Annotated in this window: 57 protein-coding genes and 1 pseudogene (2 of these 58 only partly in view); 36 read left to right on the top strand and 22 right to left on the bottom strand. The window is 62.0% G+C overall.

All coding sequences use genetic code 11. The annotated features are described in order from the left end of the window. Positions 1–812, bottom strand: the 5' portion of a protein-coding gene (locus QM716_RS05390; RefSeq protein WP_283302844.1) for a mycofactocin-coupled SDR family oxidoreductase. The gene continues 13 nt to the left of window position 1, outside the view; only the first 812 of its 825 coding nucleotides appear in the window; it begins with the start codon at positions 810–812; its stop codon lies off the left edge, out of view. 137 nt (positions 813–949) lie between these two features. On the opposite strand from QM716_RS05390, the gene QM716_RS05385 reads away from it, so the two are divergent. After that, complete coding sequence (locus QM716_RS05385) at positions 950–1,105, top strand: hypothetical protein (protein WP_283302843.1); 156 nt, start codon at positions 950–952, stop codon at positions 1,103–1,105. A 23-nt stretch (positions 1,106–1,128) separates the two neighbouring features. Here the strand turns inward: QM716_RS05385 and QM716_RS05380 are convergent, their stop codons facing one another. From QM716_RS05380 to casG, 4 genes are all read right to left on the bottom strand, one after another. Then, entirely contained in the window at positions 1,129–2,625 is a 1,497-nt protein-coding gene (locus tag QM716_RS05380; protein ID WP_283302842.1) for a DUF222 domain-containing protein, read from the bottom strand. Between the two features lie 77 nt (positions 2,626–2,702). Then, positions 2,703–3,218: a nuclear transport factor 2 family protein gene (locus tag QM716_RS05375; protein ID WP_283302841.1), complete on the bottom strand. Its 516-nt coding sequence runs from the start codon at positions 3,216–3,218 to the stop codon at positions 2,703–2,705. Between the two features lie 78 nt (positions 3,219–3,296). Beyond that, positions 3,297–3,767 carry a nuclear transport factor 2 family protein gene (locus tag QM716_RS05370; RefSeq protein WP_283302840.1) on the bottom strand — a complete coding sequence of 157 codons (471 nt, stop codon included), beginning with the start codon at positions 3,765–3,767 and terminating at the stop codon, positions 3,297–3,299. Continuing rightward, complete coding sequence (gene casG, locus QM716_RS05365; RefSeq protein WP_283302839.1) at positions 3,764–5,425, bottom strand: steroid-24-oyl-CoA synthetase; 1,662 nt, start codon at positions 5,423–5,425, stop codon at positions 3,764–3,766. Before casG ends, QM716_RS05370 begins: the two co-directional genes overlap by 4 nt. Positions 5,426–5,679: 254 nt before the next feature. Between casG and casI the strand changes: the two genes are divergently transcribed. The 3 genes from casI to QM716_RS05350 are packed head-to-tail and all read left to right on the top strand — an operon-like array spanning position 5,680 to position 8,548. Beyond that, positions 5,680–7,311 (top strand): steroid-22-oyl-CoA synthetase, encoded by a 1,632-nt coding sequence (gene casI, locus QM716_RS05360; RefSeq protein ID WP_502941963.1) that lies wholly within the window; start codon positions 5,680–5,682, stop codon positions 7,309–7,311. Then, positions 7,308–7,670 carry an SDR family NAD(P)-dependent oxidoreductase gene (locus QM716_RS05355; RefSeq protein ID WP_283302837.1) on the top strand — a complete coding sequence of 121 codons (363 nt, stop codon included), beginning with the start codon at positions 7,308–7,310 and terminating at the stop codon, positions 7,668–7,670. The genes casI and QM716_RS05355 overlap by 4 nt, the downstream gene beginning before the upstream one ends. Then, entirely contained in the window at positions 7,667–8,548 is an 882-nt protein-coding gene (locus QM716_RS05350) for an LLM class F420-dependent oxidoreductase (protein WP_283302836.1), read from the top strand. The genes QM716_RS05355 and QM716_RS05350 overlap by 4 nt, the downstream gene beginning before the upstream one ends. 86 nt (positions 8,549–8,634) lie before the next feature. On the opposite strand, the gene QM716_RS05345 is transcribed toward QM716_RS05350, so the two are convergent. Together QM716_RS05345 and QM716_RS05340 are read right to left on the bottom strand one after the other, a co-directional pair. Continuing rightward, positions 8,635–9,198 carry a GtrA family protein gene (locus QM716_RS05345; RefSeq protein WP_283302835.1) on the bottom strand — a complete coding sequence of 188 codons (564 nt, stop codon included), beginning with the start codon at positions 9,196–9,198 and terminating at the stop codon, positions 8,635–8,637. Between the two features lie 65 nt (positions 9,199–9,263). Further along, positions 9,264–10,469, bottom strand: a complete 1,206-nt coding sequence (locus tag QM716_RS05340; protein WP_283302833.1) for an enhanced intracellular survival protein Eis — start codon at positions 10,467–10,469, stop codon at positions 9,264–9,266. Positions 10,470–10,604: 135 nt separating this feature from the next. On the opposite strand from QM716_RS05340, the gene QM716_RS05335 reads away from it, so the two are divergent. After that, a complete protein-coding gene (locus tag QM716_RS05335; protein ID WP_283302832.1) occupies positions 10,605–11,825 on the top strand; it encodes a fatty acid desaturase family protein in 1,221 nt (406 codons plus the stop codon). Positions 11,826–11,829: 4 nt separating this feature from the next. Here QM716_RS05335 and QM716_RS05330 read toward each other — a convergent pair whose 3' ends face one another. The 4 genes from QM716_RS05330 to QM716_RS05315 all read right to left on the bottom strand — a co-directional run bounded on the left by QM716_RS05330 (position 11,830) and on the right by QM716_RS05315 (position 14,940). Next, positions 11,830–12,498: a methionine ABC transporter permease gene (locus tag QM716_RS05330; RefSeq protein ID WP_283302831.1), complete on the bottom strand. Its 669-nt coding sequence runs from the start codon at positions 12,496–12,498 to the stop codon at positions 11,830–11,832. Further along, the gene (locus tag QM716_RS05325; protein ID WP_283302830.1) at positions 12,495–13,496 is read right to left on the bottom strand and encodes a methionine ABC transporter ATP-binding protein; all 1,002 of its coding nucleotides are present in this window, start codon (positions 13,494–13,496) and stop codon (positions 12,495–12,497) included. Before QM716_RS05325 ends, QM716_RS05330 begins: the two co-directional genes overlap by 4 nt. A gap of 12 nt (positions 13,497–13,508) precedes the next feature. Then, positions 13,509–14,366, bottom strand: a complete 858-nt coding sequence (locus QM716_RS05320) for a MetQ/NlpA family ABC transporter substrate-binding protein (RefSeq protein ID WP_283302828.1) — start codon at positions 14,364–14,366, stop codon at positions 13,509–13,511. A 115-nt stretch (positions 14,367–14,481) separates the two neighbouring features. After that, positions 14,482–14,940, bottom strand: a complete 459-nt coding sequence (locus QM716_RS05315; protein ID WP_283302827.1) for a nuclear transport factor 2 family protein — start codon at positions 14,938–14,940, stop codon at positions 14,482–14,484. A gap of 129 nt (positions 14,941–15,069) precedes the next feature. Here QM716_RS05315 and QM716_RS05310 point away from each other — a divergent pair, with 129 nt between their 5' ends. Genes QM716_RS05310 through QM716_RS05285 form a run of 6 tightly spaced genes read left to right on the top strand, consistent with a single transcriptional unit; the run spans position 15,070 to position 20,750 of the window. After that, positions 15,070–16,236, top strand: coding sequence for an acyl-CoA dehydrogenase family protein (locus QM716_RS05310; RefSeq protein ID WP_283302825.1), 1,167 nt, complete (start codon positions 15,070–15,072; stop codon positions 16,234–16,236). Then, positions 16,233–17,180: a bifunctional MaoC family dehydratase N-terminal/OB-fold nucleic acid binding domain-containing protein gene (locus tag QM716_RS05305; protein WP_283302823.1), complete on the top strand. Its 948-nt coding sequence runs from the start codon at positions 16,233–16,235 to the stop codon at positions 17,178–17,180. The genes QM716_RS05310 and QM716_RS05305 overlap by 4 nt, the downstream gene beginning before the upstream one ends. Then, positions 17,180–18,295, top strand: coding sequence for an acyl-CoA dehydrogenase family protein (locus QM716_RS05300; RefSeq protein WP_283302821.1), 1,116 nt, complete (start codon positions 17,180–17,182; stop codon positions 18,293–18,295). The genes QM716_RS05305 and QM716_RS05300 overlap by 1 nt, the downstream gene beginning before the upstream one ends. Further along, a complete protein-coding gene (locus QM716_RS05295) occupies positions 18,292–18,720 on the top strand; it encodes a MaoC family dehydratase (RefSeq protein ID WP_283302819.1) in 429 nt (142 codons plus the stop codon). Before QM716_RS05300 ends, QM716_RS05295 begins: the two co-directional genes overlap by 4 nt. Continuing rightward, positions 18,720–19,898, top strand: a complete 1,179-nt coding sequence (locus tag QM716_RS05290) for a lipid-transfer protein (protein WP_283302817.1) — start codon at positions 18,720–18,722, stop codon at positions 19,896–19,898. The genes QM716_RS05295 and QM716_RS05290 overlap by 1 nt, the downstream gene beginning before the upstream one ends. 30 nt (positions 19,899–19,928) lie before the next feature. Beyond that, complete coding sequence (locus QM716_RS05285) at positions 19,929–20,750, top strand: MaoC/PaaZ C-terminal domain-containing protein (RefSeq protein ID WP_283302815.1); 822 nt, start codon at positions 19,929–19,931, stop codon at positions 20,748–20,750. A gap of 110 nt (positions 20,751–20,860) precedes the next feature. Here the strand turns inward: QM716_RS05285 and QM716_RS05280 are convergent, their stop codons facing one another. Then, positions 20,861–21,637 (bottom strand): SDR family oxidoreductase, encoded by a 777-nt coding sequence (locus QM716_RS05280; protein WP_283302813.1) that lies wholly within the window; start codon positions 21,635–21,637, stop codon positions 20,861–20,863. A 198-nt stretch (positions 21,638–21,835) separates the two neighbouring features. On the opposite strand from QM716_RS05280, the gene QM716_RS05275 reads away from it, so the two are divergent. Then, on the top strand, positions 21,836–22,597 hold the full coding sequence (locus QM716_RS05275) for an SDR family NAD(P)-dependent oxidoreductase (protein ID WP_283302811.1): 762 nt from the start codon (positions 21,836–21,838) through the stop codon (positions 22,595–22,597). Between the two features lie 15 nt (positions 22,598–22,612). Here QM716_RS05275 and QM716_RS05270 read toward each other — a convergent pair whose 3' ends face one another. Then, positions 22,613–22,732 carry an SDR family oxidoreductase gene (locus tag QM716_RS05270; RefSeq protein WP_283302809.1) on the bottom strand — a complete coding sequence of 40 codons (120 nt, stop codon included), beginning with the start codon at positions 22,730–22,732 and terminating at the stop codon, positions 22,613–22,615. A 222-nt stretch (positions 22,733–22,954) separates the two neighbouring features. Here QM716_RS05270 and QM716_RS05265 point away from each other — a divergent pair, with 222 nt between their 5' ends. The 4 genes from QM716_RS05265 to QM716_RS05250 are packed head-to-tail and all read left to right on the top strand — an operon-like array spanning position 22,955 to position 26,921. Then, positions 22,955–23,986, top strand: a complete 1,032-nt coding sequence (locus QM716_RS05265; RefSeq protein WP_283302808.1) for a hypothetical protein — start codon at positions 22,955–22,957, stop codon at positions 23,984–23,986. Positions 23,987–23,991: 5 nt separating this feature from the next. Continuing rightward, positions 23,992–24,978, top strand: a complete 987-nt coding sequence (locus QM716_RS05260) for a hypothetical protein (RefSeq protein WP_283303073.1) — start codon at positions 23,992–23,994, stop codon at positions 24,976–24,978. Between the two features lie 12 nt (positions 24,979–24,990). Beyond that, the gene (locus QM716_RS05255; protein WP_283302806.1) at positions 24,991–26,274 is read left to right on the top strand and encodes an adenylosuccinate synthetase; all 1,284 of its coding nucleotides are present in this window, start codon (positions 24,991–24,993) and stop codon (positions 26,272–26,274) included. Beyond that, complete coding sequence (locus tag QM716_RS05250) at positions 26,271–26,921, top strand: NUDIX hydrolase (protein WP_283302804.1); 651 nt, start codon at positions 26,271–26,273, stop codon at positions 26,919–26,921. The genes QM716_RS05255 and QM716_RS05250 overlap by 4 nt, the downstream gene beginning before the upstream one ends. A 6-nt stretch (positions 26,922–26,927) precedes the next feature. On the opposite strand, the gene hppD is transcribed toward QM716_RS05250, so the two are convergent. Beyond that, positions 26,928–28,133, bottom strand: coding sequence for a 4-hydroxyphenylpyruvate dioxygenase (gene hppD, locus QM716_RS05245; RefSeq protein WP_283302802.1), 1,206 nt, complete (start codon positions 28,131–28,133; stop codon positions 26,928–26,930). Between the two features lie 177 nt (positions 28,134–28,310). Here hppD and QM716_RS05240 point away from each other — a divergent pair, with 177 nt between their 5' ends. Further along, the gene (locus QM716_RS05240; RefSeq protein WP_283302801.1) at positions 28,311–28,841 is read left to right on the top strand and encodes an Lrp/AsnC family transcriptional regulator; all 531 of its coding nucleotides are present in this window, start codon (positions 28,311–28,313) and stop codon (positions 28,839–28,841) included. Here QM716_RS05240 and QM716_RS05235 read toward each other — a convergent pair. Beyond that, entirely contained in the window at positions 28,829–30,373 is a 1,545-nt protein-coding gene (locus QM716_RS05235; RefSeq protein WP_283302800.1) for an MFS transporter, read from the bottom strand. The two genes, QM716_RS05240 and QM716_RS05235, sit on opposite strands and share 13 nt — an antisense overlap. A 56-nt stretch (positions 30,374–30,429) precedes the next feature. Between QM716_RS05235 and QM716_RS05230 the strand changes: the two genes are divergently transcribed. Further along, positions 30,430–31,080, top strand: a complete 651-nt coding sequence (locus QM716_RS05230; protein WP_283302799.1) for a TetR/AcrR family transcriptional regulator — start codon at positions 30,430–30,432, stop codon at positions 31,078–31,080. Between the two features lie 3 nt (positions 31,081–31,083). Here the strand turns inward: QM716_RS05230 and QM716_RS05225 are convergent, their stop codons facing one another. Further along, on the bottom strand, positions 31,084–32,169 hold the full coding sequence (locus QM716_RS05225) for an adenylate/guanylate cyclase domain-containing protein (RefSeq protein WP_502941950.1): 1,086 nt from the start codon (positions 32,167–32,169) through the stop codon (positions 31,084–31,086). A gap of 206 nt (positions 32,170–32,375) precedes the next feature. Here QM716_RS05225 and QM716_RS05220 point away from each other — a divergent pair, with 206 nt between their 5' ends. Both QM716_RS05220 and QM716_RS05215 read left to right on the top strand, forming a co-directional pair. Next, positions 32,376–33,104: a DUF6319 family protein gene (locus tag QM716_RS05220; RefSeq protein WP_283302797.1), complete on the top strand. Its 729-nt coding sequence runs from the start codon at positions 32,376–32,378 to the stop codon at positions 33,102–33,104. A gap of 74 nt (positions 33,105–33,178) precedes the next feature. Then, the gene (locus tag QM716_RS05215; protein WP_283302796.1) at positions 33,179–33,835 is read left to right on the top strand and encodes a S1 family peptidase; all 657 of its coding nucleotides are present in this window, start codon (positions 33,179–33,181) and stop codon (positions 33,833–33,835) included. Between the two features lie 16 nt (positions 33,836–33,851). Here QM716_RS05215 and ilvD read toward each other — a convergent pair whose 3' ends face one another. Then, complete coding sequence (gene ilvD / locus QM716_RS05210; protein ID WP_283302795.1) at positions 33,852–35,546, bottom strand: dihydroxy-acid dehydratase; 1,695 nt, start codon at positions 35,544–35,546, stop codon at positions 33,852–33,854. Between the two features lie 143 nt (positions 35,547–35,689). Between ilvD and QM716_RS05205 the strand changes: the two genes are divergently transcribed. From QM716_RS05205 to QM716_RS05195, 3 genes are all read left to right on the top strand, one after another. Beyond that, a complete protein-coding gene (locus tag QM716_RS05205) occupies positions 35,690–36,031 on the top strand; it encodes a hypothetical protein (protein ID WP_283302793.1) in 342 nt (113 codons plus the stop codon). 103 nt (positions 36,032–36,134) lie between these two features. Beyond that, positions 36,135–37,823: an alkaline phosphatase D family protein gene (locus QM716_RS05200; RefSeq protein ID WP_283302792.1), complete on the top strand. Its 1,689-nt coding sequence runs from the start codon at positions 36,135–36,137 to the stop codon at positions 37,821–37,823. Then, on the top strand, positions 37,820–39,094 hold the full coding sequence (locus tag QM716_RS05195) for an alkaline phosphatase family protein (RefSeq protein ID WP_283302791.1): 1,275 nt from the start codon (positions 37,820–37,822) through the stop codon (positions 39,092–39,094). Before QM716_RS05200 ends, QM716_RS05195 begins: the two co-directional genes overlap by 4 nt. On the opposite strand, the gene QM716_RS05190 is transcribed toward QM716_RS05195, so the two are convergent. Beyond that, positions 39,091–39,648, bottom strand: a complete 558-nt coding sequence (locus QM716_RS05190; RefSeq protein WP_283302790.1) for a TIGR03086 family metal-binding protein — start codon at positions 39,646–39,648, stop codon at positions 39,091–39,093. The genes QM716_RS05195 and QM716_RS05190 overlap by 4 nt on opposite strands. A gap of 101 nt (positions 39,649–39,749) precedes the next feature. Here QM716_RS05190 and QM716_RS05185 point away from each other — a divergent pair, with 101 nt between their 5' ends. The 6 genes and pseudogenes from QM716_RS05185 to QM716_RS05160 all read left to right on the top strand — a co-directional run bounded on the left by QM716_RS05185 (position 39,750) and on the right by QM716_RS05160 (position 46,239). Beyond that, positions 39,750–40,745, top strand: a complete 996-nt coding sequence (locus QM716_RS05185) for an aldo/keto reductase (protein WP_019745276.1) — start codon at positions 39,750–39,752, stop codon at positions 40,743–40,745. Between the two features lie 45 nt (positions 40,746–40,790). Beyond that, the gene (locus tag QM716_RS05180; protein WP_283302789.1) at positions 40,791–42,062 is read left to right on the top strand and encodes an MFS transporter; all 1,272 of its coding nucleotides are present in this window, start codon (positions 40,791–40,793) and stop codon (positions 42,060–42,062) included. Positions 42,063–42,132: 70 nt separating this feature from the next. Then, positions 42,133–42,561 (top strand): DUF6325 family protein, encoded by a 429-nt coding sequence (locus QM716_RS05175; protein ID WP_283302788.1) that lies wholly within the window; start codon positions 42,133–42,135, stop codon positions 42,559–42,561. 24 nt (positions 42,562–42,585) lie between these two features. Further along, positions 42,586–42,897 (top strand): SHOCT domain-containing protein, encoded by a 312-nt coding sequence (locus QM716_RS05170; protein ID WP_283302787.1) that lies wholly within the window; start codon positions 42,586–42,588, stop codon positions 42,895–42,897. 81 nt (positions 42,898–42,978) lie between these two features. Continuing rightward, positions 42,979–44,886: an alkyl/aryl-sulfatase gene (locus QM716_RS05165; RefSeq protein ID WP_283302786.1), complete on the top strand. Its 1,908-nt coding sequence runs from the start codon at positions 42,979–42,981 to the stop codon at positions 44,884–44,886. 114 nt (positions 44,887–45,000) lie between these two features. Then, positions 45,001–46,239: pseudogene (locus QM716_RS05160) on the top strand (HNH endonuclease signature motif containing protein). A gap of 70 nt (positions 46,240–46,309) precedes the next feature. On the opposite strand, the gene QM716_RS05155 reads toward QM716_RS05160, so the two are convergent. Next, positions 46,310–47,305, bottom strand: coding sequence for an endonuclease/exonuclease/phosphatase family protein (locus tag QM716_RS05155; RefSeq protein WP_283302785.1), 996 nt, complete (start codon positions 47,303–47,305; stop codon positions 46,310–46,312). A 67-nt stretch (positions 47,306–47,372) separates the two neighbouring features. Beyond that, entirely contained in the window at positions 47,373–48,794 is a 1,422-nt protein-coding gene (locus QM716_RS05150; protein ID WP_283302784.1) for a short-chain fatty acyl-CoA regulator family protein, read from the bottom strand. Between the two features lie 168 nt (positions 48,795–48,962). Between QM716_RS05150 and prpD the strand changes: the two genes are divergently transcribed. The 6 genes from prpD to QM716_RS05120 all read left to right on the top strand — a co-directional run bounded on the left by prpD (position 48,963) and on the right by QM716_RS05120 (position 54,702). Continuing rightward, a complete protein-coding gene (gene prpD, locus QM716_RS05145; RefSeq protein WP_283302783.1) occupies positions 48,963–50,465 on the top strand; it encodes a 2-methylcitrate dehydratase PrpD in 1,503 nt (500 codons plus the stop codon). After that, the gene (gene prpB / locus QM716_RS05140) at positions 50,465–51,382 is read left to right on the top strand and encodes a methylisocitrate lyase (protein ID WP_283302782.1); all 918 of its coding nucleotides are present in this window, start codon (positions 50,465–50,467) and stop codon (positions 51,380–51,382) included. Before prpD ends, prpB begins: the two co-directional genes overlap by 1 nt. Continuing rightward, positions 51,379–52,500: a bifunctional 2-methylcitrate synthase/citrate synthase gene (locus tag QM716_RS05135; protein WP_283302781.1), complete on the top strand. Its 1,122-nt coding sequence runs from the start codon at positions 51,379–51,381 to the stop codon at positions 52,498–52,500. The genes prpB and QM716_RS05135 overlap by 4 nt, the downstream gene beginning before the upstream one ends. A gap of 166 nt (positions 52,501–52,666) precedes the next feature. Beyond that, positions 52,667–53,308: an enoyl-CoA hydratase-related protein gene (locus tag QM716_RS05130; RefSeq protein WP_283302780.1), complete on the top strand. Its 642-nt coding sequence runs from the start codon at positions 52,667–52,669 to the stop codon at positions 53,306–53,308. A 49-nt stretch (positions 53,309–53,357) separates the two neighbouring features. Next, positions 53,358–54,218 (top strand): SDR family NAD(P)-dependent oxidoreductase, encoded by an 861-nt coding sequence (locus QM716_RS05125; protein WP_283302779.1) that lies wholly within the window; start codon positions 53,358–53,360, stop codon positions 54,216–54,218. Between the two features lie 10 nt (positions 54,219–54,228). Continuing rightward, positions 54,229–54,702 carry a MerR family transcriptional regulator gene (locus tag QM716_RS05120; RefSeq protein ID WP_283302778.1) on the top strand — a complete coding sequence of 158 codons (474 nt, stop codon included), beginning with the start codon at positions 54,229–54,231 and terminating at the stop codon, positions 54,700–54,702. 6 nt (positions 54,703–54,708) lie between these two features. On the opposite strand, the gene QM716_RS05115 is transcribed toward QM716_RS05120, so the two are convergent. Then, the gene (locus tag QM716_RS05115) at positions 54,709–55,218 is read right to left on the bottom strand and encodes a MarR family winged helix-turn-helix transcriptional regulator (RefSeq protein ID WP_283302777.1); all 510 of its coding nucleotides are present in this window, start codon (positions 55,216–55,218) and stop codon (positions 54,709–54,711) included. A 94-nt stretch (positions 55,219–55,312) separates the two neighbouring features. On the opposite strand from QM716_RS05115, the gene QM716_RS05110 reads away from it, so the two are divergent. Continuing rightward, the gene (locus QM716_RS05110) at positions 55,313–56,281 is read left to right on the top strand and encodes an NAD(P)/FAD-dependent oxidoreductase (protein ID WP_283302776.1); all 969 of its coding nucleotides are present in this window, start codon (positions 55,313–55,315) and stop codon (positions 56,279–56,281) included. Here the strand turns inward: QM716_RS05110 and QM716_RS05105 are convergent. Further along, positions 56,239–56,708: the 3' portion of a TIGR01777 family oxidoreductase gene (locus QM716_RS05105; RefSeq protein WP_283302775.1), read on the bottom strand. Its footprint extends 451 nt past the window's final position; only the last 470 of its 921 coding nucleotides appear in the window; its start codon lies beyond the right edge, outside the window; it ends in the stop codon at positions 56,239–56,241. The genes QM716_RS05110 and QM716_RS05105 overlap by 43 nt on opposite strands.

The raw sequence follows: 56,708 nt of genomic DNA, 5'->3' as shown, positions 1-56,708 counted from the left end.
AATCCCGCGTCGACCGGTAACGCGATACCTGTGACGTATCGAGCCTGATCCGAGACCAACCAGGCTATCGCGTTGCTGACGTCGTAAGCCTCGATCAACCCGACGTCCAAGAGATTGCCGACGTCGGCTCCGCTCGACGTCGGGGAGTCCGCAAACAGTTTCGCGACAGCGTCGTTGACGACCATCGGCGTATTTGCTCCCGCCGGATGCACGGAGTTGACACGAATATTGTGGGGAGCAAGCCAGTGTGACCACGTGCGTCCCAGCCCCACGATGGCGTGTTTACTCGCGCAGTAGCCATCGGATCCGCCGGTCCCATCACCTCCGCGGCCTACAAGTCCCAGTGTTGATCCAGTCAGGACTATCGCGCCGCCCGTCCCTTGCTCGATCATCGCGGGCGCTGCGGCCTGGACGGTATTCCAGACGCCGAAAAGGTTGACCTCCATCTGGTCGCGGAACGCGTGGGCATCGTCGACGTCCGGGGACATCATGCCGATACCGGCGTTGGCCAGAACGATGTCGAGGCTGCCCAACGCAGCGATTCCGTCGGATACTGCAGTTCGCAGTGCGGGCAAATCGCGAACGTCCACTTCTCGCGCGACGATATTTCGCCCGATGTCCTTGACCAATGCCGTTGTCTGCCGTAAATCGTCGGCGGTTCCCATCGGGTAGGCCACCGATTCGATCTGACGGCAGATGTCGAGCGCAATGATGTTCGCGCCCTCTTGCGCCAATCGCACGGCGTGGCTTCGGCCCTGACCTCGGGCGGCTCCGGTGATCAGTGCGGTTTTGCCTTTCAACTGTCCGGGCATGAGTGCTCCGTCCGTCGCAAATCTCGAATACTCGGTCACGAGTACTGACTCGAGCGGACGGCGAAACTCGTCGCCGGCGACGTAGTCTGAGTTCAGATACAGCGGGAACTCGCTTTTCGGAAGAGAAGAGGCTCGGGATGTCCGAATGGGTGAAGAAGGTCGAAGCTGAAGCCAAGGCGCTCCTCGCCGAGGCGGAAGAAGAGCTGACCGTCCTCGAAGGTGTCGACACCATAGATCCACTTGCTGAAGACGATCCGGCAACAGACGACGACACCAAGCCGGCGTCGGACTGACACCGGCGACGCATCGACGCGCCTCAGAAGGGTGGCGGGTCGTTGCCGTAATCGATGGGTTCTCGGTGGGCTCGCGGTGATTTCCACCGCCTACTTTGAACGTGCTTCTCTGCTCGTTTCTGAATCCTTCGGCGCTGGCTGTTGCGTTCGCTCTGGATACGGGCAGCCTTGTTCTCCGCTCGAGTCCGCCGATTTCGACCACCTTGCGGCGGTATCGGATCGTGCAGGCCGGCCGTCAACCCTGCGGGCCGCGTTCGGTAACTATGCCCGGTCGGCGACGTCAGTGACACGGTTCGATCCTCGTTCGACGCGAACCGCCACCGGTCAGAATGCTTGAGGCGATGATGATTCCGGCAGAACGCACTCATGTTCGACTCAACTGTTTTGCCGCCGCGCTCGGGGTCGCCATGATGGAACGGTTCATTGTGGTCGAGGTCGGAATTCCAGGCTGGGACATCACAATGCAGCCACTGGCAGCTGCCCGCGATGATCCGCAACCAGGTATCGAGTACTGCACCTGGCCGGTAGACGTGTGCCGACGCAGCCACCGGTTCGGTGGCGCCATCAGCGGGTACGCGGACCTTTCGAATGACTGCGTCGTGTGCGATGTCGCGAGCATGCTCAGCGCTGATCACTCCATACCCGTCCAGGTGGGCGGGCTCGCCGCCACCGCGCAGAGTGGAATCAGTCATCACGACGTGAACCACGGGGCGACGAACGACAACAGCACCCCGACGATCCTGTGGGCAATCAGCACGGTCACAGTTACACCGCAAGAACGGTGATCCGTTGGTCAACTCGAAGAGCGCGTCGGCTCGACGTTGCTCGTAGGTTCGAGAGTCGTGTCGGCACACCGACATTGCCAATTCGCGCAACCGACCGTCGAAGGCCCGAGCCTGCTCGGCCGGAACGCTTCCCAAGATCTTGGCCATCCCGTCCTCGGCGGCACTGACCCCGACGAACCGATCTGCGAGAGCGCGACGTCGACGTTCTCGCATGCCTTCCGGGTCCACCACCGCCACGATCCGATCGATCGCCGCTGTCAGGCGCCTTCCCGTCAGGCCGGTTCCGCCGGCAACCGGTGGGGCGAGAACCTGCTCGAGCAGCAGTCGTTCGACCTCGTCGATCAACTCGTCTTTTACGTTCGCGGTCGCGGAATCGATCAAACCCACGCGGTACAGATCCAACTCGCCACGCGCCATCGCCGCTCGAGTGCGATGCAAACGGGTCTTCAACGAGAAACCCAACCCGATCAACTTCCCGGCAGCTGCGCGACCCATCGTGAGCGTCGCACCGATTTCCGATTCCGCCAGCTCGTGTGCGGTCGACGACCAGGTCCCACTGGCGACATGCTCCGAGCTTCGCCGCGAAAAGAACTCGGCAACGACTGCGAGCTTGCGTTCGACCAGCATCGCCTCGCATGCATGCAGATCTGTCATGAGATCAACCAGGGCACAATCAGTTTCGGTACCGGTCAGCTGTGCTGAGATACCGAAAAGCTCTGTCGTGGGGTTGAACATGCATTCATTCTATTCGAATGCATGTTCGATTAGAAGCCGAATCCTCAAATCAGTCGGAAAAGTCCGATTTCTGAATCTCAGTGCATCTCAAGGGTTTGTCGTAATGCTGTCAGAGGATCCGAGGCATCTCGACGCCCGCGCGGACCGGGTCCCTCGGGGTTGACGAAGCGACCCTCGTCCGAGCGGGTCCACTCTCGTACGGCCCATCGCTCCTTGATAGCCCAACGGCCGTCACGTCGCTCCATGTGGTCGATGAATCGCGCACCGCTGGTGAAGTTGACCATCCCGATATCTTCGGAGCCGCCCCAATGTGTGGACATCGAGTACGCCTCGCTGATCGCCTGGTCGCCGTGCAGTTCGATCAGATGATTGCCGATGTGGTGCATCGTGCCGCTGATCGCCGAGAGTTTCGGTGTAACCCAGGCGATGTACTCGTCGATGTTGCCGTCGAAGCCGGTGTGATGGTCGACCGCATCCGGATGATAGGCGCTGCGGACGAGATCGAAGTCGAGGCGATCGATGCCGCGGCAGTACGTCAAAACCACCTCACGAACAGCCTGCTTGTCGATGAGATCCTGCAGTGCCCGATCCATGTCGTGCCTCCTTGATGTTGGTCATCCAATCGAGTCTCGAGACCCAAAACGTTGACGCCGATTTCCACAGTTGTTCCTCTACAGTGCCCGCTTGGCATGAGCGGACATGTCGCCCATGTTGTCCAAACAGAAGAGCCTCGAGCTGAACTGCCACGTTCCGTCGACGCAGGTGAAGCGATCGAAGTAGCGTCCCGACAAAATGGGTTGCAGGGCAAGATCTTCGATACCTTGTATGACCGTGACGTACGAGAGCGCCGTCGCTGATTCACCGTCGACCGAGATTCGCGTGTTGGTCAGCAGATGCTTGGTTCGCGGAATCGGCGGATCGTCGTACATCCGAATGAAGCCATTACAGGCTGCAAAGACGGCATCGGCGTCGGATGAAATGACTGTGGTGGCAACTCCGTCCGGGCCGCACTGCCCGTAATCGGACTGGGCGAACAACGCGGCGACTTCACGCAATCTGCCCTGATCGATCAGGTGCGTGTACTCGCAGAGCAGGTCACGGATCGCCGACTCGGCAACGATCCGTGACAGCTCCGCGGTCATACGGTGATCTCGCGCCGAACCATTTTGCCGGTTGCATTGCGAGGCAACAGATCACCGGTGATGCGCCACTTCGACGGAACCTTGAAGTAGGACAGGCGCTCGGCAGCGTAGTCACGCAACTCGGCCTCCGTGGTTTCCGCTCCGGGGCGCAGGACCACCACAGCGGATACTTCCTGGCCGAGGTCGGGGTGCGGCATGCCGATGACAGCGCACTCGATCACGTCTGGGTGTTCGTCGAGCGTCTGCTCGATCTCGGTGGGGTAGACGTTTTCGCCGCCACGCAGGATCAGGTCGGAACGACGGCCGGTGAGACGGAGACGCCCGTTCTCGATGACGCCGAAATCACCTGTGCGGAGCCAGCGTCCGGGCGCAATTGCAGATTCGGTTGCCTCGTCGTTCTCCCAGTATCCGAGCATGACGAACGGGCTGCGTACACACACTTCACCTTCGATGCCGTCCGGCAGCCACTCGCCGAAGGGATCTCGAATCTCCATCGAGACGGTGATGATCGGACGGCCGAGAGTGCCTGGGAACTCTTCGAGTTCGGCGCCGACGGCTACTGCGATGGCGGTGCTGCATTCGGTGAGGCCGTAGCTGTCGACCAGAGCATTGCGTGCGAACGGCACCTGCTCCTTGAGGCGTTCCTTGAAAGCGGGCGACGACGGCGCGGATGCCAGCGAGAATGCAGTCAGAGAAGAGACGTCGTACTTGGCGATGTTGCCGTGTTCGAGCAGACGCGACGCCATGGTGGGTACCGCACCCCAGTTGGTGACGCGCTCACGTTCGACCAGCCCGAGCACCTTGTCGACGTCGAAGCCGCCCTCGGTCAGGATGACGGCGCTGCCGGTCGCGAGACGGGGGACCACCAGATTGTGCAGGCTGGCGATGTGGAAGAGCGGGGAGGTGAGCAGATAGCGCAGCGGGCTCGGCTTGGAAGCGTCGTACTCCCGGCCGGTGAATGCAGCGCCGATTGCGTCGCTGTACTTGTGGTAGTCGACGACGGCCATCACGTTGCGGTGCGAGTGGAGTGCGCCCTTGGGACGACCGCTGGTTCCGCTGGTGAACAGGATGACTGCGGGATCGTCTTCGTCGATATCGGTGCTCGGCACGTCGGAGCCCGCGTACTCCGCGATGAGCGCGGGGAGATCCTCTTCCATGGTGAGGACCGTGATGTCTGCCGGTAGTTCGGGAAGTGCGGCGCCGCGCTTGGCGTCCACGACCAGAACCTTCGGACGTGAGAGCTCGATCCCGTGGGTGACCTCGCGAGGAACCCACCAACCGTTGAGACCGACCGCGATCGCGCCGAGCGCCTGCGTCGCGAAGAACGTCATGACCCATTCGGGAGTGTTGGCAGCGAGGATGCCCACACGGTCGCCTTTGCGGACTCCGTACTTGTCCCGCAGAGCAGTTGCCAGCGCGGCGACGGAATCGGCGTGCTCGGTGAACGAGATTCGACGATCGCTGGTGACGAGATAGTCGCCGTCGCCCCATGCCCGAGATGCCGAGATGAGCTCACCGATGGCACGACCGCGGTTCTTCATCACGGGCATGACCGTGCCGAGAACCTCTTCTTCGACGATCTCGAATGGCCCACCTGGACCAGTGAGGCGTGAGACCGCCTGGTCCAGAAGCAACTGCGGATCTGCGGGGGCAGTCATGGAATGGCCTTTCGTATTGTGGCGCTTTTCACGTCACAAAATCTCACGAGAAAATCATATCTGTGTCGGCGGTTACCACTGAGCGAGACTGGGAGGGTTCCGGCTCCGAGGCGTCGATACGTTCGAGTCGTATCGCAGTTGGAGTAATCGACATTCCGATATCGACTAGGACACAGGACACGATGACGAACACCGCCACCGAAGCATCTTCGAATGCAGCCCTTGCAGCTCCTCAGCGCGAGGACGTCGCGCAGATGTTGATCGACCGTCTCGGTGATCAGCGCCTGGGTCTGCGCACGCGGACGCAGGACTGGAGCTGGGACGAGGTGGTGCGCGAGAGCGCAGCGCGCGGCTCGCTTGCGAAGTCGCTTCGCGCGCCTGGGCCGTTTCACATCGGAGTACTTCTCGAGAACGACCCCGAGTTTCTCTTCTGGCTCGGCGGCGCGGCCCTGACCGGAGCCGCGATCGTCGGCATCAATCCGACCAGGCGTGGCGCCGAGCTCGAGGCCGAGGTTCGGTACGTGGACTGCCAGCTGATCGTCACAGACAAAGCGGGCTACGAGAAGTTGGCCGGCCTTGACCTCGGTCTGACCGAAGACCGATTTGTCCTCGTCGACGACGCGTCCTACGCGGACAAGATTTCAGCTCACCAGGTCGAGTCACCTCAGATCGACCTCGGCGTCGACGCGTCGACGCTGTTCTTGCTTCTCTTCACCTCGGGCACCACTGGAATGTCCAAGGCAGTGCGGTGCAGCCAGGGACGTTTGACGCGGTTGGCCTACGCGAACTGCGCCAAGTACGACATCGACCGCGACGACGTCTGCTACTGCTGCATGCCGCTCTTCCACGGGAATGCGCTGATGGCCCTCTGGGCGCCGGCGCTCTCACAGGGAGCTACCGTCTGCCTCGTTCGCAAGTTCACCGCCTCGGGTTTCATGCCGGACGTTCGGTTCTACGGCGCAACATATTTCACTTACGTCGGTAAGGCCTTGGGGTATCTCATGGCGACGCCGGAACAGCCCGACGACATCGAGAACACTCTCACTCACGGCTTCGGGACCGAGGCGTCGCCGGGGGACAAAGGAGAGTTCATCCGCCGTTTCGGTGCACAGCTTTTCGAGGGATACGGTTCGAGTGAAGGCGCCGGTTCGGTGGTGCTCGATCCGAACCAGCCTGCCGGCGCACTGGGCCGTCCCGCGAACGAGAACATTGTCATCGTCGATCCCGATACTCGCGAAGAGCGACCCCGCGCAATCCTCGACGAGCACTCTCACGTGCTGAACCCCGACGAATCCATCGGCGAGATGGTCGACAAGGCCGGCTCGAAGAAGTTCGAGGGGTACTACAAGAACGAAGACGCGATAGCCGAGAAGATTCGCCACGGTTGGTACTGGACAGGCGATCTCGGCTACGTCGACGAGGCCGGGTTCATCTACTTCGCCGGTCGCAAAGGTGACTGGATCCGCGTCGACGGCGAGAATACGTCGGCGCTGATGATCGAGCACATCCTGCGTCGCCACCCCAAGGTGATTGCAACGGGTGTCTTCGCGGTGCCGGATCCGCGTTCGGGTGATCAGGTGATGGCCGCAATCGAGGTTGCCGATTTTGCCGACTTCGATCCGGTCGAGTTCGCGGCTTACCTTGCCGCGCAGGCGGATTTGGGTACCAAGGCGGCGCCACGGTTCGTTCGCGTTTCGACCGATCTGCCGGTCACAGGGTCCAACAAGGTACTCAAGCGTGAATTACAGGCCGACCGCTGGCGTACCGACGAACCGGTGTTCCACTGGGTGGGCCGTGGCGCCCCCGAATACACGTTGATGACCGAAGCTGACGTTGTGAACCTGGAGAAGGAGTTCGAGATGCACGGCCGTTCGCGGTTCCTGTGAGTGGTGTCGCGCTGGTCACCGGCGCTTCCCGGGGGATCGGCCGAGAGTGCGCGCTTGCCTTCGCGCGCGCGGGATTCGACGTTGCGATCACCGCTCGCACCGTTCGTGAAGGACAGGGGCGGGCAGCTCCGCGAACGAGGGTCAAGGCGTTCAATCTGAGTCCGGGATTTGTCATTACGGAATCAGGGAAAGCCCGTGGTGGCGCAGACGCGATAGTCGATGCGGGATTCGCTGCCACACCGGTATCCGTGCCGGCTGCAGCGGCGGTGTGGCTTGCAACAGATCCGGATGCGGACCGGTTCCTCGGTCGCGTCGTGGACGGTCCGAAATTAATGGCGACACTGGAGGAAACGGTATGAAGCTCGGCGTAGTCGTTCCGGTCGAATTGGGTCGAAGTGGAGACCCTGATCGGATTCTGCAATTCGCCTCTGCGGCCGAATCGTTGAGTTTCGACGAGATCTCGGCCGTGGAGCACTCGGTGGTCATCGCCGACACCGAGAGTGAATACCCCTATTCTCCGACCGGGAAGTCGCATCTTCCCGATGACTGCGACATCCCGGATCCGCTTGAACTGCTCTCGTTCGTGGCCGGCGCCACAACCACTTTGGGTCTGTCCACCGGAGTTCTGGTGCTGCCCAATCACAATCCGGTAGTGCTTGCCAAGCGCTTGGCGACGCTTGATCGACTTTCGGGTGGGCGCCTGCGCATCTGCCTCGGACTGGGCTGGATGAAGGAAGAGATCGAAGCGTGCGGCGGTGACTTCGAGCGTCGTGGCAAGGTTGCCGACGAGGCAATCGCGGTGATGCGCGCACTCTGGGCAGGCAAGGAAGCGGTCGACTTCGACGGTGAATACTTCTCGTTCAAGGGTGCATACAGCTGGCCGAAGCCTCACCGCGAGTCGGGAGTTCCGCTCTACATCGGTGGACACAGTCTCGCGGCCGCGAGGCGAGCAGGCCGGTTGGGTGACGGTTTCCAGCCGCTGGGACTTGCTGGTGAAGACCTCGACAAGGCCGTTGCAGCGATGAAAGCTGCTGCGGTCAAGGCCGATCGAGATCCCGCCGACGTCTCGCTCGTTCTCGGAGCGACATTACCCAGACTCGACGAAGCAAAACTCGACTGGGCACGCGGCTTGGGAGCCGATCGAATCGTGCTGTCCGCCAGCCGTCGTGGTACGTCCTTGGGACTGATCATCGACGAGATGGCCGAGTGCTCGAAGCGGCTGGGGCTCGGAGCGTAGTCCCGCACCTGATCAGGGATGTGCCAGCCCGTTCAGGAGCATCCCGCCGACTAAGGACGCGGTATCTGGTGCGTCGATCCGGGAAGTCAGTCGAGGGCGGTGGCGTCGGTTGTCGGCGTCTTGGCGCCAGGAGTCGCTTCGATGTCGAGAACGACCTGGCTGTCGGTGGCCTCTTCGGGGAAGACGTACCGGCGCATGGCCCACCACCGGAAGGCCGTCGCCAGCAGGGTTCCGATGATCGATCCGCTGATGAAGTCCGCGAAATTCTCCATCAACACCGATACCTCGGGTTGACGCAGGTGGAACACGTACCTGGACGTCCAGAGCGGTACCTGGTTGATGGCCAAACCGATACCCGCGACGATGAAGAACAGCGCGGCCTCGTGATGGCGCTGTCTACCGCCGCGCTGAGCGAACGACCACTCACGGTTCAGGACGTAGGACAGAACCGTCGCGATCAGGACCGCGAGGATGTTGGCCGTCACCGGGTGCTGAGGCAGAACCGTCCACTTGATGCCGAAGAACAGCACCGTGGTGACGATGAAGGCGATGCCACCGACCACCAGGAACTTGAGCATTTCTGCGTGCGGCAGGACGCGCACGAGAACCCGCTCAGGAAGCCTATTGACCATCTTTTCGACAAACGCCATTGTTCGAGGCTAACCCTGAATTCGGCCGACGGCACAAATCGGCGACGCTCGTGTCGGCAAGATCATCAGAATCCGTACCCGAGAATTGCCGGCTTCGATGTGCTGAACGCGAAGTCGAGGTTCCGGATTTCCTGCGAATCAGTTGCCTGGAGTCGGTGCGCCGCCGCGAAGGTCTTGGCCTGGTGCTCGCCGAGGTACAGGCTGCTCAGAACATCGGCGGGCATTGTGATCGCAGGCTCGGCGTCGGTGGCCGCGCAGGTGGCTTTGCCGCCCTTGACTTGAAGTGCGAAAGTCCCGCCGGCCTTCAGGAACGGGTCATCGATCTTGATGACGGTGTCCAGGTCAGCAGCGTATTCACGAGCCTCGAGCGCCGCAGGCACGTCCATGATGCGAAGCCACAGACGATCGGAACGCGTAGTTGTCCTGGCGAGACGGTAGTCGGTGAGCATCAGCCGTAGGGGATCGGCGGGATGCTGGCGTGTCTCGATCCGGGTGACGAGGTCGAGTCCGCAGAGCGTGCGCCACAGCGCCGCGTGCGCATCTTCGGTGATCGTCACGAACTCGTCGATCCGAGCGATGCTGTCGCGGCCCTCGCTCGTGTGCCGGTAAGCGACGTAGCCGTCCGCGTGTGTCAGAAAGAACAGTCCGGAGGCACCGTCACGATCCTCGGACGGGTCGGCGAACATGTGATCCCACAGTGGTTGCGGTCGGACCTGCGCGCCGGGAGTCTGCAGTCGCCACCGGTCGTAGATCTCGGGCAGAAGCGTCGCGGCAGCCTTGACGTCGACAATCGACACACCGCCGTTGTCGGGCACCTCCGGGCGGAACTGCGCGAAGCGTCGATCGAGGGTGATGCCCTCACTGACGGTGGCCGGGCCGTATCCGAAGCGGTTGTAGATGCCGGCCTCGCTGGCCGTCAGCGCTGCAAGCGGCGCACCGGTCGACTCGATATGGGCGTGAAGTGCAGTGAACATCGAGCGTAGGACGCCGCGGCGACGATGAGTCGGGGCGACGGATACCCAGGTGATCCCCCGCGCGGGGAGTTGGCGTCCGCCGGGCACGGTGAATTCCATGTCGATCTCGATAGCCACGCCGACAGGCACTTCACCGTCGACGGCAAGGATGATGTCCTCGGGCTTGTAGAGCGCCTTTGTCAGCTCGCTGACCGCGGGAGACGGATGAAAACCGAACCCCACCGAGTCGAGTAATTGGAGAGCCGGCCAGTCACTCTCGGTAGCGGTGCGGATGGTGATCTTGTTTTCGGGGCTCACGTATATCGACTCTGGCATAGATTGCACGAAGACGCACATGAATATCGGAGCCGACGTTTCCGCACCGACTCCCTGGGGTACCGCCCGACGGACCAGTCCTGCGGCACGGAGAAAAATCGATACGGAGAAAATACTGTGGCGATCACCGACATCAAGGAATATGCCCACCTCACCGAGGAAGACGTGGAGGCACTCGGGCGCGAACTGGACGCCATTCGGGTCGATATCGAGGAGAAGCGTGGCGCGCACGATGCTCGATACATCCAGCGGACAATCGCGTTTCAACGCTCTCTGATGGTGGCCGGTCGCATCGTCTTGTTCGCCAGCAAGAAGAAGCCTGCCTGGATTCTGGGGACTGCGCTCCTGGGGGTCGGCAAGATCATCGAGAACATGGAACTCGGCCACAACATCATCCACGGCCAGTGGGACTGGATGAACGATCCCGAGATTCACTCGAGCAACTGGGAGTGGGACAACACCTGCCCGTCCTCGGGATGGAAGCACTCGCATAACTTCACTCATCACAAGTTCACCAACATCGTCGGTCTGGACAACGATGTGGGTTACGGAATCATGCGCGTCACTCGCGATCAGAAGTGGCACGCCGACTATCTCTTTCAACCGATCACGAATTTTGTGCTTGCGACGCTGTTCGAGTGGGGAGTGGCACTGCATCACCTGGAGACGGACAAACTCCGTAAGGGTGAAGTGAAGTGGTCCGAGAAATCGGAGATGGCCAAGGACGTCGGAAAGAAGATCGCGCGTCAGGTGGCGAAGGATTACATCCTGTTCCCCGCTCTGACCGGCCCGGCGTGGAAGACCACGTTGACGGCCAACGCCGTTGCAAATCTCATCCGCAACTATTGGAGTTACGCCGTCATCTTCTGCGGGCACTTTCCCGACGGTGCCGAGAAGTTCACGCTCGAGGAATTCGAGAACGAATCGCGCGCTCAGTGGTACCTACGACAGATGCTGGGCTCCGCCAACTTTCACGCCGGCCCGGTCATGGCGTTCATGAGCGGCAACCTCTGCTATCAGATCGAGCATCACTGCTTCCCGGATCTGCCGAGCAATCGGTACTCGGAAATCGCGGTGCCGTTGCGCGAGCTGTGTGACAAGTACGACCTCCCGTACACCACCGGGCCGCTGTGGAAGCAGTACGGATTGACTCTGCGCACCATCTGGAAGTTGTCGCTGCCCAACAGGTTTCTCTCGGCTTCCCAGGACGACGCTCCGGAGACACACTCGGAGTTGAAGTTCCGCATCCGAGGCGGAATCAAGGAAGTGTTCGGCGTCGATCCGCAGACCGGTAAGCGGCGCGGCCTGCGAACAGCGATCGCGATGGTCTCGAGCTGATCAATTACCGCTTGTGCGCCATTGAACGAACCACAAGATCACCGGTCGACTGGATCGCCTGCACCAACACGATCAAGATCACGACTGCGACGAACAGCACCGGTGTGTTGAATCGTTGGTAGCCGTACTTGATTGCGAAGTCGCCGAGGCCACCGGCGCCGATGGCACCTGCCATGGCCGAGAAACCGATCAGCATCACCGCCGTCAGGGTTGCTCCGGCTACCAATCCCGGAACTGATTCGGGCAGTAGCACCTTGGTGATGATGTCCTTGTCGGTGGCGCCCATGGACCGCGCTGCCTCGACGCGTCCGGAATCGATCTCACGCAAGGCGTTCTCGACGACGCGCGCGAAGAAGGGCACCGACCCGATGGTCAACGGCACGATCGCTGCCGTGGCGCCGAGCGCTGTTCCGACGATCGCCCTCGTTGCCGGGATGAGGAGTACCAACAAGATGACGAACGGCAGCGAACGGCCGATGTTCACCACGGTGCCCAGAACCGAATTGAGGAAGCGGTTCGGACGGATTCCGTCGGGAGCGCTCGCGTGCAACAGAACACCGAGAGCGATACCGATGATCACTGTGAGCACGAACGAGACGCCCACCATGTAGAGCGTGTCGAGTAGGGCTTCCCATGCTTCGCCCAGGGAATCCTGCCAGGACGTCTTGTTCATGAGAACGTCACCTTCACTCCGCGCTGCGAAAGATGTTCTTCGACAGACTTTCTTGTCTCTTCGTTGCTGGTGAGTCCCGTGTGCGAGGCGAACTCCACGCGAAGGCGACCGACCTGATGAGTGCCGATGTTCTCGATACCTCCGGAGATCACCGTGACGTCGACGTCGAGATCGCGCGAGAGTTGGGAAATCACGGGTGAGGTGGACAGTGAATCGACAAAGGTGAGGAGCGCGGGAATTCCGGTCGGGGTAGTTCGCACCGTTCCGGTCGGCAGTAGTGCCTCGCCGAGGGGCGATCCCGGGTCCGCGACCAGTTCGGTGAGCGTTCCCTCGTCGACGATGCGGCCCTGATCGATCAGAGCGGCGCGGTGGCAGATCCGTCGAACCACGTTGAGCTCGTGGGTGATCAGAACAATGGTGACACCGAGTCGTCGATTGAGGTCGGCGAGTAGGTCGAGGATCGAATCGGTTGTGTCCGAGTCGAGGGCGCTCGTAGCCTCGTCGCACAGGAGGACGTCGGGAGAAGCAGCCAAGGCTCTCGCGATGCCGACACGTTGTTTCTGGCCGCCGGACAGTTGCGAAGGGAAGGCGTCACGTCGGTCTTCCAGGCCGACCAACTCGATCAGCTCGTCGACGCGGGCGCGTCGGTCTGCCCGCGAGTATCCCGCCACCTCGAGAGGAAACGCGATGTTGGCGGCCACCGAACGGGAATGCAGCAGGTTGAAATGCTGGAACACGACACCGATCCGCTTGCGTGCGTCGCGCAGTTGCGCTGGGCTCAGCGCAGTCAGATCGGTGTCGCCCAACAGAACCCGGCCGCTGGTCGGGCGTTCGAGCAGGTTGAGGCATCGCAGGAGAGTCGACTTACCTGCGCCGCTCTTGCCGATGATGCCGAAGATTTCGCCGTCTTCGATTTTCAGGGACACGGAATCGAGTGCATGCAGAACTTTTGTGCCGCTGCGGTATTCCTTGGAGACCGATTCGATCGAGAAGACCATGACGGGTCTCGATCAGGTGGCGCTGGCCGGAATGACCGAGCCCTGGTAGGTCTGCTCGATGAACGTCGCGACGTCGGCGGACGTCAATGCCTCGGCCAACTTCTGCACTCGCGCATCGTTTTCGAGAGAGGTGCGTACGGTCAGGACATTGGCGTACGGGTTGCCCTCGGCCTTCTCGAGCACCAGGGCGTCCTCGGCCGGATTGAGGCCACCTTCGATTGCATAGTTGCCGTTGATGATTGCGAGATCGACATTTCCGTCGTCGAGCGTGCGCGGCAGCTGCGGGGGATCGACCTGGGTGAACGTGAGTCCCTTGGGGTTGTCGATGATGTTCTTCTCGCTGATCTGCGTGATGTCCGTGCCGGGAGCGCCCAACTGCTGATCCAGCTTGATCAATCCGGCCTGCTGCAGCAGGTACAGCCCACGGGCGAAGTTCGTCACGTTGTTGGACAGCGCCACCGCCCCGCCCTGGCGCAGGTCGGCCACGTTGGTGACCTTCTTGGAGTATGCACCGAGCGGCTCGACGTGGACTTTCGCCACGGCGACCAGGTCGTCGACGCCCTTCTCCTTCGACCACGATTCCTGATACGGCACGTGCTGGAAAAAGTTTGCGTCGGTGTCGCCGGCTTCGAGCACCTCGTTGGCGTCGAGGTCGCCGGTGATCTCGCTGACCTCGATCTTGGTGTCGCCGAGCAGGCCCTTTTCTTCGACGAACTTCAGGATCTCGGCATGCGGAACCGAAGAAGCGACGATACGAAGGGGCGCGTTGGCGTCGGAGGAGCTGTCGCTCGAGCACGCTGCGACGGTTCCGACTGCGACGGCGGCCACTGCGAAGGCAGCGAGGAATCTTCTGGTGCGCGAGCGTGACATGTAAATCTCCAAGACATAGCCGAACGCCACGCCGAGATGGCGTGACAGTTCGTGAACGCTAGCCCGGTAAACCTCCCGTGAGGAGATACAGAATCACCGCGATTTTTTCATGGACCTATTGTCCGAGCAGGATGACCGGAACGTCCTCGGCAAAATCGACGACCAATCCACGGCGCGAGAACAGCCAGGTGCCGTGGACTTTTTCGAAGCTGTCCTGGTAACGGATCTCGATCCGGTTGTCTCGGTAGCCGTCGCCCCGCGGATAGATGTGGTGAGCGGAGCAGTAGGCCTCACCGTGTGCGGTGGTGGGGCTGTCGAGGTCGAGGATCTGCTGCTCGACGATGTGCCGGGTCGAGTGCAGGTGTGAGACGGCATCGACCACCGAACTGCTGACGACGGAGTTGCCACGTATCTCCGTCGGCGCATCGGTTCCGTTCAGTGCCGGCGGCAAGACAAATGCCGCATCGTCAGTGAAGAGAGCCGCAAGTGCGGTGGTGTTTCGGCGGTCGACGGCCTGTGCATACCTGGCGGCCAAGTCGGTGAGAGCGACGCGATCCGAGGAGTCCATGCGCATATCTCACCCTATGTGACGCCGCTCATGTTTCGGCTTCCCGCTCATCGAGACATTCACAGCGCCCACCTGGGCATCTGGTTAGCGTCCAGACCAAGAGTTGCCAGCCATGAATGCCATAGGAGAACAGCGATGGATCTGAGGGAATCGCCCGAGCAGCAGGAGCTCCGCAAGGAGTTGCGCGCGTACTTCGCGACGCTGCTGCCGGAAGAGAAGCGTCGCGCGGCCGGCGAGCAAGGTGTGGGCGGCGATTACTTCCGCGAGATCGTGAAGTTGCTGGGCAAGGACGGCTGGCTCGGCATCGGCTGGCCGAAGGAATTCGGTGGACAGGGACGCTCCATCGAGGAGCAGTTCGTGTTCTTCGACGAGGTTCAGCGCGCGGGACTGCCGTTCCCCTTCGTGACGGTCAACACCGTCGGTCCGACGTTGATGAAGTACGGCACCGAAGAGCAGAAGGAACGTTTCCTGCCCGGCATTCTGGCCGGCGACATCGTCTTCGCCATCGGGTACACCGAGCCCGAGGCCGGCACCGACCTCGCGTCACTCAAAACTCGTGCGGTTCTCGACGGTGAGGAGTGGATCGTCGACGGAAACAAGATCTTCACCAGTGGCGCCAATACTGCCGACTACGTGTGGCTGGCCTGCCGCACCGACGCGGATGCCCCCAAGCACAAGGGCATCTCGATCCTGATCGTCCCCACCGCGGACGCAGGCTTCGAGTGGTCACCGATCAACACTGTCGGCGGCTTGATGGTGACATCCACGTATTACTCCGGAATTCGCGTCCCGTCGAAGGACGTTGTCGGCGAGGTCAACGGCGGCTGGCAGCTCATCACCGCACAGCTCAACCACGAGCGAATCGGCCTGGCGGCCATCGGCGGCCGTACCTACGGTCTGTGGAACCTGGTCCTGGACTGGGCGAAGGAGAACGGCGCCATCAACATCCCCTGGGTCCAGCAGGATTTTGCGCGCACACACGCCAAGCTCGAGGCGATGCGGCTGCTGAACTGGAAGATGACGGCAGCCGTCGCACAGGACACGCTCTCCGGAGCGGACGCGGGCGCCACCAAGACGTACGGCACCGAAACTCACGTCGACGTCTATCGCACCCTCCTCGGAATTCTCGGCTCCGCCGGACGCATTCGCCCCGATTCGCCGGGCGCTTTGTTGGCCGGTCAGATCGAACAGATCTCGCGTCAGGGTGTCGTGAACACCTTCGGCGGCGGCGTCAACGAGGTTCTGCGTGACATGGTCGGCACCATCGGGCTCGGCTTGGTTCGCGAAAAGAGGGTCAAGTGAGCGACATTTCGGCGCAACTCGACGCTTTTGTCGGCCAGACTCTGGTTCCCACTACCTGGGGGCCCGACGAGGTCAACATCCCCATGATCCGGCATTGGGCCGAGACCGTGGGCGATACAAATCCCGTCTACCTCGACGACGAAGCCGCCCGCGCCACCGGCCGTGACGGCGTCGTCGCTCCTGCTCAGATGCTCCAGGTCTGGATCATGCGGACGTTCACCGACAAGATGGCGGGCAACGACCCCTCGCAGGTGTGGACCGATCTGATCGCCACCCTCGACGCAGCCGGATACACCTCCGTCGTGGCCACCGATTCCGATCAGGAGTTCTTCGTCGAACTGCGCCCCGGCGATCGCGTGAACTACACCGAGGTCATCGAGTCGATTTCGCCGGAGAAGAAGACCGGTCTCGGCGTCGGGCATTTCGTCACGACGCTCAAGACCTACCGCAACGGTGACGACCAGGTTGTCGGCACCCAGCGGTGGCGGACGCTGCGGTTCAAGCCTCAGGAATCTGCTGCGCCCGAAGCTCCTCGTGCATTGCGTCCGCGTCCGGCTCTCAACGCGGACAACGCTTTCTGGTTCGAAGCAGCCAAGGAGCACCGTCTGGTGATTCAGCGCTGCATGTCCTGCAAGACGTTGCGTCATCCCACCGGCCCGATGTGCGGGGAGTGCCAGTCACTCGAGTGGGACACGATCGACGCGTCGGGCCGGGGCACGGTGTACAGCTTCGTGGTCAATCACCACCCCAAGATCGACGCGTTCGACTACCCGCTGATCGTTGCGGTCGTCGAACTCGAAGAGGGAACCCGATTGATCGCCAACATGGTGGGCATCGCGCCCGAAGATGTCGTGGTCGACATGCCCGTGGAACTTGACTGGATCGACGCCGACCCGGATCTGACGCTTCCCGCGTTCCGGCCGGCCGTACGCGAGGAGCACTGATGGACTTCAATTTCAGCGAAGAGCAGGAAGCGATTCGCGCACTGGCCGACGAGGTCTTCACAAGCAAGGCGACGATCGAACGCACCAAGGAGATCGAACTCTCCACTGAGCGCGTCGACCGTGAACTGTGGCGTGAACTCGCGAGCACCGGGCTGCTCGGAATCGCACTGCCGGAGGAGTTCGGCGGCGGTGGCCTCGGATTGTCGGAGCTGTACGCGCTGCTCGAACAGCAGGGACGTCACGTTGCGGCCGTGCCGATCTGGGAGACGACCCTTGCGGCACTGGCTGTCAATGAATTCGGGTCTGATTCCCTTCGCGCCGAACTCCTTCCGGGAGTTGCCGACGGCAGTCGATTCCTGACCGTCGGTCTCGAGGAGTTCGGTCCGTACACGGGCGGCGACCCACTGACCACGGCTGAGCAAGATGCCGAGGGCAATTGGACCGTGACGGGTGAGAAGGCAGTAGTGCCGATGACTCACATCGCGAACCTCGCCCTCGTCTCGGCAACCACTTCCACCGGTACGGCATTGCTGCTGGTGGACCTGAGTGCCGAAGGAGTGACGCTCGAACAGACACAGTCCACCAACTGGGAGATCTGTGCCAACGTCACCTTGGCCGGAACGCCGGCGCAGCTCATCGGCGCGGCCGACGGAACCACGGTTCCGTGGCTGATCGACCGAGTCGAACTGGCATTGGCCGCAATTCAATGGGGCGTCGGATCGGGCGCTGTGGCACAGGCCGTCACGTATCTGAACGGCCGCCAGCAGTTCGGCCGACCCCTCGCAACGTTCCAGGCGGTCAACCACCAGCTCGCCGATTGCTACATCGATCTCGAGGCAATGCGAGTGACACTGTGGCAGGCAGCATGGCGAATTTCCGAGGGATTGGATCTCGGCACCTCGGTACTGGTCGCCAAGTGGTGGGCGACCGATGGCGGGCAGCGTGTGGTGCATCGGACGACGCATGTGCACGGCGGCATGGGCGTGGACACCGACTACCCGGTTCACCGTCACCTGCTGTGGGGTAAGCAGATTGCTGCCACCCTCGGTGGTTCCAGCTCCGACCTCGCGCGTCTGGGTGCGCAGCTTGCATCCGGTGTGGAGGTGCTCGCATGACCGTTCTCACCGGTGGCAGCTACGCGGACATCATGGTCGGAGATGCATTGCCCGAGTTGGCAATCCCGTTGACCCGCACGTTGATCGTCGCCACCGCAATTGCCACCCGCGATTTCCAGGACGTGCACCACGACCCGAGCCTGGCTCAGGAACGTGGCTCCAAGGATGTCTTCATGAACATCCTCACGAGCAACGGTCTCGTCGGCCGGTACGTCACGGACTGGGCTGGATCGGCATCGACTCTGCGCCGCATCGCAATCCGTCTCGGCGCACCCAACTACCCGGGCGACACCATGACGATGACCGGTGAGGTCGTGTCCAAGGAAGACGGAGTGGTCGTGGTCAAGGTGCAGGGCGCGAACAACCTCGGGAATCACGCAACCGGAACCGTCGCAGTCGCTTTCAAGGAAGAGGGGAGGCCCTGATGGCGATCAGCCCGCTCTCGGGTGCCGCTGCCATCGTCGGCATCGGATCCACCGAGTTCTCGAAGAACTCCGGCCGCACCGAACTGCAGTTGGCTTGTGAGGCCATCGTCGCGGCACTCGCTGACGCCGGTATCGATCCGTCCGAGGTCGACGGTCTGTCCACCTACACGTCGGAGACCAACGGCGAAGCCATCGTGGCTCGCAACTGCGGCCTCGGTGAGCTCGAGTTCTTCTCGCGCATTCACTACGGTGGCGGCGCTGCGTGTGCCACGGTGCAACAGGCCGCTATGGCAGTTGCGACGGGTGTTGCCGACGTCGTGGTCTGCTACCGCGCTTTCAACGAGCGCTCCGGTGTGCGCTACGGCCTTGGCCAGCACGATCGACCCATGGACAGCACCGCTGACCGCGCTGCATATGCGTGGATGACTCCTCAGGGCTTGTCGACTCCCGCTCAGTGGGTCGCCATGTTCGCCCGTCGATACATGCACCAGTACGGTGCGACGAGTGAGGACTTCGGACGAGTTGCAGTGGTGGCGCGCAAGCACGCCGCCAACAACCCGGCTGCCTGGTTCTACGAGCGTCCGATCACACTCGAGGACCATCAGAACTCGCGCTGGATCGCCGAGCCGCTGCACCTGCTCGACTGCTGCCAGGAAACCGACGGCGGCCAGGCGCTGGTCATCGTCTCTGCCGAGCGCGCAAAGGATCTGGCCAACAAGCCCGTCGTCATCAAGGGTGCCGCTCAGGGCAGTAGCAAGGATCAGCACATGATGACCAGCTACTACCGTCCTGACATCTCCGGTATTCCGGAGATGGGCCTGGTTGCTCGTCAGTTGTACGGCCAGAGCGGCCTGACCCCTGATGACATCAACGCAGCGATCCTGTACGACCACTTCACCCCGTTGGTGCTTCCGCAACTCGAAGAACTGGGCTTCTGCAAGCCAGGTGAGGCCAAGGACTTCATCCGCGAGGGCAACCTGGAGATCGGTGGACGCCTGCCGTCCAACACTCACGGTGGTCAGGTCGGCGAGGCATACCTGCACGGCGTCAACGGAATTGCCGAAGGTGTGCGACTGGTCCGAGGCACGTCGACCAATCAGCCCGAGGGCGTCGAAAACGTGTTGGTTACAGCCGGAACGGCGGTACCCACCAGCGGTCTCGTTCTCGGCGCTGTTTAAGAGAGACGCTGTTCAAGAGAGGACATGACAGTGACAACTTCGGAAGCTGCGAAGACCGCCGGCGATTGGCGCGGAGCCGATCTCGGTACCCGCACCGTCTCGTACACCGAGCGCGACGCGATCCTGTACGCACTTGCCGTGGGCGCCAAGGCAACCGAGTTGGACCTCGTCTTCGAGGATCAGCTTCGGGTACTGCCGACCTTTGCTCTGACGCTGGCGCAGTGGGCCCCTGACGCGCTGGGGTCAGCGGGAGCCTTCGATACCAAGACAGCACTCCACGGCTCGCAAGAGCTGAAAGTGCATGCCCCGCTGCCGCGTAGCGGTGACGTGACGTTGAAGGCTTCGGTCGGTGAGGTGTGGGACAAGGGCGCAGCTGCGGTGTTCGAGGTGACGGTGGAGTGCGAATACTTCGTCGCGACCTGGTCACTTTTTGCTCCCGGTGCCGGTGGATTCGGCGGAGAACGTGGACCCTCACGTCCGGCGGAGCCTACCGGTGAGCCTTCGCTGACCGGCGTGCTGACCACGGCGGAGAATCAGACTGCGATGTACCGCCTGCTGGGCGACAAACACCACATCCACATCGATCCCGATGCTGCGGCGCGGATCAACCAGCCGCGTCCGATCATGCACGGACTGTGCACGTTGGCCGCGAGCACCCTCGAGCTGGCTCGGGTCGCCGGAGTGCATCCGGCGGACCTCGTGAGCCTCGAGGGCCGATTCGCTGCGGCAATCCATCCGGGTGAAGCGCCGTCCATCGTTGCGTGGGGAACTCCCGACGACCTGGCGTTCCAGGTCAGCAAGGGTGATCAGGTGGCGATTTCCGGTGCACGAGTGAGCTTCTCCACTCACTAGTCCCTCCATACTCAACTGCGGGGTGCTTGACCCCTCGTCGCGCCCCGCAGTTGTTCGCACAAAAAAGCAGCCCCTGAGCACATTCGCTCCGGGGCTGCTTTGTGAGTGATTCAGTCCTGATGGGTCGCCATGTAGCGAGCCGGATATTCGCCGCCGCCGTGAACGGCGATGTCGGCGCCGTTCACGTACGAGGAGAGTGGGCTCGCCAGGAACAGGCAGGAGTTGGCAATATCTGCCGGTACGGCCATCCGCTTCATCGGAATGGTCCTGGTGACCGCAGCGCCGCCGTCGGCACCGTAGACCTCGGCGGCTGCCTCCGTACGGATCAGGCCGGTCGTGATGTGGTTGATCCGGACCTTGGGAGCCCATTCGAGGGCCAACGACTTGGTCAGAACGAGGAGACCCGCCTTGGCCGCGCTGTACGCCGCGGTTCCGGGCTGTGGGTCGATTGCCGAGACGCTGCCGATGTTGATGATGGCGCCGCCCTCGTCCTGCGTCTGCATGACTGCGTTGGCAGCCTGGGCAACGTTGAAGGGCGCCAACAAGTTCAGTGCCACGATCTTTTCGACGAAGCGGGGCGACACCGTCGCAGCATCGGCGTCGGGGGAGCCGCCGGCGTTGTTGACCAGGACGTCCAGACGGCCGAAGCGCTCGACTGCGTCCTGGACGAGGGCTGCGGCGTCGGCAGGATCACGGACGTCGGTGGCGCGAAAGGCTGCGCTACGGCCGTCGGCGGTGGGCAGAGTTTCGGGCTCGTTGCGGCCACAGACCAGCACGTTCGCACCCGCGGCGAGGAAGGTTTCGGCGATGACGAAGCCGATGCCTTTGGTGCCGCCGGTGACGATCACCGAGCGGCCGCTGAAATCGACGGGGTTGGGCAGTGTCACGGTGGAGCCTTCCTGGTGCAGTGCCGAGCTGAATTGCCGCCCAAAGTGATTGACGCGACACGGTCGCACACCTTAGGGTCAAGCAAGTGCTTGGTTGTTTGTAGGTCGAGTGTAGACGACAAACACCGGCAGTCACCAGAATCGACCGGTCCTTCTCGCAAAAAGGGCCCGCACGTCGAAGGACATTGGAGTAGTCACATGGGCAAGCTCGAAGGCAAAGTCGCACTCATCACGGGTGCGGGTCAGGGAATCGGGCAGGGGATCGCCCTGGCCTTGGCCAAAGAGGGAGCCGTGATCGCCGTTGCCGGCCGTACCGAATCCAAGTTGCACACCACCTGCGGACTGCTGGCTGACATCGGCGCTCGCGGTGAGGCCGTGGTCTGCGACGTGAGCAAGAAGGACGACATCACCGCGGCTGTCGCCCGTACCGTCGAACTGTTCGGCGGAATCGACATCCTGGTCAACAACGCAAACGACTGCAAGCCCGGTCCGCTCTTGAGCGTGCTCGACGAAGACTTCGAGCGTTCCTTCGCGACGGGCCCACTCGCCACCCTGCGCATGATGCAGGCGTCGTACCCGCACATGAACAGTCGTGGCGGTGGCGTCATCATCAACATGGTCACCTCAGCAGCCGTGCGCTGGGACGCCAGCAATTACGGCGCTTACGGTTCCATCAAGGAAGGCATGCGCTCGTTGACCCGCGCCGCGGCCTGCGAATGGGGCAAGGACAACATTCGAGTTCTCAACGTCGCCCCGCACGCCAAGACTCCCGCACTGCAGTGGTGGATGGACAAGAACCCGGAAGAAGCGGCGGCTTTTGTTGCGGGTATCCCGCTGGGACGCGTCGGAGATCCCGAGACCGACATCGGTCGTGCTGTCGTCTTCCTCGTCAGCGAAGACGCCGGGTACCTCACGGGTGCAACGATCCCGCTCGACGGCGGTCAGTCGCGCTGGGGCTGACCGCCATCGACCCGATCAAGTCATCACGGCGCCGCCGTCGACGGCAATCGTCTGCCCGGTGACATTGCGAGCCTTGTCGCTGAGCAAGAACGCGACCATTTCGGCGATGTCTCGGGGCATCTGGGCGCGACCCATCGGATATCAGTTTCGTGCGAATCTCCGACGTCGAGCAATGTTCGATCGATCTGTGCACGCGCGATGGAGACAGTAGTCCGGCGGTGATCGATCTACGTAAGGCTGTTGCGGCCCTCGGTGCCGGCAGATGATTGTCATTTTCGTGTCCTGCATGTAATTCGCATGTACCCGGACGCAATACGCCTTCTTGCCGACTTTGTTTTAGTCAGTTAGACTAAAACCATGAAAACGACGAGCACCGCACTCGAAACAGTCGAGGCAGCAAAGGTTTCGGCCGACGTGTTCGGAGGAGTCTCCAGTGATCCAGGCACCCGCCGTGCTGCAAAGCGTCGTTTTCATCGGCTCGCCTCCGCGATTCATCCGGACCGGGCGAGGCCCGAAGATCGTGTGCGGTACTCGGCCGCAACGTCCCGATTGAACGAGCTTTACCGGAGTTGGACGGCGGAGTTCAAGCCTGCGGATTCTCGGCCCGTATATGTAGGAGATCGGGGAGAGTACGCATTGGGTGGACTGGTAGCGCGCGGGTCGGTCGCCAACCTGTACCGGTCCGATGCCGGTGTCGTACTCAAGATTCCGCGAAACCCTCGGGCGAACTCCATGATCGAGGCGGAGCGAAATGCGCTGACGGACATCGAGAATTCGTCCGATGCCGGTTGGGCAGCCCCGTACTTCCCGCGGTTGATCGATCGAATCACCCATGTGGACGCCGGCACGAGACGCCAGATCGACGTGCTCGACGATCTGACTGAAGGTTTCGTGAGTCTCGCCGATGTTCGTGCCGCATATCCAGGTGGCCTCGATCCGCCTGACTGGGCGTGGATGCACCGCCGTCTCCTTCGGGCACTTGCAGCGGCGCACGCTACTGGCTGGGTGCACACCGCGATCACTGCGGACAACGTGCTGATCGAGCCTGATCGGCACGGGGTGGTTCTGGTGGGCTGGTCGTTTGCTACGCGCGCGGGCAGTCGCCTGCTCGCGACGATCGGTTCTGATCGTGATTCCTACCCACCGGAACGCGGCGAAGCGGCTTCGTCGGCCTGGGACATCTACATGGCTCATCGCTTGATGCTGCGAATGCTGGGCGAGCAGACCCACGAACGGATGAAGGCTTTTGCCGGCGGCTGCATGCAGGACAACCCCAGACTGCGTCCCGACGCGATCGATCTACTGGGTGAGTTCGACGAACTTCTCGATCTTCTCTATGGCCAGCGGACATTTCGTCCGTTCGCCGTTCCCTCCACGAAAGGACAGTGATCACCATGGGCTACGGATACTGGGATGACAACACGTACTTGGCGGGCAAGACTTTTCGTGCCGCACGTGGTGTCGACGACTTCGGCTACACCGATTCACTCCGGTCGCGTCCGCGGAGCAGTTGGAAAGCGGACTCGACGCTCGACCCCTTCGGCGTCGACAAGCGCGAGTGCCGAGATTCGGACGGGCACCCCGATTCGCTGCCGATAGCAGTGCTTTTCGATGTCACCGGTTCGATGGGTGCGGTCCCTCGCATCATGCAGGACAAGCTCGGGAAGCTGCACGGACTGCTGCAACGCAAGGGATATGCGGACGATCCGCAGATTCTGTTCGGCGGTATCGGTGACGCAGATTCCGACCGGGTGCCACTGCAAGTCGGGCAGTTCGAGTCGGGAAACGCGATGGACGAACAGCTTCGAACCATTTTCCTCGAAGGCAACGGTGGCGGTCAGAAATCGGAAAGCTATGAATTGGCAGCATATTTCATGGCGCGCCACACGAGTACCGATGCCTGGGAGAAGCGTGCACGGAAAGGCTACCTCTTCATCATCGGCGACGAGTTGAACAAGCCGCGGCTCTCGGCTCGCCACATCCGTTCGGTGATCGGTGACAAGGTTCGTCAGGACGTATCGGTACCTTCGATCTACCGTGAACTCGAAAAGCGGTGGAACGTCTATTACGTTCTGCCCGATCAGTCGTCGTACTTCAACGACCCGGAAATCGCGGATCACTGGAGAGGGCTGCTCGGTGAGCGGTTCGTCAAACTCGACGACCCCGCCGCCGTGTGTGAATTGATCGCGCTGACGGTCGGAATCGGCGAAGATCGCATCGATTTGCGCGACGGACTGGCGGATCTCCGCGACGTCGGTTCCACGGCTGAAGCCGAGACCGTCGGAAAGGCTCTGGCTCTGATTCCACGAAGTGCCACTGCAACGATGGTCGGTTTGCCCCGTCACCTCGGAACCGGCACGGACGACGTCGATTTCGTCTAAAAGGAGAAGTCTGTGAACGCTTTCGAAGGTCGTGACATCGTCGTCGTGGATCTCGGATTCGGCGACGCGGGCAAGGGAGCAACGGTCGACTGGCTTTGCTCCGAGCAAGCCGATCTCGGTGTGGCCGCCGTGGTTCGGTTCAACGGCGGGGCGCAGGCAGCGCACAACGTGATCGTCGGCGAGCGGCACCACACGTTTTCGCAGTTCGGCTCGGGTACGTTGTCCGGTGTCCCGACGTTTCTCTCGAGATTCGTGTTGGTCGAGCCCATCGCGCTCGCCCGGGAGGCGCGTGCTCTGGAGTCGATCGGAGTTCGTAACCCTTTCGACCTGATACGGATCGACGCGCGCGCATTGTTGACGACGCCGATTCACGTCGCAGCCAACAGAGCCCGCGAGGATGCTCGCGGCGGCAACCGGCACGGCTCGTGTGGCAAGGGAATCGGTGAGACTGCGGCGTACGCGCTAGGCCACAGTGCACCGACGGTGGGAGACTGTCTGCTACCGGATGCCTTGCGTTTTAAGTTGTCGGCGTTGGTGGCCCACTACGGACCGTTGATCGAGGAGAGCCGCCACGGTTTTCCGCCGATCGACGACATGGTCGACATGTACGCGGAATTCGGTGCTGTCGTGGACATTGCCGGCCCGGGCGCACTGTGCGGGTGGAGTGCCGGTGGTCGTCTGGTATTCGAGGGAGCTCAAGGTGTCCTTCTCGACGAGTGGCGGGGGTTTCACCCACACACCACGTGGTCGACGGTCGAACCGTCCAATGCGCGAGCAATGATCGGCGAGTTGGGCCGGGACAGTTACGTCCTCGGTGTCACCCGCACGTACATGACACGACACGGAGCTGGACCGTTCCCGACCGAGGATCCGGATCTGGCGAAGGTGTTGCCAGAGCTGCACAACGGGGTCGGTGAGTATCAAGGTGGATTCCGGATGGGTCACCTCGACGAGTTGTTGTTGCGCTACGCAATCGAGGTGAGCGGTGGCGTCGACGGATTGGCGCTGACTCATCTCGATGCGATGGAGCGCGCGCGGGCTGCCGGCACCCCGATCCACGGGGTGCAGGCGTACGAAGGATTGCCATCCGTTCCCGTCGGAGAGTGGAAGGATCTCGATCACCAACAGGCGCTGACAGATTCATTGAAAGTCGTAGGGGTTGTCCCGAAGGAACTTCCGGCCGACCCGGACGATCTCGCCCGGTATCTGAGCGAGGAAATGGGGGCGCCGGTAGTTCTGACCGCGGACGGTGCCGACCGGGCCGATCGTCAGGTCCGATGCCCAGTGCCTGCATGATGGACGGTGTGGACCAGTCACTTGTCTCGATCGATGTCATCGCGCTCCGCTTCGGCAATCCGGAGCCCGGGATGTTGCGATTTGCAGTCACTGCGCGGCAAGCGGAGCCGTACACCGGGCAGTTAGCGCTGCCCGGTGTACTGCTGGGCGCCGGTGAGCGGTTGCAGGACGCCGCCAGGCGGGCCGTGACCACCAAGCTAGGAATTGCGGACGGGAAGATCCTCGCCAGCGGGCAACTGACCGTGTTCGACGAGCCCAATCGCGACCCACGCGGGCCGACGCTCTCGGTGACCATGTGGGCAGTGATCTCGTCTGACGAGGTGCCGAATTCAGCCGAGTGGGTGAGCTGGGACAACCCGGGTGACCTTGCGTTCGACCACGATCGGATAGTCGCCGATACCCGCCCGATCCTGGTGGACACCTTGTTGTGGCGAGATCAGGCCTTCACGCGCGCGCTGCTGGGTCCGTCGTTTCCGGCGTCGTATGCGTTGGCGGTTGCGGAGGAACTTTCCGGTGTGCGTCCGGATCCGGGCAACTTGAACCGAACACTCAAAGCGCTGCCAGGACTGGAACGTACGGACGAACGCGTCCGAGTCAGTGCCACCGGGCGACCCTCGGTGGTCTGGGCGTGGAACGAAAACAGCTGAACTACCTCAGAAGTTGCCCCGCGCGGCCTGCTCACGCTCGATCGCTTCGAACAGAGCTTTGAAGTTTCCCAGCCCGAATCCCAGCGAGCCGTGGCGTTCGATGATCTCGAAGAACACGGTGGGGCGATCGCCGATCGGCTTGGTGAAGATCTGTAGAAGGTAACCGTCTTCGTCGCGGTCGACCAGGATGCCTCGCTTCTGCAACTCCTCGATGGGGACTCGAACTTCGCCGATGCGCGCACGCAGTTCGGGATCTTCGTAATACGAAGCAGGAGTGGAGAGAAACTCGATTCCCTCGTCGACGAGAGCGTCGACGGCCCCGAGGATGTCGTTGGTCGCAAGTGCAAGATGCTGAGCGCCTGGGCCTTGGTAGAACTCGAGGTATTCGTCGATCTGTGACCGCTTCTTCGCAATGGCAGGTTCGTTGAGTGGGAACTTGACTCGGTGATTTCCGCTCGAGACGACTTTGCTCATCAGTGCTGAGTAGTCGGTGGCTATGTCGCCGCCCACGAACTCGGCCATGTTGGTGAAGCCCATAACCCGGTTGTAGAAGTCGACCCACTGATCCATCTTGCCGAGTTCGACATTGCCGACCACGTGGTCGAGAGCCTGGAAGATTCGCTTGGGCGCGCCGTCACGCTTGCGGTACGACGACGCGCGTTCGACGTATCCGGGAAGGTAGGGGCCGGTGTAGCGGGAACGGTCGACGAGGGTGTGCCGAGTTTCGCCGTACGTAGCGATGGTGGCCAGGCGAACGGTGCCGTGCTCGTCGGTGACGTCGTGCGGTTCGCTCAGCACCGTCGCACCTTGGGTGATGGCGTGCGCGATGCACTTGTCCACGTCGGGGACGCTGAGCGCGATGTCGCGGATGCCGTCGCCGTGACGGCTGTGATGCTCGATCAACTCGCTTGTCGGATCCACAGCACCCTTGACGACAAAGCGCACGGCACCGCTCTTGAGTACAAACGCGTGGTGGTCGCGGTTTCCGGTGGACGGGCCCGAATACGCCACCAATTCCATGCCGAACGCGGACTGGAAGAAATGTGAAGTCTGCGTGGCGTTTCCGACGATCCATTCGAGGCCGTCCCAACCACTCACCGGGAAGGGATCGTGATCGCTGTCGTACTCGACCAATCCGACCAACTGGCGTAATTGCTCCAGATCCAGGCCGGCCAACTGTTCGTCGTCGGTGAGAGTCTGTTCGACGGTCATGGTGAGTCCCCTCTGAGTGCGATGTACACAGCGCGGTGCTCGAGTTATGTTCGGCACTGCCAGTACAAACAGATAAGTCCTTCAGAGGTTGGGTAGTCAACGGAGGTAGTTGAAAGTAGACATAGCGCCGGAATCCGAAGATTATGGCAATGTTTTATAGGCAGTGTGCATAGTTGAATGACGAGTGGAGCAGACGTGAATCTCGACGCAGTGGATCTGGCTCTGTTGGACGCGATGAACAAGCACCCGCGCGCCGGTGCTTTGGAGCTCTCGCGTCAGGTCAAGGTTGCCCGGGCGACGGTGCAGGCGAGACTGAAAAGGATGGAAGATGCGGGAATCATCGCTGGGTATGCCCCGCACATCAACTTGGCTGCAGCGGGTTTCGGAGTGCAGGCATTCGTGACTTTGCAGATCGCACAGGGGGCGCTCGACACCGTTACCGCCGAACTCGAAGCCATACCCGGTGTTCTCGAAGCCTTTGCCACCACCGGCTCCGGGGACGTGCTGTGCCGGATTGCCGCTGCGTCGCACGAGGATTTGCAGGCGACTCTGCTCGAACTGAACCGGTCGGGGATAGCCACTCGCTCGACCAGCGTCATGGTCCTCTCGGTTGTGGTGCCGCTTCGGTCGATGCCCCTACTTCAGACTTTGCAGTCGAAGCAGACGACCAAGGCTCCGGCGTATCGACACGAGGGTCAGTCTCGCTGACGGCCCGGAGCCCAGAACCCGAGGACGATCGCGGATACCCACATGATCGCGGCGAGTGTGAGCGCTCCTTGGTCCATCCCTTTGATGAAGGCTTCACGGGCGAATTCGGCCAACTGTGCGCCTTGCGGTCCGGCTGCTTCGGCGACGTGAAGTGCAGCAGCGAGGGAGCCGGAGACCGGCTCCTTGGCGGGTTCGGGCAGCAAGTCGACCGCGGGCTGAACATGATTGCTGTACCCGGCGGCGAGGATGCTTCCAGCGAGTGCAACGCCGATGGCAGAGCCGATCTCACGGGTCGCGTCGTTGACTGCTGATGCAACGCCCTGTTTGGAGTCTGGTGCATTGGAGACGATGGCAGCAGTTGCGGGGGTTGTCGACAAACCCAGTCCAATGGCGGCCACTATCAAGGGAACACAGACTTCGGCATAGGTCGAACTGGCGTCCAAGCGCGCCAGGAGTGCAATTCCGGTTCCGAGGAAGGCGACTCCGGTTGCGGTGAGGGTGCGTAGACCGATACGTGGAATCAGCAGGGGCGCAACCACGGACAGGGCCATCACCGGCACGGCGATCGGCATGAGGGCTAGCGCCGATTGCAGCGGAGAGTAGTCGAGCACCAGTTGCAGATACTGCACGATCAGAAAGAACAGGCCGAAGGTCGCCAGGAACTGCAGTGTCAGTGACGCTGCGCCACTGCCGAATGCGCGATTGGCGAACAGCCTGACGTCCAGAAGTGGATGGCGAGTCCGTAATTCGACCCAGCTGAAGATGGCCGTCATGGCAATTCCGCCGATCAGCAGGGCAACGACCACCGGATCGAGCCAACCGCGGGCGGGTGCCTCGATCATCCCCAGGACAAACAGTCCGATCGATCCGGCTATCAGTGCGGTGCCTGGAAGATCGAGTGGAGTTGCCTCCGAGTCCTTCGATGTCACGATCGTGAACGACACCACGAGGATCAAGACGGAGACGACGGCCAGACTGACGAATATCGAATGCCACGACCATTTTTCGAGGAGCAGGCCGGAGACGACCAGTCCGGCGATTGCACCGGAACCGGCCACCCCGGACCAGACTCCGACGGCGCGGGCACGCTGGGCCGGCGGAAAGCCCGCGGTGAGCAGAGACAGCGTCGCCGGCATGACAAATGCGGCGCCGATACCGGAGATCACTCGGGAGACGATGATCCACGACGGCTCGTCCGCGAAGACCGGAATCGACGAGCCGGCAGCAAAAACGAGTAGTCCGAACATGAGCAGTTCGCGTCGGCCATAACGATCGCCGAGTGCGCCCGCCGGTAACAGGAGACAAGCCAGCGTGAGCGTGTACCCGTCTACGATCCACGTGAGCTGGCTTTGTGTTGCGCCGGTGTCGCGGGCCAAGTCTGGGAGGGCCGTGTTGAGCGCGGCCATTGCTGCGACGACCAGTGCGACCGCGCAGCACGCGACGGTCAGCATCCAGATCTGTCGGATGGTCCACGTGGACTGTTCGAGCGTCGTATCGCTGCTCACGAAACCTCCCGATAGAAACAAGACCATCAGTATCGTTACAAGAACAGCAGTTCCACAACCCCCAAGTGGGTATAACTGAAGTTGTGACGGTGGGAATCGACAAGCAGGCAATCGATCAGCAGGGAAACGACGAGGACCCGCGTAAACAACGCTCCAGGTCGAGGTTGCTCGACGCGGCGACCAAGCTGCTGGCAGAAGGCGGCGTCGACGCCGTGACGATCGATGCCGTCACCAAGTTGGCCAACGTCGCGCGTGCGACGCTGTATCGCCATTTCGACAGCGGCACGGAGTTACTCGCCGCGGCATTTGCACGTCTACTGCCGCCGGTGCCGGAGATGTCCGGTGAAGGCGATCTCCGCGCGCAGTTGCTCGAGTTGTTGACCAGTCAGGCCAAGGCCATCGAAAGCGCACCGATCCAGGTCACGGCGATGTGCTGGCTCGGCTTGGGACCGGAGCTGAAGGGTTACTCGAGTGTCGACGCCCTGTCCACGGACAAGCCCGAATTGCGATCACTGCGCCAGACGGTTTTCGAGCAGTACCGTCACGCGTTCGATCGGATCCTGCGCGCGCCAGACGCGATCGACGCGTTGGGGGAGTACGACTACGACGTCGCACTTGCTCAGTTGGTCGGACCTTTGGTGCTCACCAAGCTGGCCACGCTGACGCCTCTCGGGGAGGCTGCGTGTGAGCAGATCGTGGACGACTTTCTGGCTGCACGCGGAGTGTCGAGCTGACGCTCACGGCTCCAGGTTGCGTCGTAGCACGTACTGCTCGAGGCGGTCGATGCCGCGCACTCGCCGCGGACGAAGGTGTCGCAGTTTGAAATTGGCGTCCGAGCCGAGCTGGGTGGCCAACTCGGAGTCGATCAGCACAGTGCCGGGACGAGCGGAACTGGTCAGGCGCGCGGCCTTGTTGACCACCGAACCGTAAAGATCTCCGAAGCGAACCAACGTCGGACCCATGGCCAGACCGACCCGAAGCTGTGGATCGTCGTGATCGGCGAGGACGGCTTGCTGGATCTGCAAAGCGATCTCGGCGGCGTGGTGGGGACTTTCGGCGGCAAACATGACTTCGTCACCGACGGTCTTGACCACCCAGCCGTAGTTGCGCCCGATGATTTCGGTGGACGCCGACTCGAACCGCTCGAGCAGATCGTTGAGTTCGGCGGAGTCGAGGCCGCGGGTCAGCGAGGTGTACCCGACGATGTCGGCGAAACCCACGACCAGAACACGACTCGCGACTTCTTCGCCCGGGTTTCCGACGTTGCGGCCCGTCGAGGACGCGACGTGACGCTTCCAGACGTACGTCTGCAGAGATTCCACCGCGGGGATGATCTCGGCGCCGAGGCTCAGAACGATCTTCCGGATCGCTTCGGGCTCGTGATCCGCCGAGTCGGCGAGCTGGTCGATGATGTGTGTGCTGATGAGCGATACCTGCCACTCAGCCAATCTCGACATCGACTGCCCGAGTGAGCGGGCGGCAGCCACCTCACTGCTCTGCGAGATGACTCCTCGATTCACCATGTCGATGATCGTCTTGAGAGCGTTGGCATCTTGCTGGGTGAACATGACTGCGTCGGGATCCTCGTCGACTGCAAAGCCCATCGCCACCCACAAACGATCGGCACGCTCGCGTGTCACACCGGCGAATTCCGCGATCTGCGACTGAGTGAAGCAACGGGGCCCGCCGAGGAGAGACTCCTCGATGTCGGCTTGAATTCGGCTGAGCAGATGAGCATCCACGTCGACCGGATCAGCAGTGTGAGGTTCAGAAGGGGCGGGTTCGGTGACCTCGTCGATCCACTCTGACTCCGAACTGCTCACCGTGCTCCTTCTTGCCGCAACGAATTACTGTCCACCATCTTCCACGCGGTGCCCCGAGAACAGTACTGAATCAGCCGAACCGCCTCCGAATCCTCGGGCTCAGGCGGGCGGTGAGAGCGAACACGTCGGTGGCTTGTGCAAGAGTTGCCCCGAGAAAAGCCCTATCGATACTGAAATGCACCACATTCTTCTGAAAGGACTTGCGCATGCCACCCCGTAGACGTTCCGGCGCTGCCGCATCAACGCCGGATCACCTCACTGCGGAAAATCTGGCAGCGCTCGCCACGGCTGTCGCCGAAGGTAAGCGCGCCACCGTCTATCTGCGCGAGGCAACCCCCAGCCTGGGGATCGAAGCCGGTACCTCGGCGAAAGTCGTGTCGGTGGACGGCAATACCGTGCTCATCCGTCCCAAAGGTGTCAATGACGAATTGCCTTTCGAGGCAGAAGAATTGCGCATCAACCGTGTGTCCGCGTCACCGGCCAAACCGGCGCCCCGGCCCAAACCAGTTGTGGAGTCCGAACCCTTGATGGAGCCGATGGAGCCACTCGTAGAGCCCGTTCGGCCCAAGCCCCGGGCACAGCCTGCACCCGCCCCGGTGTCGACCGCCCCGGCTACTCCTGCCGCGACACCTCGCCCGGCAGTCAAGCGTGCGAAGAAACTGCCCGCCGGCATCAGTGTCACCATCCATGCGGGTGCCGACAACGATTGGAGCGTGACGGTCACACAGGGCGCGAAGCGTCCGGGCAAAGCGGTTCCGGTCGCACCCGATGCAGTCGAGCGAGCTGTCCGCGAGTTGGGTGAGCCCACCGCCATCGAAGCCGTAGAGTCCATCATCGTCGCTGCGCGAGACATGGCCGCGGCGCGAGTCGACGAGTTGAGTCGTCAACTCGAAGAGGCTCGCAAGATGCTCGAGGCGCTCGGAGCTACCGACTAGAACCGCTGCGTAAGTCCGCACTTTCCGGGGTATGCGTTTTTTGCAGCGGGGAGATTACCGGCGGAGAGATTGTGATGTTGCAGCGAATTGTTTCGGCCCTGGCAGCGTTGGTCTTGGCACTCGGACTCGGCTTCATCGTCAGCAGTAACGCGGTTGCTGCACCCACGCCCATGGGCGGTGGCTCGGGCATCATCATCGACAACCAGCTGGTGTGTACGTTGACCACCATCGGTCATGACAACGGCGGCAGACTTGTTGGCATCACCGCAGGTCACTGCGGTGGCCCTGGATCTTCCGTGATCCCGGAAAGCAATGAGGGCGCGGGCGTGGTCGGCACGTTCGTCGAGTCGAACCCGGAGCTGGACTACGGGGTCATACAGTTCGATCCCGCCAAAGTCACACCAGTTCGAACGGTGGGCGCGGCCACCATCACGTCGATCGGCGCTCCGGCCAGCTTCCCGGCCACAGCCTGCAAGGAAGGCCGTACGACGGGCACCACCTGCGGCGTCGTTTGGGGAGACTTGAGCGCCGACGCATCCACCTGGACTCAGATCTGCGTCGACCACGGTGATTCGGGAGCTCCGGTCACGGTTGGCACGACGCTGGTCGCGATGGTGAACGCATATCTCTGGGTACCGTGCCTGGGGCCGGAACTCGGCACCAACATGACCTCCATCGTGGACACGATCAATGCCCACGGAGGCGTCGGCGCCGGGTACCGGCCCATCTAGCAGTGCCTCGCTGGGATCAGCCGCACACTGCTCCACCCGAGGCTGATCCCACGAGCTTGGAGTACTTGGCCAACACACCACGGGTGTAGCGAGGCGGCAACGGCTCCCAGCCCTCCTTGCGGGCTTCCAATTCGGAATCGTCGACCAACAATTCGAGTTGTCCGGTACCCACGTCGAGCCGGATCTGATCGCCGTCGCGAACGAACGCGATAGGGCCGCCGTCGACGGCCTCGGGCGCTACGTGTCCGACACACAGGCCGGTGGTGCCGCCGGAGAATCGTCCGTCCGTCAGCAGCAGGACGTCCTTACCGAGACCCGCACCCTTGATCGCGCCGGTGATCGCCAGCATCTCGCGCATTCCGGGGCCGCCCTTCGGGCCCTCGTAGCGGATGACAACAACGTCGCCACCGGTGATTGTTCCGTCTTCGAGTGCGTCCATTGCGGCGCGCTCGCGTTCGAAAACCCTTGCAGTTCCGGTGAATACATCGGATTCGAAACCTGCCGACTTGACGACTGCTCCGCCGGGAGCGAGCGACCCCTTCAGGATCGTGATGCCTCCGGTCGGGTGAATGGGCTTGTTCATCGCCCGCAGAACCTTGCCGTCGGGATCGGGCGGGGTGATGTGCGCCAGATTCTCCGCCACGGTCTTGCCGGTGACGGTCAGGCAATCTCCGTGCATGAGTCCGGCGTCGAGCAATGCCTTCATGATGACGGGGACGCCGCCGATACGGTCGACGTCCGTCATGACGTGCTTTCCGAAAGGCTTGACGTCGGCGAGGTGCGGGACCTTGGCGCCGACGCGAGCGAAGTCGTCGAGCGTCAGCGGGACGTACGCTTCGTGCGCGATCGCGAGGAGATGGAGCACCGCATTGGTGGAACCGCCGAAAGCCATGACCACCGCGATGGCGTTCTCGAATGCTTCCTTGGTGAGGATGTCCCTGGCGGTGATGCCTCGACGCAGGAGCTCGACCACGGCTTTGCCGCTCTCGCGGGCAAATCCGTCTCGGCGACGGTCCGGTGCGGGCGGTGAAGCGCTGCCGGGCAGCGACATTCCCATGGCTTCGGCGGCGCTGGCCATCGTGTTTGCGGTGTACATGCCGCCGCACGCACCCTCGCCCGGGCAGATCGCGCGTTCGATGGTGTCGACGTCTTCGCGGCTCATCAGCCCACGCGAGCAGGCGCCCACAGCTTCGAACGCGTCGATGACGGTGACTTCGCGCTCGCTGCCGTCGGAAAGCTTGGCGACGCCGGGGAGAGTGGAACCGGCGTAGAGAAATACGCTTGCCAGGTCGAGGCGGGCCGCCGCCATCATCATGCCGGGCAAGGACTTGTCGCAGCCGGCGAGAAGAACCGATCCGTCGAGGCGCTCGGCCTGCATGACGGTCTCGACGCTGTCGGCGATCACCTCGCGAGAGACGAGGGAGAAATGCATGCCCTCGTGACCCATCGAAATGCCGTCGGAAACGGAGATAGTGCCGAATTCGAGGGGGAACCCACCGGCCTCCCGCACGCCCTCCTTGACGGCCTTGGCCAGGCGATCGAGGGACAGGTTGCACGGCGTGATCTCGTTCCAGGACGAGGCGACGCCGATCTGCGACTTGACCCAGTCGTCGTCGCCCATTCCTACTGCACGCAACATGCCGCGCGCTGCGGTCTTTTCGAGTCCGTCGGTGACGTCACGACTTCTGGGCTTGATGTCGGGTTCGGTCATTTTACAAGCATAGGCGTCAGCGGAGTGTCTTTCCGGCAGACGAGCGACTCGAGTTGCCTCGAAAAGGCGCCCGCGTTGAATAGACTCGCCGCATCACAGTTGGGGCTGGGTGTGCTGGGCGATTCAAGTGCAGGGGGATTCACGTGGGGTCAGAACTGATCTCGGCTTTCGGATTTGCAGTTCTGGCGGCCTTCTTGACCGGTAGTGGTGTCTTCCTGGTTGTTCTGACGGTTCTGCACGAGATTGCCCGGTGGAAGCGGCGATTCGTATCGGTGTGGGTGACGTTCTTTGCCGCACTGCTGATTCTGCCCGTGCTGTTCGGTGCGTTGATCGCCGGCTATTCCGCGTTCAGCCAGGTGGACGGGTCCGAGGCTCTGATTCCGCCGGCGTTCTGGATCCTGATTGTGGTCGGGTGCGCACTCGGCGGTTACATCGGATTCAAGGTCGGTGTGGTCCGAGGCTCGGCCCTCGACTACCGGTTGTAATCGGGATCGACTCGATCAAACTTCCAGAGAAGCGCAGGCGAAGCCTGGGTGAACATCCCGAAGCTCTCTTGAACGGCCGTTCAGGTGCGGGTTCACTCCTAGCGTGCACACGAATGCCTTCGATCGAATATCCAGACGTGGCCTGCTGCAGGGGTCGGCGGCCCTCGCCGGCGCAGTAGGTCTCGGTGTCGCTTCGGCGAGCCATGCCGGTGCCGAGGTTCCGGGTGGCAGCCCGGGCTTCGCGCACAGCGTGGCATCCGGTGACCCGTTGCCGGATGCGGTGATCATCTGGACCCGCTTCACCCCCACGGCAGACGCGACGCCGGGTTCGGGCGTGGGGCCGACGGTGACGCTCAACTGGCAGGTCGCGACCGATGAGGGGTTCGCGAGCGTCGTGGCGTCCGGAAGTGTTGCTGCTTCGGCAGATTCCGATCACACCGCGAAGGTCGACGTCACCGGACTCGATTCGTCGACGACGTACTGGTACCGATTCACTGCGGGTTCGGCCGTTTCTCCGGTGGGCCGCACCCGCACGGCTCCGTCGAACTCGGCAGATCTCGATCGGCTCCGCTTCGGCGTTGTGTCCTGCTCCAACTGGGAGGCGGGGTATTTCGGTGCCTATCGTCACCTCGCGTTTCGCGAAGACCTCGACGCGATCATCCATCTCGGTGACTACATCTACGAGTACGGGCAGGGGGAGTACGGCGCGAGGGACGGCTCCATCCGTCTGCACGAGCCCGCCCACGAGATCATTTCGCTGGCCGACTACCGAATTCGGCATGCGCAGTACAAGACCGACCCGGATCTGGCAGCACTTCACCTGAAGCTGCCGTTCATCACCACGTGGGACGATCACGAATCGGCCGACAACGCGTACCGGGACGGCGCCGAAAACCACACGCCAGGGGTCGAAGGCGATTGGGCTGATCGAAAGGCGAACTCGGCCAAGGCATATTTCGAGTGGATGCCCGTCCGGCCGTCGGGTAGTGGCTCCAATGTTCAGCTGTATCGCCGGTTCCGCTTCGGGAATCTGGCCGAGATCTCGATGCTGGACCTGCGTACCTACCGTGACGAGCAGCCGACGATGAAGCAGGTCGACGATCCGTCGCGCACCATTACCGGACGCGCACAGATGGATTGGTTGACCAACGGGATCGTCAGCTCCCCGACACAGTGGAAGATCGTCGGAAATCCGGTCATGATCACGCCGTGCGTGTTCCCGCCGCTCGAACCGGCGACCACCGCGGCGTTGACCGAACTGGTGGGAGTGCCGCACGCCGGAATCCCGTACAACACCGATCAGTGGGACGGGTACACCGCCGACCGCACCAGGCTTTTCGACGCGATCACCTCGAACGGCGTGGACAACACCGTCTTCATCACCGGTGACATCCACACGTCGTGGGCGTGCGACTTGCCGACCAACGCGGCCAACTATCCGGGTGGACCGACCGTCGGCGCCGAGTTCGTCGTCCCGTCGGTAACTTCCCCCAACATCGACGACATGCTGAAAGTGCCGCCGCGCACGGTAACCGTTGCGGCAGAAGAAGCATTCAAGGCCGTGAACCGACATGTGCGGTACGTCGAACTGGATTCACACGGCTACGGCGTCTTCGAAATCGCCCGCGAAGGTACCCAGATGGACTGGTACTACGTCGACGATCTCACCAATCCGCAGAGCAACGCGCACTACGCCGTGAGCTACCGCCTACCGGCAGGCGCGGGCAGTAGAGTCTCACCCACCTCGGCCGCCCTCGATCAGGCCTCGTACCGACCAGGAGTCGACCAGTGAGCATCGAAGTTTCGCGCCGTAGCGTTCTGATCGGTGGAAGTGTTGTTGCGGGAACGGCATTGCTCGGCACGCCTGCTCGCGCGAGTGCGCCCACCAGCGCTGGTATCCCAGACCTGGATGTGCATGTCATCGTCGTCGACGGCATGCGGCCGGACGAGCTGCGATCGGAGCTCACCCCGACGCTCACCGGGCTTGCGGCCGGCGGTATTCACTACCCGGACGCCAGCGCCATCCCGATCGCGGAGACGCTGCCGAACCACACGGCGATGATGACGGGAGTGCTGCCGGCGCGTTCGGGAGTGCCGGCCAACTCCGTCTACGATCCGGCCATCGACAAGAAGCGCGACCTCGATCGGCCTTCCGACCTGCAGACGTCGACAGTTCTGGATCGGGTGCGCACCGAACTCGGATTGACCACTGCGAGTGTGCTGTCGAAGCACTACCTGCACGGGCTGTTCGGTGATCGCGCCTCACTGGTGTGGGATCCTCAGCCGCTCGTTCCCGGTACGGAGCATGCGCCGGACAATTTCACGATCGACGCCTTGATCCGTATCGTCGGCGGGAACTCCCCGCGACTGTCGTTCACCAACCTCGGTGACGTCGATCGCGTCGGGCACCTGGATCTGTCCGGTCCATCCATCCGGATCGCCCGCACAGCCGCACTTCAGAACACCGACAACCAGGTTCGCCGCTTCGTCGACTTCCTTCACGACACCGGTCGTTGGAATCGGAGCATTCTGATCGTGTTGGCAGACCACTCGATGGACTGGTCGGAACCCGCGAGGCTCATCGGCCTGGATCGGCCGCTGAACGCGGACCCGTTGCTGGCAGGCAAGATTCGGATCGCCCAGAACGGTGGCGCAGACCTGATCTACTTCGTCGGACCCGATGGCGAACGGGCGGAAGCCGTCAGCCGAATCCAGCAAATCGTGGACGGCGTCGACGGCGTCGAATCCAGCCACCTTCCGGCCGAATTCGATCTCGGCACCAATGCCGGTGACGTCGTTGCGTTTTGCGGTCAGGGTTGGCGGTTCAGTGATCCGACTCCACTGTCCAATCCGATTCCCGGCAACCACGGCCACTTCGTGACGCTGCCCATTCCGTTCTTCCTCAGTGGCGGGCATCCCGCGCTCGACGGCGGACGGAAGATCGACACGCAGGCTCGCACGATCGACGTCGCGCCGACGGTGGCGGCTCTGCTCGGCCTCGGTGCACCTGCCGGTGGTTGGCACGGCATCGCCCGCACGGCGGGTGTGTCGCTGAACGTCTAGCGAGGGTCGCGACCGGTCAGGGCAATCAGCTTGTCCTGCAACGACGCATCGTCAGGAAGTTCGACGGGAGCGGAGAACAGGCCGCTCTCGGCGAGCATGTCGCGCTGCCCGTCGAGGTCGGACCAGACGGCCTCGACGAGGTCGGGATCGAGTCGCTCGTCCGCGCCGACCGCTCGCGCGAGATCCCACGTGTGGATCGTGACGTCCGAGGTCTGCTGGCGTAGATACGGTTCCACCTTCACCGTGCCGTACGAGAGGTGAACGTGGGCACTGAGGTCCGTCGATTTCCACGCCTTGATGGCAGCATCGGAATACTTCTGCCATTCCGTCCATAGATCGTCCCCGACGGGAACGATGTCCGGAGTTGCCTCGCCGACAGTCAGCCCGGCCAGGAGCGGCGGTACCCACTGCTGCTCCTCGATGACGTGGCGAACGAGGTGTTCGACCTGCCAGTCGGAGTCAGGCGTGGGTGCGTTCCAGTCCTCGACTGCGGCGAGTCGTGAACCGAATTCGCGGTGGGCGGTGAGCACGAGTTCGAGCCAATCGAATGCCATCACTCGAGGGTAACCCGATCAGCGTGACGTTAATCGGTGCGTGAGGCTTCGATTCGGTGAAGACTGTCGAGGTTGTCGCTTAGTCGAATCGAGGAGATTTCATGACCGTCCCCACCGTCACTCTGGCCGAAGGTCTCACCGTCAGTGCCCAGGGATACGGCGCGATGTCCGTCGCCCCTGTCTACGGCCCCGTTGATCCGGCCGAGGCGCTCGCCACGTTGCACCATGCGGTGGACATCGGGATCACGTTCATCGACACCGCCAACGTGTACGGCGAGGGCTCGAGTGAGCGTGCGGTGGGAGAACTTCTCAAAGACCGTCGAGACGAGGTGCAGTTGGCGACGAAGTTCGGTCTGGTCGGCAACATCGCCAACGGTCAGCGCGGGATCAACGGAGACCCGGCGTACGTACCGCAGGCACTCGACGAGTCTCTGGGACGACTCGGCGTCGATCACGTGGACCTCTACTACTTACACCGGGTCGACCCGAACGTGCCGATCGAAGACACCGTCGGCGCGATCGCAGAGCAGGTGAAGGCAGGCAAGGTCCGCAACATCGGCCTGTCCGAGGCGACCGGTGACGAACTGCGTCGTGCGTACGGGGTGCATCCGATCGCAGCGATCCAGTCGGAATGGAGCATCTGGAGTCGAGACGTCGAGAACAAGGTAGTGCCGACCGCCGCGGAACTCGGAGTCGGCTTCGTACCGTTCTCACCCGTCGGTCGAGGCTTCTTGGCGGGGTCGTTCGATGCGGAGACGCTCGGTGACAACGACCTGCGCCGACGCTTCCCCCGCTTCTCGGACTCCGCGCTCCCTGCTAATCAGAAGGTTCTCGACGTGGTCCGCGCGGTCGGCGAGGAGCTCGGCGCGACGCCCGCGCAGGTTTCCCTGGCATGGCTCGACGCCAAGGGCCGTCAGTACGGATTGCCTTCCGTGTCGATTCCCGGCACTCGGTTTGCTGCCCGCGTCACGGAGAACGCGGGAGCCCTGGACATCGTTCTGAGCGAAGACCAGATCGCGCGCCTCGACTCACTCGCCGCGATCACCGAAGGGTTCCGTTCAGCAGATCTGAATTGGGTGTCACAGGGTCGCGAATGATCATGTCCTGAGCCTTGCGAAAGACAGGAGTAACATACAGACCCGATGAAAAAAGTGTGGTTGGTCTGGGGTGTCGGTGTTTTTGCCTACGTGATCGCCGTGCTTCACCGCACTTCGTTCGGTGTCTCGGGTCTGTCTGCCGCTGACCGGTTCTCGATCTCTCCCAGCGTCCTGTCGAGCTTCGTCGTGCTGCAGATCGTCGTGTACGCGGGCATGCAGATTCCCGCAGGCGTTCTCCTCGACCGCTACGGTTCGCGGATCATGATCGCAGTCGGTGCGTTCATCATGATGTCCGCGCAGTTGGCGCTTGCGTTCACCGAATCGCTGCCCGTCGCGATCGGTGCGCGTATCGCAGTGGGTGCGGGAGACGCACTGACCTTCATCTCGGTGCTGCGGTTGGTACCGCAGTGGTTCCCGCCCCGGCAGGTGCCACTGGTCTCGCAGTTCACCGGCATTCTCGGTCAGTTGGGTCAGGTCCTGTCCGCCCTGCCGTTCATGCTTCTGCTGACCGGGCCGGGCTGGACGTTCGCCTACGGCAGCGCGGCGGCCGTCGGGGTTCTGGCTTTCGTTCTTGCGCTCACCGTCATCCGCGATGCGCCACCCGGCGCCGAAGTCGTGGCAGCGCCGGCAGGTGCCAAGGAGATCGGTCGGCAGATCAAGACGGTGTGGATGCGTCCAGGCACACGTCTCGGGTTCTTCAGTCACATGGGTACGCAGTTCTCGATCACCACGTTCGCATTGTTGTGGGGTGTGCCGTATTTGAAGTCGGCTCAGGGCCTCGATTCCGCGACCGTCGGCTCGCTGCTGACGCTGTCGGTCATCTCGGCAATCGTGGCCGGCCCGATCCTGGGCATCCTGACAGGTCGCTATCCCATGCGTCGATCGTGGCTGGTTCTCACCATCATGGTGGCCAGCGCGCTCATGTGGACGATCGTGCTCTCACGCAGTGAACCGTCGCCGCTCTGGCTGTTGACGGTCCTGGTGATCGTGATCTCGGTGGGCGGGCCCGGTTCGGTGATCGGCTTCGACTACGCGCGCACGTCCAATCCGAGTTCGGCAATGGGCACAGCGCAGGGCATGGTCAACATCGGCGGATTTCTCGCTTCGCTCATCGTGATTCAAGTGATGGGCGTGATCCTCGGACACATGGGTGGATACACGTTCGACGGATTCCGCGTCGCCTGGATGGTGCAGTATCCCGTCTGGGTTCTGGGCATCATCGGCGTACTCGTCACCAGAGGTAAGGCCCGACGCGAACTCGCGGCAGAAGGCGTACATGTGCGCCCGATTCGCGAAGTCATACGCCGCAACAAATAGTTCGACCGCGGCAGGTAATTCATCCCCTGCGGGTGAGGTTACTGCGCGCCGGAGCCACCAGGCTTGATGGATGAACGACGCAATGAACATCGGACCGGTCGAGCTCGTGGTGCTTGCATTCCCAGGTTCTACTGTGGATCCCGAAGCGGTTGCCGCGCTGCAAAACGTGGTGGAACGAGGTTTTGTCACACTGCTCGACCTCGTCTACATCGCCAAGGACGCCGACGGACAGGTGACGCAGATCGACGTCGACGAAGATCTCACCGACATCGGACTGGCGATACTGTCCATCGAAGCCAAGGCATTGATCAGTGACGAGGATCTGGACGTGGTCCGCGAGTCACTTGAACCAGGCACGTCCGCCGCAGTCATCGTCTACGAGCAGACGTGGGCGCGTGAACTCGCGTCGACGGTTCGCGGCGGCGGCGGCGAAGTAGTCCTACACGTTCAGATCCCGCGCGAGGTAGTCGTCGCAGCGGTCGAAGCAGCATTTCAGTAACTACAATTACCTGAGGAGTTCGGCATGGTTTTTCGAGGTGGACGCAGAGGGCGGCCCGGATTGCTCGGCACGGTGGCGCGCACTGCGGTAGTGGCTGGAACCGCAAAAGCGACGTCCAACGCCATGGATCGACGGAGCCAGCGCAAGGCTGACGAGCAGCAGCAGGAGTACCAGCAGCAACAGGCGCCGCCGGCCCAAGCCGCTCCCCTACAGTCCGTTCCCCCCTCCGGCGCCGACGATCTGGTCTCCAAATTGCAGGAACTGGGGCAGCTTCATCAGTCCGGCTTGTTGACCGACGCAGAGTTTGCGGCCGCAAAGGCGCAGTTGCTGAGCTAGCCCTGCTGCTTCCCTCAACGCTGCTTCCCCAACTCGGACGGCAATACGGCATTGCCGCAATTCGGCAGGAAAGGCTGATCAATGATCGACCCCCGCGCCGCATCGGCCGCAATCGAAGCGTCGAACTCCCGGGTCGCCGAGATTTTGCCGTTCTCCGACAACGCCGATTTCACCGATGTGAAGCGGGGTTTCGTCGCCGAGCTCGATCCGGGAGTGGTAACCGATTTAGACGGAAAAGTCTTGTGGAACAACGATTCCTACGCTTTCCTTGATGAGGAGTGCCCTCCAACGGTCAATCCGAGCTTGTGGCGTCAGTCGAGATTGGTCGCCAAGCAGGGACTTTTTGCGGTGACGGATTCGATCTATCAGATTCGCGGACTTGATCTGTCGAACATGACGTTGATCGAGGGAGAGACCGGAATCATCGTCATCGATCCATTGATCTCCCGGGAAACCGCTGCCGCTGGGCTCGCGTTGTACCGGGAGCACCGTGGTGATCGACCAGTCGTCGCGGTGATCTACACGCATTCACACATCGACCACTTCGGCGGGGTCAAAGGGGTGACTACCGACGACGACGTCGCTGCCGGGCGATGCGTGATCGTAGCCCCCACTGGCCTCGTCGAGCATGCAGTCGAGGAAAACGTCTATGCGGGAACGGCAATGGCTCGACGCGCGGCATACATGTACGGGGCGGCATTACCCCGAGGTCCTCGCGGTGCCGTCGGAGCAGGGTTGGGGCAGACCACCTCCACCGGCACGCCGACACTCATTTCGCCGACGGTGTCGATCTCGGAGACGGGTCATACGGAGACGATCGACGGCGTTCGGATCGAGTTTCAGATGACGCCCGGTACCGAGGCGCCGTCCGAGATGAACTTCTATTTCCCGCAGTTGCGCGCACTGTGTATGGCAGAGAACGCAACTCATACTCTGCACAACCTGCTCACGCTTCGCGGAGCTCTGGTGCGAGATCCTCACGTCTGGTCTGCGTACCTGACGGAATCGATCAATCGCTACGGCTCGCGTTCCGACGTTCTGTTTGCGTCCCACCACTGGCCGACGTGGGGGACCGAGCGGCTCACCGAGTTCCTGTCGTTGCAGCGCGACCTCTACGGGTACCTCCACGATCAGACACTTCGTCGAATCAACCAGGGGTGGACCGGTCTCGAGATCGCCGAATCGATCGAACTGCCAGCTGCATTGGAGCAGGCGTGGCACACGCACGGGTACTACGGTTCCGTCAGTCACAACGTCAAGGCCATCTACCAGCGCTACATGGGCTGGTTCGACGGTAACCCTGCGCATCTGTGGGAGCATCCACCCGTCGAATCCGCCAAGCGTCACGTGGAGTTCATGGGCGGATCAGCAGAAGTGCTACGGAAGGCTCGGGAATCTTACGTGCACGGCGACTTTCGCTGGGTTGCGCAGGTGGTGAACTACGTAGTCTTCGCCGAACCGGACAACGTTGAAGCCAAGAACCTGCAGGCCGATACCTTCGAGCAACTCGGGTACGGCGCCGAGAACGGCACATGGCGGAACTTCTACCTCACCGGTGCATACGAACTGCGCAACGGCTCAGTGGGAACGCCCACGGTTGCCGCGGCGCCCGACATCACCGCGGCGCTGTCGGTGAGTCAAGTCTTCGATGCAGTATCGCTGCGCGTGGACGGAGTGCGCGCAGCGGGATCGCACATCGTCATCGATTGGAACATCACTGATGAAAACATCGTTCACCGAACGGAACTCAGCAACGGAGTCCTGATCCATTTCGACGTCGACGCTGGGTCTGTGGAGGCTGGGTCTGTGAATGCAAAGTTCAGTTTGAGTCGGCTCGACTTGCTCGGTGTGCTGCTCGGTGGTTCGGACTTGGGTGCTGAGGTCGCGAATGGCAATATCGCGGTTGCCGGTGACCCGGCGAAGCTCGCAGAACTTGCCGGGTACCTTGACGAGCCGGATCCGAATTTTGCGATAGTCACTCCGACCTAGTGCTGTGTCACTCGCGAATGAGTTTGTACTTCAATAGGTCCCGAGTCGTGCACCTTCTTGAAGTTGTCCGTTATGTCCCTGGTTATCGAAAGTATGTTCGATTAAACTTTCGGTATGGACAGTCGGGAAGCGTGGCAGCTGGATGGTGAGGATCTCGAGAGTGAGGTTCTGGATCTGGTGCGCGTCCGGCACGAGTTGCAGTCGCGGATGGTGTTGCTGATTGTGGAGATGTTTTCCCGGGAGACTGTGGTCGGGAAGGGTTTTCGGGCGATTGCGCAGTGGTTGCATGGTTCGACGAATTTGGAGATCGGTGAGTGCAGTCTGCTGGTCGGTTTGGCGCGGTTGCTGTTGCTTGAACCTGTTGTGGCGGATGCGTTTCACCGGGGTGAGGTTGATGCGTTGAAAGCCCGGCAGGTGGCGTTGTTTTGTCAGCATCCGCCGAAGAACATGACCCCGGCGGATGTGGACAAGGCTCGCGGAATTCTGTTGGGGTTGGCGTCGAAGAACATTGCTGATTGTGATGCGGTGCGGGCGGCGATTCGGCGGATCGAAAAGCAGTACGGCAAGCGCGAGGACGGGGTTCCGGTGGGTGAGGATTCCGAACGTAACGAGTTCTACGCGTCGAAGGGCTTGTACGGCAGGGTCACCGTAAAGGGCGATCTGGATGCGGTCAACGGTGCCCGGTTGATCACGTTGCTGTCAAGCCTGTCAGCGCCGACGCCGGAGAAAGACGGCGTGAAGGACGCTCGTACTCCGGCGCTACGGCGGGCGGACGGGTTCTGTGAGTTGTTGCGGCGGTAGGAGCGGGCGGGGTTGGGTCCGATCGAGAGCGGGGTGAAACCGCACATCACTGTGACCGCGTCGGCGAAGGACATGACGGACCTGCAGGCTTTGAAAGATCTATTGCCGTCGACCGAGGAACTCGGGTGTGCGTGGGCGGATTGGGTGGGTCCGATCAGCATCGATACTGCCCGGATGTTGGCCTGCGACTGCACGGTCACTCGGATTTTGTTGGATGAGAATGGTGTTCCGCTCGAGTGCGGTAAGGAAGTGCGAACGGCGACGGTTCCGCAGCGGCGGGCGTTGGCCGTCCGCGATGGTGGGTGTGCGTTTCCGGGGTGCGGGACACCATCGGGGTGGTGCGATGCTCATCATGTTGTTCACTGGAGTGATGGTGGTCCAACGGATCTCGACAACCTGATCTTGTTGTGTGGTCATCATCATCGGACGCTGCATCACACGCAGTGGCGGGTGGAGATCGGCCCGGATCGGAGGACGGTGTTCTATCCGCCGATGTCGATCGACCCGCACCAGCATCCGATCGGCGGGAACAGACCACCGACAGCGGCTTGAACCTCCACAACTGAAGACTCGAGCACCGGGGCATAACCATGCCCCGGTGCCTGCTCAATCCAGTATTTACTCAAGACAACGTGATGTCGGCAATCAGGCCGTGGTGATCGGATCCCTCGATCTTGATCCGTTCGAGGGAAGTCACCACGGCGCCTTTCGTGATGATGTGGTCGATACCAACCACAGCCGGAAACCATTTGTCGGTCGGGTAGGTCGGGATCAGGCCGGAACCCAATTGGTCGGCGGCACTGGTGTATCCGTTCGTGAGGAGATTCCGGAACTGCTTGTTCGAGTATGACGCGTTGAAGTCTCCGCTCACTATCACGTTGTCCCGCCCGGCGACTTTGTCCATGTAGGACCCGAGCCTTCGCTGCTCGGCCGCCCACACCGAGGCCGGTGAGATGTAGGCCGGTGCCGGATGTACTGCGAAAAGCGTGACTGGTTGAGACAAGCCGACGTTCAGCTCCGCGGAGAGTGTTTCAGGTGAGAATCCGTCGAGGCTAAGCGGATTGGAGAGCGGAAAGCGACTGTAGATTCCGGCTCCGCCACCGCCGTCGGTGTACGGGACCAGGAATTGGTGGCTCAGAACCTCTTCCAGTCCCGCGGCTTTCAGAGATTCGGCTTCCTGGTATGTCAACTCTTGGACGGTCACCACATCGACGTTGCGTTCGCGAACCGTCGCCACAAGCGACTCCGGATCCGCTGTACCGACCATCAAGTTGGCCTGCATGATTCGAATCGACGGGCCGGCCGCGGACGTCGATTCCCCACTTCCACCGATGTACAGCGGGCTCACGGACCATCCGAACAGTGCAAGGATGATCAGGGATGCGGCGCACACGATCCACTGACGCCCGATACCCGAGACGACGGCGCCGATGAGCGGCGCGATAATCAACGGAGGCGCCACGGACGCCAGAACGATCACGATGTTGTGATCGACGTCGAGCATGGTCGCGGCCAACGCGCCCAGACCAGTGACGATTCCGGCAACACCAACCACGGCAGTAAGGCGGCGAAGAACACGCCGGCGCGGGGTCACGGTATCGGGTTGCATGACCTCCATGGAAGCAGAAGAGCGTCGTAGCTCCGGGAAACTGCAGGTGGATTCGGTGCGCCCTATTGTTTGCGCCCTATTGTTGCGGATACGGCAGATGACTACTGCTGTTCTCGCTGACGGAGATCGCGCGGCCGAGTTGAGGGAAGGCGCGTTGAGAGCACGCCGGTCTGTCGCAGACCTTGCAACCCGCACCGATCGGCACGATGGTCGCGGGGTCGTCCGTCTGGATTCCGTGGGAGTAGACCATGCGATCGGCGTAGCCGATGTCGCAACCGAGCCCGACGGCGAAGTTCCGCTCCGGTGCGAGGTATCCGAGTCCGCCGCTGTGGGTAGTGCGCGCCACCCAGAGGTATGTCCGGCCGTCGGGCATCTTCGCAACCTGGGTGAGGATGCGTCCGGGACTCGCGAATGCCTCATGGATGACCCACAGCGGGCAACTTCCGCCAACGCGGGAGAAGTGAAAAGCGGTAGCAGACTGACGCTTCGAGATGTTTCCGGCGCGATCGGTTCGGACGAAGAAAAAGGGAATGCCGCGTTGGCCGTGACGCTGGAGAGTGGACAACCGGTGACAGACGGTTTCGAAGCCGACCTCGAATTTGAGGCTTAGTAGATCGATGTCGTATCGCAGGGTCTCGGCGGATTCCAGGAATTGGGTGTACGGGAGTAGCAGCGCGCCGGCGAAGTAGTGTGCGAGTCCGATGCGGGCCAGTGCTGCGGACTCGGTGCTCAACGATTCATCTTCGGCGACAAGGGAATCGATCACGTCGGCCTGTGTGAAGAAGGCCAACTGCATCGCGATCTGGAACGCGCGTTGACCTGCTGACAGACGCCGCGCAAGGGTGAGGATCGACTTGTCCGGATCGTAGAAGCGCTTGGGGCCGAGCTTGTCTGGTTCGTCCGTGCGGATTGTCACGGTGACGCCGTGCTGATCGCGAAGCAGTCGCGCCAGTTGCAGATCTACTGCGCCCACGGACAATCCGTTGTCCACGAACATCCGCTCAGCAGCGTCGTCGAGTACGGCGATGTGATTCTTTCGGTCGTAGAAGAAGTCCCGAACTTCCTCGTAAGGCATGGGCACCAGCGACACATCAGATGCTGTCTCGCCGGACAACTGTGTCGAGAACTGGTCCAACTGCTCTGTTGCGGCGTGAAGGCGGCGGTGCAACATCACGAGGGTGCGTCCGACCGCCGGCATTCGGGCCACCAATTCGTCCACCTCCGCCAGCGATACGTCCCCGGATTCCGAGGTTTCGGCCAGGGCGTGATGAACGTCCGCAACCAGGCGTGCGTCGGAATCGGAAGCGAAGAATTGCACGTCGAGATCGAACTCGGCGTTGAGCTTGAGGAGGACGGGGACCGTCAGCGGTCGTTGATCGTTCTCGAGTTGATTGACATAACTGGGGGAGAGTTCGAGTGCCTTCGCCAGTGCAGACTGTGAAAGGTTTCGTTCTTCTCTCAGTCGTCGCAGCCGCGCTCCCGCGTACATCTTCTTCATCGAATTCTCCTCGGTGCCGATCGCGTTCACCCTACCGAGAAGCCATTCGCAACATTCGCAACATTGCAGGATTGTTATTGCACAAATAGGCAACTGCGAGGGCCTATCCCGAGATGAACGAGCTGCGTAGCGTGCAAATAGATACCGAAGCACGTGAGAAGAGGATCGATGAAGACGCATCTCGTACGCACCCACCGTTCTGCCGAAGAGTTCCCCAAGGAAGACCACCTCGCGTGGAAGATCGCGGAAGTTGCGACGGATTCCGTCGACGTCACCGATGCCACGTACGACATGATCGTCAACCGGATCATCGACAACGCGGCGGTTGCCGCCGCCTCCCTGGTACGCCGTCCCGTCGTCAATGCCCGGGCGCAAGCACAGTCGCATCCGTACACGCCGGGCTCGACCGTGTTCGGTATCCCCGGTACGTTCTCGCCTGAATGGGCTGCTTGGGCCAACGGCGTCGCGGTTCGCGAACTCGATTTCCACGACACCTTCCTCGCCGCCGAGTACTCGCACCCCGGCGACAACATCCCGCCGATCCTCGCCGTCGCTCAGCACACCGGCCGTGACGGCAAAGACCTGATTCGTGGTTTGGCAACCGGCTACGAGATTCAGATCGACCTGGTTCGGGCTATCTGCCTGCACGAGCACAAGATCGACCACGTTGCACACCTCGGCCCTTCGGCCGCCGCCGGTATCGGAACTTTGCTCGGTCTCGACACCGAGACGGTCTACCAGGCAATCGGTCAGGCGCTGCACCTCACGACGACGACACGGCAGTCCCGCAAGGGCGAGATCTCCAGTTGGAAGGCATACGCGCCCGCGCTGGCCGGCAAGGTTGCTGTCGAGGCGGTCGACCGTGCGATGCGCGGTGAAGGTGCACCTTCGCCGATCTGGGAAGGCGAAGACGGCGTCATCGCCTGGCTGCTCGGTGGTCCGGACAAGGAGTATCACGTTCCGCTTCCGGGTTCGGGTGAGGCGAAGCGCGCCATCCTCGACTCGTACACCAAGGAACACTCCGCGGAATACCAGAGCCAGGCACCGATCGACCTTGCTCGCCGGATGCGTTCTCGTGTCGGCGATCTCGACCAGATCGCCTCGATCGTCCTGCACACCAGCCACCACACCCACGTCGTCATCGGTACCGGTTCCGGCGATCCGCAGAAGTTCGACCCCACCGCATCACGCGAAACCCTCGACCACTCGGTGATGTACATCTTTGCCGTTGCGCTGCAGGACGGCACCTGGCACCACGAGCACTCCTACGCGCCCGAGCGTGCACAGCGCCCGGACACGATCGAGCTGTGGAACAAGATCTCCACGCACGAAGACCCCGAATGGACACGTCGTTACCACTCGACGGATCCGGACGAGAAGGCCTTCGGTGCTCGTGCCGAGATCACCTTGAAGAGCGGCGAAGTCATCGTCGACGAGCTTGCGGTGGCCGACGCGCATCCGCTCGGCGCACGTCCGTTCGCTCGCGATCAGTACGTCGCGAAGTTCCGCACCCTCGCCGAGGGCGTCATCGAGCCGAGCGAACAGGATCGCTTCCTCGACGCCGCACAGCGCACAGCGCAGCTGAAGGCCGGCGAGCTCGATCAGCTGACCTTCACCGTCTCCGAAAACGTTCTGGCTCGGTCACCCAAGGTCGCCAAGGGACTCTTCTGATGACGGGTCTCATCGCAGCATCGACGTCCGCGGCCGACAAGCGCGTCGCTTTCCGCGCCGGGTTGACCTCCGGCAAGATTCAGCGCTTGCCAGGTGCCGTCAATCCGCTGACAGCCAAGCTGATTCAGGAAATCGGGTTCGAAGGTGTCTACGTTTCCGGTGGTGCGTATTCCGCCGGACTGGCGCTTCCCGATATCGGGTTGACAACGTTGACCGAGGTAGCCGGCCACAGTAAGCAGATCGCGCGCGTCACCGACCTTCCGACGCTCATCGACGCCGACACCGGTTTCGGTGAACCCATGAGCGCTGCCCGCACGGTGACGATCTTCGAGGACGACGGAATTGCCGGTCTGCACCTCGAAGACCAGATCAACCCCAAGCGCTGCGGGCACCTCGACGGCAAAGCGATTGTGCCCACCGAAGACATGGTTCGCCGTGTTCGTGCTGCGGTGTCGGCGCGTCGTGACCCCAACTTCGTCATCTGTGCGCGCACAGATGCTGCCGGAATCGACGGTATCGACGCAGCCATCGAGCGGGCGAAGGCTTACGCGGATGCCGGTGCCGACTTGATCTTCACGGAGGCGCTGGCCACCGAGGCCGACTTCGAGAAGTTCCGCGCAGCCCTCGACACTCCGCTCCTCGCCAACATGACCGAGTTCGGGAAATCGAATCTCATTTCGGCGAAGACGTTGGAAGAGATCGGGTTCAACGCCGTCATCTACCCCGTGACGACCCTTCGGTTGGCGATGTTCGCCATCGAAAAGGGGCTGCGTGAGATTCACGAGACGGGAACTCAGGAGGGGCTGCTCGGTGAGATGCAGCATCGCAGCCGGCTCTACGAAATTCTCGAGTACGAACGGTACAACGAATTCGACAGTGGCATTTTCAATTTCAGCGTGGAGGGGAGTAAGGCATGACCGAACAGATTCCGACGATCTACAAGGGCTTGGCCGGAGTTGTCGTCGACACGACGGCTATCTCCAAGGTAGTGCCCGAGACGAATTCGTTGACGTATCGCGGTTACGCAGTGCAGGACCTTGCTGCGAACTGCAGCTTCGAAGAGGTTGCGCACCTGCTCTGGTACGGCGAATTGCCCACACCCGAGCAGCTCGAATTGCTCTGTCTGCGTGAGCGTGCAGCCCGTCGCGCGGATCGGTCGCTGCTCTCGCTCCTGACCAAGATGCCCGACAACTGCCACCCGATGGACGTGGTCCGGACGGCGATAAGCTACCTCGGGGCCGAGGATCCGGCGGAGGACGACAACTCGGAGAAGGCCAATCTGACCAAGGCACTGCGGATGACGGCTGTACTGCCGACCATCGTGGCAGCGGATTTTCGCCGCCGCCGCGGTCAGGATCCCACCCCGCCGCAGTCGGATCTGGGATTCGCCGAGAACTTCCTGAACATGTGCTTCGGCGCTGTTCCGGAGCCGGCGATCGTGAAGGCTTTCGAGGTCTCGCTGATCCTGTATGCGGAGCACTCCTTCAACGCCTCGACGTTCGCCGCGCGTGTTGTGACGTCGACACTCTCGGATATCTACAGCGCAGTGACCGCTGCGATCGGCACGCTCAAGGGCCCGCTGCATGGCGGCGCCAATGAAGCTGTCATGCACGACATGCTCGAGATCGACGACCCCGATCGCGCGGAAGCCTGGATGTCGGAGAAGTTGGCCGCCAAGGAAAAGGTCATGGGCTTCGGGCACCGTGTCTACAAGAACGGCGATTCGCGTGTTCCGACCATGAAGCAGGCACTCCTCGACGTCGCTGTGTGCACCGATGGCGAGAAGTGGGTGCAGATGTACGAAATCCTCGAGAAGACGATGGTCAGTGCTACCGGAATCAAGCCCAATCTTGATTTCCCCACGGGCCCTGCGTATTACCTCATGGGCTTCGATGTCGAGATGTTTACGCCGATCTTCGTGATGAGTCGTATCACCGGGTGGACGGCGCACATCATCGAGCAGGGGCAGTCGAATGCGCTGATCCGGCCGCTGAGCCAGTATTCGGGCGTGCCACAGCGCACCGTCGTGGCATGACGCCCCTTTGATGCTGCGTCGGCGAGGTTCGGTTCTGGCATCACCGTCTCCTGGCCTCGTCGACGCTTCTCCGTTCACACTATCTGCAACTTTGCATCGAGGATTCGCAAAGATATTCAAGTGCAATGTGTTTCGCTTCTTCTCCACCGGAAATAGCGTGAGTGTCATGACTGAAACGCACGAAGACATCTCGATCATCCGTCATGGCGAGAATCTTGACGTCGTGTTCAACCGGCCGGAAAAGCACAACGCACTGACTCCTCAGATATACGACGCCATTGCCGGAGCCTGCCGGCGCGCCGACTCCGACCGCAAGATCCGGTTGCTCACCCTCCGCGGAGCTGGGGGAGAGGCGTTCTCGGCGGGTTCCGACATACGCCACTTTCAGACTTTCTCGAGCTTTCACGACGGACTCGATTACGAAAGTCGGTTCGTCGGGGTGCTGACCGAACTCGAGAAAATTCGGGTTCCCACGCTGGCGGTCATCGACGGTGTGTGCGCGGGCGCCGGGCTGCTGCTGTCGGCGGCGTGCGATGTGCGGATCGCGACGCACGGGTCCCGCTTCTGCCTTCCGATCGCGCGCACGCTCGGAAACTCGTTGTCGATCCATTCCGTGGCGTTGCTGGCGGACAGGATCGGCAGCAACGCGTCTGATGTCGTTGGTCGCTCGGGCGGGGGTCATGTCGAGCGACGAGGCTCTGCGGAACGGCTTCCTCAGCGACTGTGCAACAGAGGCCGAGTTCGTCAGCCTGACTGCCCAGGTATCGCGGGAACTGCTTGCGGCTGCCGGCGTGTAGTTCGGCGGTAGAACCAAAGGCTTGCGTTGGAGCGCGCTCTAACCCCTAGCGTTGCCGACCATGACAACAAAGACCTGGATCATCACTGGAGTTTCTCAGGGTTTCGGACGCGAACTTGCACTGTCCGCACTTCGATCGGGGGACGCGGTAGTCGCTGCAGTTCGTCGGCTCGAGTCCGTTGCCGATATCGCGTCGGAGCATCCGGATCGGTTCTCGGCGGTGACGTTCGACGTCCGCGATACCGCGGCAGCACCCAGCGTCGTCGAACATGCGCTCGAACATTTCGGTCGCGTCGACGTGCTGGTCAACAATGCCGGTCGCGGGATGGTCGGCGCGGCGGAGATGGTGGACGATTCGACCTTGCGGGATCTCATGGAACTGCACCTGATCGGACCCGCCGCGTTGGTGCGCGCCGTCCTCCAGTCGATGCGGGCGCAGGGCAGCGGGACGATCGTGCAGATGAGCAGTCAAGGTGGCCGGATGTCGTTTCCCGGCGTCGGGGCGTATTCGGCGTCGAAGTTCGCTCTCGAGGGTTGGTCGGAGGCTCTCGCCGGGGAGGTCGCGCAGTTCGGCGTTCGGGTGATGATCGTCGAGCCCAGCCGATTCCGAACAGCATTCAACACACCTGGAGTTCTGAGTTTCGCCGAATCATCCTCGGAATACCGTGATTTGCTCGATCCAGTTCTGCGAGACATGGCGGCGGCAGACGGTGTTCAGGAGGGTGATCCGGAGAAGGCAGCAGAGATCATCACCTCGCTGGTGCACAGCGAGAATGTGCCACTTCGTCTGCCCCTCGGAAAGGAAGCCGTGGGGCGGGTGTCCGCGTCGTATCGAAAGAATCTGGCCGAGGTATCCGTCTGGGCCGATCTGGCTCGCAGCGCCGATTTCGCGGATGCTGCCGGACCTGTCCGCCCGTTCTAGGCTGAGAGTCATGGCTACCGAAGACTTGATGCGTAAGGCGCTCGAGGCACTTGGGGAAGTGGATGGGCCCATGTCGATCGAGGTGATTCACCGACTCGTCGATGCAGGGGACGTTCAGGACCCGATGTCGATCGCCGAAGTCTCAGACCTGCTGGATGTCTCGGCACATACGCTGCGCTACTACGAGAAGATCGGTCTGGTCGCGGTCGATCGTGACTCGAGCGGACATCGTGTGTACGGTCCGGAATCTGTTCGCAGGCTGGTGTTTCTGACCCGCATGCGTATCTCGGGTATGGCGATTCGAGACCTGCAGCACTACGTCGAACTGGTTGACGCCGGTGAAGGGACAGTTCCGGAGAGGCTCGACATGCTGCTCGAGCACCGGGACACCGTTCGTCGGCAGATCAAGGAGCTCACGTTGTCTCTTGCTGCGACGGAGTACAAGATTGCGACGTACGGCGGGCGAACCGGGGAGCAGGAGTAGCGCCGGTTACTTGCCCTGCATTCGATCGAGCCCACTTTCCATGGACACTGCCAGTTGTTCGAGCGCGGAAAGGACCTTGCCGCGGTCCGGCCCGAGTTGGGTGAACAGTTCACCGTGAGCGGCGAGTTCGAGTGGGAAGACGTCGTTGACGACACTGTTTCCCTGGGCGGTCATCGTAATCAGTGCAGATCGCCGATCTTCGGGATTGCTCGTACGGGAGACAAGGCCTCGCTTCTCCAGCCGTGCGAGTGCCTTGCTGACTCCGGCCCGTGACATGCCGAGGCGTTCGGCGAGTCGAATCGCGGTGACAGGTTCCTCTGTGTACCTCAGTGGCACAAGCAATTCCACTTCCGATACGGTGAGGTCCGCGGTTCGGTACACCGGTTCGACTGCGAGTTCGAGAAGGGCCGTGATCCGTTTGAGTTGCGCGACCACTTCCATGGGCGAGGTGTCGAGGTCGGGATTGTTTTCGGCCCAGAGGTTGCAGGTACGGGAGCGCAGTGTTGGTTCGTTCACGATTCCTCAACTTTGTTAACCGGTAAACAAATTTGCTAGATTGACAGAATAGCCCACCGTCTCGGGTGGGACGATCTGCGGACTGGGGGAGCACATGAGGTTCGACGTGGTGATTGTCGGTGGCGGTGCGGCGGGGTTGAGTGCCGCACTTGTTCTGGCTCGGGCTCGGCGGCGAGTGATGATCGTCGATGCTGGTAACCCGCGCAATGGTGTCTCCGAGCACCTGCACGGGTACCTGACGCGGGATGGGGAGAGTCCTGCGCAATTACTTGCGGCCGGCCGCAAGGAGGTTCGCGGGTACGGCGGCGAAATGACGACAGGCACCGCAATCCGAATCGAGCGCACGGATGACGGTGGATTTCTTGTGCAAACCGACGCCACTGCGCCGCTGGAGGCGCGGACTGTTCTGGTGGCCACGGGGTTACGTGACGAGCTGCCGAACATCGCTGGGCTGCAAGATCGCTGGGGAGTCGATGTTTTGCATTGCCCCTACTGTCACGGATACGAGGTTCGAGATTCCCCGATCGGTGTGCTCGGTGGTGACAACAGGCCGTTCACCATTCATCAGGCGTCGTTGGTGCGTCAATGGTCGGAGGATGTAATCTTCTTCCCGAATCGCATCGAGCTGTCCGGAGCCGAACGGGAGCGGTTGACTGCCAGGGGGATTCGCATTGTCGAAGGCGACGTGGCCGGGGTGTCGGTTGGTGATGGTCGATTGGACGGCGTCGAACTGGCCTCCGGTCAGGTGATTCCACGGAGCGTGTTGTTTGTCGGTCCACGGTTTGTTGCGCAAGGCGATCTGTTGACTGGCCTGGGGTGTGAAGCCGACGAAAATGGTTGGGTGGTAACTGATCCCGCGGGGACTACAAGCGTGCCTGGAGCCTGGGCCGCGGGGAATGTGTCGGATTCTCCGGCGCAGTTGATCACCGCCGCCGCTGCTGGATCGAAGGCTGCGATTGCACTGAATCACTATCTGCTCGAGCAGGATATCGTGCGAGCGGTGGCGATTGCAGCCGAACTTCAGCCGAGTGTCACCGGAAGCAGCCCTCGCGGGGTCTCCTGAGCGATCTGGTCCAGCGCCGACTCCAGCGTCGGAAACTGATAGCGGAAGTTGTTGTCCGCGAGCACCCCTGGCGCTACCCAGCGGCTCTTGAGCACCAACTCGGCCTCGGTGCGGATAACCCGAGCCCCGAACTCCAGCATCCAATCGGGTGTAGGCACACCGTACCGTCGACCCAACGCTGCGCGCACCTGTCGCATCATCTCGTCATTGGTCACAGGGTGCGGGGATGCGATATTGACCGGGCCGGAGATCTCCGGATGCTCGTAGATGTGGATGATCGAGCGAATGACGTCGGCAATGTGAATCCAGCTGAACATTTGTCGTCCGTCGCCCATTCTGCCGCCGAAGCCCATTCGGGCGAGGTTGACGAATGGGTTGATCGCCCCGCCGCCGGCGCCGAGGACGATCGACATCCGTAGTGCCACTT

This window comes from Rhodococcus sp. IEGM 1409 (assembly GCF_030056735.1).
Lineage (GTDB): Bacteria > Actinomycetota > Actinomycetes > Mycobacteriales > Mycobacteriaceae > Rhodococcus_F.
This window is presented reverse-complemented; position numbering and strand designations above follow the sequence as displayed.

Coding starts and splice junctions, on each gene's coding strand:
- QM716_RS05385 (WP_283302843.1), top strand. CDS start 950: ATGTCCGAATGGGTGAAGAAGGTCGAAGCTGAAGCCAAGGCGCTCCTC.
- QM716_RS05380 (WP_283302842.1), bottom strand. CDS start 2,625: ATGTTCAACCCCACGACAGAGCTTTTCGGTATCTCAGCACAGCTGACC.
- QM716_RS05375 (WP_283302841.1), bottom strand. CDS start 3,218: ATGGATCGGGCACTGCAGGATCTCATCGACAAGCAGGCTGTTCGTGAG.
- QM716_RS05370 (WP_283302840.1), bottom strand. CDS start 3,767: ATGACCGCGGAGCTGTCACGGATCGTTGCCGAGTCGGCGATCCGTGAC.
- casG (WP_283302839.1), bottom strand. CDS start 5,425: ATGACTGCCCCCGCAGATCCGCAGTTGCTTCTGGACCAGGCGGTCTCA.
- casI (WP_502941963.1), top strand. CDS start 5,680: ATGTTGATCGACCGTCTCGGTGATCAGCGCCTGGGTCTGCGCACGCGG.
- QM716_RS05350 (WP_283302836.1), top strand. CDS start 7,667: ATGAAGCTCGGCGTAGTCGTTCCGGTCGAATTGGGTCGAAGTGGAGAC.
- QM716_RS05345 (WP_283302835.1), bottom strand. CDS start 9,198: ATGGCGTTTGTCGAAAAGATGGTCAATAGGCTTCCTGAGCGGGTTCTC.
- QM716_RS05330 (WP_283302831.1), bottom strand. CDS start 12,498: ATGAACAAGACGTCCTGGCAGGATTCCCTGGGCGAAGCATGGGAAGCC.
- QM716_RS05325 (WP_283302830.1), bottom strand. CDS start 13,496: ATGGTCTTCTCGATCGAATCGGTCTCCAAGGAATACCGCAGCGGCACA.
- QM716_RS05320 (WP_283302828.1), bottom strand. CDS start 14,366: ATGTCACGCTCGCGCACCAGAAGATTCCTCGCTGCCTTCGCAGTGGCC.
- QM716_RS05315 (WP_283302827.1), bottom strand. CDS start 14,940: ATGCGCATGGACTCCTCGGATCGCGTCGCTCTCACCGACTTGGCCGCC.
- QM716_RS05310 (WP_283302825.1), top strand. CDS start 15,070: ATGGATCTGAGGGAATCGCCCGAGCAGCAGGAGCTCCGCAAGGAGTTG.
- QM716_RS05300 (WP_283302821.1), top strand. CDS start 17,180: ATGGACTTCAATTTCAGCGAAGAGCAGGAAGCGATTCGCGCACTGGCC.
- QM716_RS05295 (WP_283302819.1), top strand. CDS start 18,292: ATGACCGTTCTCACCGGTGGCAGCTACGCGGACATCATGGTCGGAGAT.
- QM716_RS05290 (WP_283302817.1), top strand. CDS start 18,720: ATGGCGATCAGCCCGCTCTCGGGTGCCGCTGCCATCGTCGGCATCGGA.
- QM716_RS05275 (WP_283302811.1), top strand. CDS start 21,836: ATGGGCAAGCTCGAAGGCAAAGTCGCACTCATCACGGGTGCGGGTCAG.
- QM716_RS05270 (WP_283302809.1), bottom strand. CDS start 22,732: ATGGGTCGCGCCCAGATGCCCCGAGACATCGCCGAAATGGTCGCGTTC.
- QM716_RS05265 (WP_283302808.1), top strand. CDS start 22,955: ATGAAAACGACGAGCACCGCACTCGAAACAGTCGAGGCAGCAAAGGTT.
- QM716_RS05260 (WP_283303073.1), top strand. CDS start 23,992: ATGGGCTACGGATACTGGGATGACAACACGTACTTGGCGGGCAAGACT.
- QM716_RS05250 (WP_283302804.1), top strand. CDS start 26,271: ATGATGGACGGTGTGGACCAGTCACTTGTCTCGATCGATGTCATCGCG.
- hppD (WP_283302802.1), bottom strand. CDS start 28,133: ATGACCGTCGAACAGACTCTCACCGACGACGAACAGTTGGCCGGCCTG.
- QM716_RS05240 (WP_283302801.1), top strand. CDS start 28,311: ATGACGAGTGGAGCAGACGTGAATCTCGACGCAGTGGATCTGGCTCTG.
- QM716_RS05235 (WP_283302800.1), bottom strand. CDS start 30,373: ATGGTCTTGTTTCTATCGGGAGGTTTCGTGAGCAGCGATACGACGCTC.
- QM716_RS05220 (WP_283302797.1), top strand. CDS start 32,376: ATGCCACCCCGTAGACGTTCCGGCGCTGCCGCATCAACGCCGGATCAC.
- QM716_RS05215 (WP_283302796.1), top strand. CDS start 33,179: ATGTTGCAGCGAATTGTTTCGGCCCTGGCAGCGTTGGTCTTGGCACTC.
- ilvD (WP_283302795.1), bottom strand. CDS start 35,546: ATGACCGAACCCGACATCAAGCCCAGAAGTCGTGACGTCACCGACGGA.
- QM716_RS05190 (WP_283302790.1), bottom strand. CDS start 39,648: ATGGCATTCGATTGGCTCGAACTCGTGCTCACCGCCCACCGCGAATTC.
- QM716_RS05185 (WP_019745276.1), top strand. CDS start 39,750: ATGACCGTCCCCACCGTCACTCTGGCCGAAGGTCTCACCGTCAGTGCC.
- QM716_RS05180 (WP_283302789.1), top strand. CDS start 40,791: ATGAAAAAAGTGTGGTTGGTCTGGGGTGTCGGTGTTTTTGCCTACGTG.
- QM716_RS05175 (WP_283302788.1), top strand. CDS start 42,133: ATGAACGACGCAATGAACATCGGACCGGTCGAGCTCGTGGTGCTTGCA.
- QM716_RS05170 (WP_283302787.1), top strand. CDS start 42,586: ATGGTTTTTCGAGGTGGACGCAGAGGGCGGCCCGGATTGCTCGGCACG.
- QM716_RS05165 (WP_283302786.1), top strand. CDS start 42,979: ATGATCGACCCCCGCGCCGCATCGGCCGCAATCGAAGCGTCGAACTCC.
- QM716_RS05155 (WP_283302785.1), bottom strand. CDS start 47,305: ATGGAGGTCATGCAACCCGATACCGTGACCCCGCGCCGGCGTGTTCTT.
- QM716_RS05150 (WP_283302784.1), bottom strand. CDS start 48,794: ATGAAGAAGATGTACGCGGGAGCGCGGCTGCGACGACTGAGAGAAGAA.
- prpD (WP_283302783.1), top strand. CDS start 48,963: ATGAAGACGCATCTCGTACGCACCCACCGTTCTGCCGAAGAGTTCCCC.
- prpB (WP_283302782.1), top strand. CDS start 50,465: ATGACGGGTCTCATCGCAGCATCGACGTCCGCGGCCGACAAGCGCGTC.
- QM716_RS05135 (WP_283302781.1), top strand. CDS start 51,379: ATGACCGAACAGATTCCGACGATCTACAAGGGCTTGGCCGGAGTTGTC.
- QM716_RS05130 (WP_283302780.1), top strand. CDS start 52,667: ATGACTGAAACGCACGAAGACATCTCGATCATCCGTCATGGCGAGAAT.
- QM716_RS05125 (WP_283302779.1), top strand. CDS start 53,358: ATGACAACAAAGACCTGGATCATCACTGGAGTTTCTCAGGGTTTCGGA.
- QM716_RS05120 (WP_283302778.1), top strand. CDS start 54,229: ATGGCTACCGAAGACTTGATGCGTAAGGCGCTCGAGGCACTTGGGGAA.
- QM716_RS05110 (WP_283302776.1), top strand. CDS start 55,313: ATGAGGTTCGACGTGGTGATTGTCGGTGGCGGTGCGGCGGGGTTGAGT.